Annotated in this window: 52 protein-coding genes (2 of these 52 only partly in view); 18 read left to right on the top strand and 34 right to left on the bottom strand. The window is 66.8% G+C overall.

Annotated elements, in window-relative coordinates:
• Nucleotides 1-146, top strand: partial view of a metal ABC transporter permease gene (locus SB764_RS11385; protein ID WP_065059275.1) — the end only. The gene continues 643 nt to the left of window position 1, outside the view; the window shows 146 of its 789 coding nt (coding positions 644-789); its start codon lies off the left edge, out of view; it ends in the stop codon at nt 144-146.
• 99 nt (nt 147-245) lie between these two features.
• Here the strand turns inward: SB764_RS11385 and SB764_RS11380 are convergent, their stop codons facing one another.
• From SB764_RS11380 to SB764_RS11355, 6 genes are all read right to left on the bottom strand, one after another.
• The gene (locus SB764_RS11380) at nt 246-1,247 is read right to left on the bottom strand and encodes a CBASS cGAMP-activated phospholipase (RefSeq protein WP_065059276.1); all 1,002 of its coding nucleotides are present in this window, start codon (nt 1,245-1,247) and stop codon (nt 246-248) included.
• 4 nt (nt 1,248-1,251) lie between these two features.
• Nucleotides 1,252-1,695, bottom strand: a complete 444-nt coding sequence (locus SB764_RS11375; RefSeq protein ID WP_074986739.1) for a hypothetical protein — start codon at nt 1,693-1,695, stop codon at nt 1,252-1,254.
• A gap of 94 nt (nt 1,696-1,789) precedes the next feature.
• Complete coding sequence (locus SB764_RS11370; protein ID WP_065059278.1) at nt 1,790-2,173, bottom strand: hypothetical protein; 384 nt, start codon at nt 2,171-2,173, stop codon at nt 1,790-1,792.
• A gap of 178 nt (nt 2,174-2,351) precedes the next feature.
• Nucleotides 2,352-3,197, bottom strand: a complete 846-nt coding sequence (gene fghA, locus SB764_RS11365; protein WP_183038317.1) for an S-formylglutathione hydrolase — start codon at nt 3,195-3,197, stop codon at nt 2,352-2,354.
• 22 nt (nt 3,198-3,219) lie between these two features.
• Nucleotides 3,220-4,692, bottom strand: coding sequence for a xylulokinase (locus tag SB764_RS11360; RefSeq protein ID WP_410863582.1), 1,473 nt, complete (start codon nt 4,690-4,692; stop codon nt 3,220-3,222).
• A 213-nt stretch (nt 4,693-4,905) separates the two neighbouring features.
• Nucleotides 4,906-5,157, bottom strand: coding sequence for a hypothetical protein (locus SB764_RS11355; RefSeq protein WP_410863580.1), 252 nt, complete (start codon nt 5,155-5,157; stop codon nt 4,906-4,908).
• Between the two features lie 156 nt (nt 5,158-5,313).
• On the opposite strand from SB764_RS11355, the gene SB764_RS11350 reads away from it, so the two are divergent.
• Nucleotides 5,314-6,780 carry a nucleobase:cation symporter-2 family protein gene (locus SB764_RS11350; RefSeq protein ID WP_244145852.1) on the top strand — a complete coding sequence of 489 codons (1,467 nt, stop codon included), beginning with the start codon at nt 5,314-5,316 and terminating at the stop codon, nt 6,778-6,780.
• A gap of 146 nt (nt 6,781-6,926) precedes the next feature.
• On the opposite strand, the gene SB764_RS11345 is transcribed toward SB764_RS11350, so the two are convergent.
• From SB764_RS11345 to SB764_RS11325, 5 genes are all read right to left on the bottom strand, one after another.
• Nucleotides 6,927-7,910: an alpha/beta hydrolase family protein gene (locus tag SB764_RS11345; protein ID WP_202034986.1), complete on the bottom strand. Its 984-nt coding sequence runs from the start codon at nt 7,908-7,910 to the stop codon at nt 6,927-6,929.
• A gap of 97 nt (nt 7,911-8,007) precedes the next feature.
• Nucleotides 8,008-8,442: a DUF2628 domain-containing protein gene (locus tag SB764_RS11340; RefSeq protein ID WP_065059284.1), complete on the bottom strand. Its 435-nt coding sequence runs from the start codon at nt 8,440-8,442 to the stop codon at nt 8,008-8,010.
• Between the two features lie 261 nt (nt 8,443-8,703).
• Nucleotides 8,704-10,275: an efflux transporter outer membrane subunit gene (locus SB764_RS11335; RefSeq protein ID WP_065059285.1), complete on the bottom strand. Its 1,572-nt coding sequence runs from the start codon at nt 10,273-10,275 to the stop codon at nt 8,704-8,706.
• Nucleotide 10,276: 1 nt separating this feature from the next.
• Nucleotides 10,277-13,528, bottom strand: coding sequence for an efflux RND transporter permease subunit (locus SB764_RS11330; protein WP_321902417.1), 3,252 nt, complete (start codon nt 13,526-13,528; stop codon nt 10,277-10,279).
• Between the two features lie 15 nt (nt 13,529-13,543).
• Nucleotides 13,544-14,800 (bottom strand): efflux RND transporter periplasmic adaptor subunit, encoded by a 1,257-nt coding sequence (locus SB764_RS11325; RefSeq protein ID WP_074986745.1) that lies wholly within the window; start codon nt 14,798-14,800, stop codon nt 13,544-13,546.
• A gap of 505 nt (nt 14,801-15,305) precedes the next feature.
• Here SB764_RS11325 and SB764_RS11320 point away from each other — a divergent pair.
• Nucleotides 15,306-15,953, top strand: coding sequence for a TetR family transcriptional regulator (locus SB764_RS11320; protein ID WP_065059288.1), 648 nt, complete (start codon nt 15,306-15,308; stop codon nt 15,951-15,953).
• 92 nt (nt 15,954-16,045) lie between these two features.
• Here SB764_RS11320 and SB764_RS11315 read toward each other — a convergent pair whose 3' ends face one another.
• Nucleotides 16,046-16,681, bottom strand: a complete 636-nt coding sequence (locus SB764_RS11315) for a cysteine hydrolase family protein (RefSeq protein WP_410863577.1) — start codon at nt 16,679-16,681, stop codon at nt 16,046-16,048.
• Between the two features lie 248 nt (nt 16,682-16,929).
• On the opposite strand from SB764_RS11315, the gene SB764_RS11310 reads away from it, so the two are divergent.
• Entirely contained in the window at nt 16,930-17,973 is a 1,044-nt protein-coding gene (locus SB764_RS11310; RefSeq protein WP_321892678.1) for a helix-turn-helix domain-containing protein, read from the top strand.
• Nucleotides 17,974-18,052: 79 nt separating this feature from the next.
• Here the strand turns inward: SB764_RS11310 and SB764_RS11305 are convergent, their stop codons facing one another.
• From SB764_RS11305 to SB764_RS11280, 6 genes are all read right to left on the bottom strand, one after another.
• Nucleotides 18,053-18,778, bottom strand: coding sequence for a CoxG family protein (locus SB764_RS11305; protein ID WP_065059290.1), 726 nt, complete (start codon nt 18,776-18,778; stop codon nt 18,053-18,055).
• A gap of 75 nt (nt 18,779-18,853) precedes the next feature.
• Complete coding sequence (locus SB764_RS11300) at nt 18,854-19,219, bottom strand: DUF427 domain-containing protein (RefSeq protein WP_065059291.1); 366 nt, start codon at nt 19,217-19,219, stop codon at nt 18,854-18,856.
• Nucleotides 19,220-19,581: 362 nt separating this feature from the next.
• On the bottom strand, nt 19,582-20,124 hold the full coding sequence (locus tag SB764_RS11295) for a carboxypeptidase-like regulatory domain-containing protein (protein WP_065059292.1): 543 nt from the start codon (nt 20,122-20,124) through the stop codon (nt 19,582-19,584).
• Nucleotides 20,125-20,365: 241 nt separating this feature from the next.
• The gene (locus SB764_RS11290) at nt 20,366-21,877 is read right to left on the bottom strand and encodes a DegQ family serine endoprotease (protein ID WP_065059293.1); all 1,512 of its coding nucleotides are present in this window, start codon (nt 21,875-21,877) and stop codon (nt 20,366-20,368) included.
• 268 nt (nt 21,878-22,145) lie between these two features.
• Nucleotides 22,146-23,447, bottom strand: a complete 1,302-nt coding sequence (locus SB764_RS11285; RefSeq protein ID WP_065059294.1) for an ATP-binding protein — start codon at nt 23,445-23,447, stop codon at nt 22,146-22,148.
• 16 nt (nt 23,448-23,463) lie between these two features.
• A complete protein-coding gene (locus tag SB764_RS11280) occupies nt 23,464-24,126 on the bottom strand; it encodes a response regulator (protein ID WP_065059295.1) in 663 nt (220 codons plus the stop codon).
• Nucleotides 24,127-24,214: 88 nt separating this feature from the next.
• Between SB764_RS11280 and SB764_RS11275 the strand changes: the two genes are divergently transcribed.
• The 4 genes from SB764_RS11275 to SB764_RS11260 all read left to right on the top strand — a co-directional run bounded on the left by SB764_RS11275 (nt 24,215) and on the right by SB764_RS11260 (nt 29,219).
• A complete protein-coding gene (locus tag SB764_RS11275) occupies nt 24,215-24,517 on the top strand; it encodes a hypothetical protein (RefSeq protein WP_183716664.1) in 303 nt (100 codons plus the stop codon).
• A gap of 101 nt (nt 24,518-24,618) precedes the next feature.
• Nucleotides 24,619-26,445, top strand: coding sequence for a D-alanyl-D-alanine carboxypeptidase/D-alanyl-D-alanine-endopeptidase (dacB, locus tag SB764_RS11270; RefSeq protein WP_080180650.1), 1,827 nt, complete (start codon nt 24,619-24,621; stop codon nt 26,443-26,445).
• 475 nt (nt 26,446-26,920) lie between these two features.
• The gene (locus tag SB764_RS11265) at nt 26,921-27,847 is read left to right on the top strand and encodes a sterol desaturase family protein (protein ID WP_410863574.1); all 927 of its coding nucleotides are present in this window, start codon (nt 26,921-26,923) and stop codon (nt 27,845-27,847) included.
• A gap of 118 nt (nt 27,848-27,965) precedes the next feature.
• On the top strand, nt 27,966-29,219 hold the full coding sequence (locus SB764_RS11260; RefSeq protein ID WP_065059298.1) for an SGNH/GDSL hydrolase family protein: 1,254 nt from the start codon (nt 27,966-27,968) through the stop codon (nt 29,217-29,219).
• A gap of 142 nt (nt 29,220-29,361) precedes the next feature.
• Here SB764_RS11260 and SB764_RS11255 read toward each other — a convergent pair whose 3' ends face one another.
• The 6 genes from SB764_RS11255 to pyk form a co-directional block, all read right to left on the bottom strand.
• The gene (locus SB764_RS11255) at nt 29,362-30,411 is read right to left on the bottom strand and encodes an L-threonylcarbamoyladenylate synthase (RefSeq protein WP_321858040.1); all 1,050 of its coding nucleotides are present in this window, start codon (nt 30,409-30,411) and stop codon (nt 29,362-29,364) included.
• Nucleotides 30,412-30,425: 14 nt separating this feature from the next.
• Nucleotides 30,426-31,643: a 5-(carboxyamino)imidazole ribonucleotide synthase gene (locus SB764_RS11250; RefSeq protein ID WP_065059300.1), complete on the bottom strand. Its 1,218-nt coding sequence runs from the start codon at nt 31,641-31,643 to the stop codon at nt 30,426-30,428.
• Nucleotides 31,644-31,838: 195 nt separating this feature from the next.
• On the bottom strand, nt 31,839-32,357 hold the full coding sequence (gene purE / locus SB764_RS11245; RefSeq protein WP_065059301.1) for a 5-(carboxyamino)imidazole ribonucleotide mutase: 519 nt from the start codon (nt 32,355-32,357) through the stop codon (nt 31,839-31,841).
• Nucleotides 32,358-32,431: 74 nt separating this feature from the next.
• Nucleotides 32,432-33,322 carry a phosphoribosylaminoimidazolesuccinocarboxamide synthase gene (locus SB764_RS11240; RefSeq protein ID WP_065059302.1) on the bottom strand — a complete coding sequence of 297 codons (891 nt, stop codon included), beginning with the start codon at nt 33,320-33,322 and terminating at the stop codon, nt 32,432-32,434.
• Between the two features lie 198 nt (nt 33,323-33,520).
• Nucleotides 33,521-34,585 (bottom strand): class II fructose-bisphosphate aldolase, encoded by a 1,065-nt coding sequence (gene fba / locus SB764_RS11235; protein ID WP_028217828.1) that lies wholly within the window; start codon nt 34,583-34,585, stop codon nt 33,521-33,523.
• A 456-nt stretch (nt 34,586-35,041) separates the two neighbouring features.
• Nucleotides 35,042-36,478 (bottom strand): pyruvate kinase, encoded by a 1,437-nt coding sequence (gene pyk / locus SB764_RS11230; RefSeq protein ID WP_110328849.1) that lies wholly within the window; start codon nt 36,476-36,478, stop codon nt 35,042-35,044.
• Between pyk and SB764_RS11225 the strand changes: the two genes are divergently transcribed.
• Nucleotides 36,477-36,920 (top strand): hypothetical protein, encoded by a 444-nt coding sequence (locus SB764_RS11225; RefSeq protein ID WP_321871391.1) that lies wholly within the window; start codon nt 36,477-36,479, stop codon nt 36,918-36,920. The genes pyk and SB764_RS11225 overlap by 2 nt on opposite strands.
• Here SB764_RS11225 and SB764_RS11220 read toward each other — a convergent pair.
• Nucleotides 36,917-38,116 (bottom strand): phosphoglycerate kinase, encoded by a 1,200-nt coding sequence (locus SB764_RS11220; protein WP_065059305.1) that lies wholly within the window; start codon nt 38,114-38,116, stop codon nt 36,917-36,919. The genes SB764_RS11225 and SB764_RS11220 overlap by 4 nt on opposite strands.
• 553 nt (nt 38,117-38,669) lie before the next feature.
• On the opposite strand from SB764_RS11220, the gene SB764_RS11215 reads away from it, so the two are divergent.
• The 6 genes from SB764_RS11215 to SB764_RS11190 all read left to right on the top strand — a co-directional run bounded on the left by SB764_RS11215 (nt 38,670) and on the right by SB764_RS11190 (nt 42,945).
• Nucleotides 38,670-38,810 carry a hypothetical protein gene (locus SB764_RS11215; protein ID WP_156773690.1) on the top strand — a complete coding sequence of 47 codons (141 nt, stop codon included), beginning with the start codon at nt 38,670-38,672 and terminating at the stop codon, nt 38,808-38,810.
• 72 nt (nt 38,811-38,882) lie between these two features.
• The gene (locus SB764_RS11210) at nt 38,883-39,077 is read left to right on the top strand and encodes a zinc-finger domain-containing protein (RefSeq protein ID WP_065059306.1); all 195 of its coding nucleotides are present in this window, start codon (nt 38,883-38,885) and stop codon (nt 39,075-39,077) included.
• A 333-nt stretch (nt 39,078-39,410) separates the two neighbouring features.
• Nucleotides 39,411-40,436 (top strand): lipopolysaccharide heptosyltransferase II, encoded by a 1,026-nt coding sequence (gene waaF / locus SB764_RS11205; protein ID WP_074986750.1) that lies wholly within the window; start codon nt 39,411-39,413, stop codon nt 40,434-40,436.
• Nucleotides 40,437-40,597: 161 nt separating this feature from the next.
• Nucleotides 40,598-41,044: a nuclear transport factor 2 family protein gene (locus SB764_RS11200; RefSeq protein ID WP_065059308.1), complete on the top strand. Its 447-nt coding sequence runs from the start codon at nt 40,598-40,600 to the stop codon at nt 41,042-41,044.
• Between the two features lie 202 nt (nt 41,045-41,246).
• Nucleotides 41,247-42,320: a hydrolase gene (locus SB764_RS11195; protein ID WP_074986751.1), complete on the top strand. Its 1,074-nt coding sequence runs from the start codon at nt 41,247-41,249 to the stop codon at nt 42,318-42,320.
• Nucleotides 42,313-42,945 carry a DUF2946 family protein gene (locus SB764_RS11190; protein ID WP_410863570.1) on the top strand — a complete coding sequence of 211 codons (633 nt, stop codon included), beginning with the start codon at nt 42,313-42,315 and terminating at the stop codon, nt 42,943-42,945. Before SB764_RS11195 ends, SB764_RS11190 begins: the two co-directional genes overlap by 8 nt.
• 10 nt (nt 42,946-42,955) lie before the next feature.
• On the opposite strand, the gene SB764_RS11185 is transcribed toward SB764_RS11190, so the two are convergent.
• Nucleotides 42,956-44,836, bottom strand: a complete 1,881-nt coding sequence (locus SB764_RS11185) for a M48 family metalloprotease (protein WP_410863568.1) — start codon at nt 44,834-44,836, stop codon at nt 42,956-42,958.
• 337 nt (nt 44,837-45,173) lie between these two features.
• On the opposite strand from SB764_RS11185, the gene moaC reads away from it, so the two are divergent.
• Entirely contained in the window at nt 45,174-45,662 is a 489-nt protein-coding gene (gene moaC / locus SB764_RS11180; protein ID WP_110328844.1) for a cyclic pyranopterin monophosphate synthase MoaC, read from the top strand.
• A 64-nt stretch (nt 45,663-45,726) separates the two neighbouring features.
• On the opposite strand, the gene SB764_RS11175 is transcribed toward moaC, so the two are convergent.
• The 8 genes from SB764_RS11175 to recA all read right to left on the bottom strand — a co-directional run bounded on the left by SB764_RS11175 (nt 45,727) and on the right by recA (nt 54,757).
• Nucleotides 45,727-47,529, bottom strand: a complete 1,803-nt coding sequence (locus SB764_RS11175) for a PglL family O-oligosaccharyltransferase (RefSeq protein ID WP_410863567.1) — start codon at nt 47,527-47,529, stop codon at nt 45,727-45,729.
• Nucleotides 47,530-47,745: 216 nt separating this feature from the next.
• Complete coding sequence (locus tag SB764_RS11170) at nt 47,746-48,318, bottom strand: pilin (protein ID WP_321902473.1); 573 nt, start codon at nt 48,316-48,318, stop codon at nt 47,746-47,748.
• A gap of 281 nt (nt 48,319-48,599) precedes the next feature.
• On the bottom strand, nt 48,600-49,310 hold the full coding sequence (locus SB764_RS11165) for a TerC family protein (protein ID WP_065059313.1): 711 nt from the start codon (nt 49,308-49,310) through the stop codon (nt 48,600-48,602).
• Nucleotides 49,311-49,489: 179 nt separating this feature from the next.
• Nucleotides 49,490-50,371 carry a succinate--CoA ligase subunit alpha gene (sucD, locus tag SB764_RS11160; RefSeq protein ID WP_065059314.1) on the bottom strand — a complete coding sequence of 294 codons (882 nt, stop codon included), beginning with the start codon at nt 50,369-50,371 and terminating at the stop codon, nt 49,490-49,492.
• Nucleotides 50,372-50,465: 94 nt separating this feature from the next.
• Nucleotides 50,466-51,632 (bottom strand): ADP-forming succinate--CoA ligase subunit beta, encoded by a 1,167-nt coding sequence (gene sucC / locus SB764_RS11155; protein WP_065059315.1) that lies wholly within the window; start codon nt 51,630-51,632, stop codon nt 50,466-50,468.
• A gap of 51 nt (nt 51,633-51,683) precedes the next feature.
• Nucleotides 51,684-52,376, bottom strand: a complete 693-nt coding sequence (locus SB764_RS11150) for a DUF2889 domain-containing protein (RefSeq protein WP_065059316.1) — start codon at nt 52,374-52,376, stop codon at nt 51,684-51,686.
• A 130-nt stretch (nt 52,377-52,506) separates the two neighbouring features.
• Complete coding sequence (recX, locus tag SB764_RS11145) at nt 52,507-53,370, bottom strand: recombination regulator RecX (protein ID WP_260400158.1); 864 nt, start codon at nt 53,368-53,370, stop codon at nt 52,507-52,509.
• A gap of 310 nt (nt 53,371-53,680) precedes the next feature.
• Nucleotides 53,681-54,757 (bottom strand): recombinase RecA, encoded by a 1,077-nt coding sequence (recA, locus tag SB764_RS11140; protein WP_065059317.1) that lies wholly within the window; start codon nt 54,755-54,757, stop codon nt 53,681-53,683.
• A gap of 237 nt (nt 54,758-54,994) precedes the next feature.
• Between recA and SB764_RS11135 the strand changes: the two genes are divergently transcribed.
• Nucleotides 54,995-55,756 carry a response regulator transcription factor gene (locus SB764_RS11135; protein WP_065059318.1) on the top strand — a complete coding sequence of 254 codons (762 nt, stop codon included), beginning with the start codon at nt 54,995-54,997 and terminating at the stop codon, nt 55,754-55,756.
• A 12-nt stretch (nt 55,757-55,768) separates the two neighbouring features.
• A protein-coding gene (locus tag SB764_RS11130) for a sensor histidine kinase N-terminal domain-containing protein (RefSeq protein ID WP_410863564.1) crosses the window boundary here: on the top strand, nt 55,769-56,544 show its 5' portion. Its footprint extends 877 nt past the window's final position; 776 of the gene's 1,653 nt are visible here — the first part of the coding sequence; it begins with the start codon at nt 55,769-55,771; the stop codon falls past the right edge of the window.

Raw genomic sequence — 56,544 nt, 5'->3', positions numbered from 1 at the left:
TCGTGCTCGCGGCGCTGCTCGCGCTCGCGCAGGCGTGGATCGGCGTCGCGCTCGCCTATTACACCGACTGGCCGACGAGCTTCTGGATCACCGCGCTCGCCGCGCTCGTCTATGGCGCGAGCCTGATCGGCAAGCGGCAGTCGTAAGCGGCGCCGCGCGCACTCCAACGAAAAAAGGCGTTGTACCCGCGAGGGACAACGCCTTTTTTATCGCCTTCGGTGGCACGCCACGCGTGGCCGATGCCGCTACACGGCCTCGCCGTCGCCCATGATGAAACGCAGCCGCCGCGACTCCTCGGCGTCTGCGAGCAGCGCCTCGAAACGCTGATCGGCGAGCCGCGTGAGCGCCGCGCTGGCGTCGGGCGTGGCGACGTCGAGATCGCGCAGGATCTGCTGATCGCCGCCCGCCTCGCTGTTCAGATGCAGATAGCGCTCGCGCAGCTCGCGCGCACAGGTGGCGCGCGCCATGTGCTCCTGCGCCTCCATGCTCAGATCGAGCGCGGGCTGCGCCCATGCGAAGCCGCGCAGCGGCAGACGGCTCGGCACGCTCTTGTGGCGCACGCCCGTGGTGCCGACGCTCAGCATGCGCACCGGCGCGCCGCGCCGCTGGGCCTGGACGAGCGCGTGCGCGTCGGGGCAATTGGCGGCGAGGCCGCCGTCCACGTGCCAGTCGTCGTCGAGCATCACGGCGGGGAAATGCGCGGGCGCCGCCGAGGTCGCGCGCGCGGCGGCGAGCAGCGAACAGGCATCCGCTTCGTCGCCCGCGAGACCGCGGCTGCGCAGCAGACGGATCTCGCCGAGCGACCAGCTCACGGTCGTCAGCATGAGCGGCTTGTCGAGTTCGGAGAGCGGCGTGTGCGCGCGGCCGTCGAGACACGCGACGATCGCGCGTTCGAGCGGCTCGGCCGCGTACACCTTCTTGCTGAAGAGTTTCTGGAGCGTGCGCAGCGAGAGCTTTGGAAAAATCGACGGCCCCCACTGCGCGAGCATCGCGTGCAGTTCGCGCGCACTGACGCCCGCCGCCAGCCCCGCCGCGAGAATGCCGCCGACCGAGGTGCCCGCGATCAGGTCGAAACGCGCGCCGATCGGACCGTCGCCGAACTTGCCGCTTTCCTCGATGCGCGCAAGCAGGCGCGCCGTGTAGAGGCCGCGAAAGCCGCCGCCCGACAGGCTCAGCACGCGGCAGCAGGCGGGCGCGGGGGTGAGGCGGCCGCCAGGCACGCGGAACTGGTCGTCCAGCGGATCCAAGGGCTTATTCCTCGAGCAGCGACACCACGCTCACTTGCAGCTTGCGCAGTTCGCGGTGGTACGCCTCTTCGGGCTCGACGAGCGTGCAGCCGTTCGCGACGGCCGTGGCGATCACCATGCGCGTGTCCTGACCGACCGCATGGCGCTTGCCGCCCTTCTCGATTTCGAGCGGCTGATGGCCGCGCCACTGTTCCCACTCGGCGGCCTCGGCCTGGTCGAACGGCAGCAGCACCGAGCCGTCGTCGACGAGCGCCGCCAGCCGCGCTTCGAGCGCCTTCCTGAAGGCGGCGCGGCGCGGCTCGCTCGTCTTGTGCTGCGCGATCACCTGGCGCGCGGCGGCCACGCTGATCACGCTGAGGTTGATGTCGCGCGCCTTCACGCCGCTTTCCATCCATTTGCGCGACGCGGTGTCTTCGATGCACATGTCGATGAGCGTATTCGTGCCCAACAGGAATCTCGGCATGGACGGCCTTTGTCTCGTAATGCCCCGAATGTCGATCGGTTGTTGTAATGAGGTGCGTGCGGCGCGAAACCGCGGCCGCTCAACGCGGCACGCGGTAGTGATCTTCGGCGTCGATCGACACGTCGCGCGGCAGCTTGCCCGTGGCCGGCACCGAGGGCAGCCCGGCGAACACTTCCGCCACGGTGCGGTCGCTGACCGTGTTGGACATCAGCGCGACCGCCTGATCGAGACCGAGGATGATGAACGGCTCCTGGCCCTGGTTGACGATCTCCACCGATCCCGACTTCACGCGCTTGAGCACGCTCGAATAATTGGTCTTGAACGCGGAAATGGGCGTGCCGGCCGCGTTGATGTCGGTGGCGCCGACGCGCGCGGCGATCGCCTTCACGGCCGCCTGGAAATCGACCATGCGGCGCTCGACGGTTTCCTTGCCGGCTTCCGGTTCGACTCGCAGTGCTCGCATGATCGTGGCTCCAAAAAATAAGAACTAACAGGTTCAACCTGACCAGATTCTAGTACCAACCTGACCAGATTTCCAAGTTTTGCAACGGGGTCGAATCCTCAGAAGCCGGACGCAAAAAAGGGCCGCGACGCGTTGCGTGACGGCCCTTGCGCTTTTGCGCGATCTCGATCCGTGCGGCTTACTTCAGCAGCACGCTCGCGTGATGCGCGAGATGGTCCTCGATGAAGCTCTGGATGAAGAAGTAACCGTGATCGTAGTCTTCGTGACGGCGCAGCGTGAGCGGCTGGCCCGCCGCCGCGCAGGCGGCCTCGAACACGTCCGGGTTCAACTGGTTCGCGAGGAACGCGTCGGCGAGACCCTGATCGACCAGAATGCCCGCCTCGAACTGGTGCGCGGCCTTCGCCACGAGTTCGCTCGCGTCGTACTGCTTCCACGCTTCGCGGTCGTCGCCGAGATAGCCGCTGAAGGCTTTCTCGCCCCACGGGCAGCGCGTGGGCGCGGCGATCGGCGCGAACGCCGACACCGAGCGATAGATATCCGGATTGCGCAGCGCGAGCGTCAGCGCGCCGTGACCGCCCATCGAGTGGCCGAAGATGCCGAGGCGTTCGCCGTCGATCGGCAGATGTTCGGTGACCGCCGCGCGCAGCTCGTCGCGCACGTACGAATACATGCGCCAGTGCGTCGACCACGGCTCGCGCGTGGCGTCGACGTAGAAACCCGCGCCCACGCCGAAGTCCCACGCATCGGCTTCGCCGGGCACGTTCGCGCCGCGCGGGCTGGTGTCGGGCGCAATCAGCGCGATGCCGTGCTGCGCGGCGAAGCGCTGCGCGCCCGCCTTGATCGGGAAGGTTTCCTCGGTGCAGGTCAGGCCTGCGAGATAAAAGAGCGCGGGCACCTTCGCGTTGCGCGCCTGCGGCGGCAGATAGACCGAAAAGCGCATCGGCAGGCCGATGGTTTCCGACTCGTGCTTGTAGATGCGTTGCACGCCGCCGTAGCAGGCGTGTTCTTCAATCAGGATCAGCATCCCGTTTTTCCTCCGCTCTCAGTCAGGAACTGGCCGGTGCGAACCAGCTTCGCACCCGGCCATATAAATCGATAAAGCGCGCGTAGCGCTGCGCAAGCGCGGCGTCCTCGCGCGGCTGCGCGACGCGCGCCGATGCGGGCGCGAGCGCCGCGAGTTCGTCCATGCGCCAGTGTCCGCACGCGACGCCGCCGAGCAGCGCCGCGCCGCGCGTGGCCGCGTTCGGACAATCGATGGCGTGCAGTTCGGCGCCGAGCGCGTCGGCGAGCAGTTGCCGCCAGCGCGGATCGACGGAACCGCCGCCCGCGAGTTTGAGCGAAGCGAGCGGCGCGGGCTGGACCTGCGCTTCGCGCAAGGCGTCGAGCCCCGCGCGCAACGCAAACGCCACGCCCTCGAACGCCGCGCGCATGAGCGTGCCGCGCGTATCGCCGAGTCCCGCGCCGAGCCAGCCGCCGCGCGCCGACGGATCGAGCCACGGCGAACGCTCTCCGCTCAGATACGGCAGGAACGCGAGCGTGGACGACGCGGGCGCGGCAAACGCCTCGTCATACGCGGCGCGCCAATCGTAGACCAGCCAGCCACGCGCCGCTTCGAGCGCCACCCCCACGTTCTGCATCGCGGCCATCGCATACCAGCCGCCCGACGCCGAACGATAGCGATGAATGCCGCGCCGCGCAGGCGGCTCGCTGCGCGCCGTCACGAGAATCTGGCCGCCCGTGCCGGTGGTGACGAGCGCGTCGCCGTCCTCGTGCAGACCGCTGCCGAGCGCCGCGCACGGTGTGTCGCCCGCGCCGGTCGCGAGCACGATGCCCACCGGCAGGCCGAGCGCGCGCGCCGCGCCGGCGCTGAGCGTGCCGCTCGCCGCGCCCGACGCCGCCAGCGGCGCGAACCAGTGCGACGGCAAACCGAGACGCTCGATCAACGCGCGATCCCACTGGCCGTCGGGCGCGGCGAGCGCGGTCGCGCAGGCATCGGACGGATCGGCGACGAAGGCCTCCGGCGCGCCGCCTGCGAGCGCCGCGCGCAGCCAGTCCTTCGGTTGCAGCGCCCAGCGCGCGGCATCGGCGACGACGCGCTCGTGCTGCATCGTCCAGCGCAGCAGCGGGCCCGCCATGCCGGGCGCGACGGGATTGGGCTGCGGATGCGCGTCGCTGTCGGGCCAGGCGTCGAGCAGATCGTGCGCGCGCGTGTCGGGCCACAGCATCGCGGGACGCAGCGCCTGACCGCGCGCATCGGTGAGCACGACGCCGTGCATCTGCCCGGAAAAACCGATCGCCCGCACCGCCGCGCGCTCCGCTTCGGGCAGCTTCGCGCAGGCCTGCACGAGCGCGTCCCACCAGCGCCGCACGTCGATTTCGGCCCAGCCGGGCTGCGGCGTTTCGAGCGCATAGGCGATGCTCGCCACGCAGCGCTCCGCGCCTTCGTCATCGACGATCGCGACTTTGAGGGAACCGGTGCCGAGGTCGATGCCGAGAAAACGCGCGGACGATGCGTGCATGCGAAGCGTCTGGAAAGAAGAGGAAGGGCTGGCCGCGAACCGCGGGCGGCGCGACGAAACGGGCCGAATGGCAACTGGTTTAACGGCTCATGATACCGGCGCGAGGCGCATGCGGCGAGCACGTGACGAGCATGCCGCGAAATCACGCGAAACCCCACGGACCGCCCGCGTTCGCGGGTAAACCCACCCGCACCGCGCGAGATGCAAAACGGCTCACATGCAGAAAGCGAAATAGAGATCATAACCACGCCGCCATGCGTGCGCGTATCCGACCCGCGTCAGCCGCGCCGCGACAGCGTCGCTTTTCGCTGCGTCGAACGCGTCCGGCGCGACGCACGCCGTCACTGCGCGCGCGCCGCCGAACGCCGCAAACCGCCTGAAACATGGGACGAACGGCGCATGCGCGCGTCGCGGCCACCTCGACGCGACGCGCCCCGGCCTCGCCGCGCGCGCCATCGCGTTCATGCGCCGCGCACGATCGCGCCCTCGTGGCGCGCGCTGCGCGGCCCGCGCGCATATCGCCCCCGGAAAGCACGGAATAGTCCCCAGCGGTCTTGTTGCATATTTTTTGCGCGCATACCTTGGAGTCCATATTCCCAAACGAAGACGGAGAGAGACGACATGCATCCCCAGGGTATGGAACGGGAGCAGGCCCAGTCCCGACAGCGTGGCGGCGCCCAGGTTCACCCGTGCGACGAACGTCTGCCGTTCGGCCAGTTGCTGACGCTCGGCATCCAGCACGTGCTCGTGATGTACGCGGGCGCGGTGGCGGTGCCGCTCATCATCGGCGGCGCCATCGGTCTGCCGAAAGATCAGGTGGCCTTTCTCATCAGCGCCGACCTGTTCGCGTGCGGCATCGCCACGCTGATCCAGACGCTCGGCCTGTGGATCTTCGGCATCCGCCTGCCCGTCATCATGGGCTGCACGTTCGCCTCGGTCGGCCCGATGATCGCCATCGGCACGAATCCGTCGCTCGGCATTCTCGACATCTTCGGCTCGACCATCGCGGCGGGCGCGATCGGCATCGTCATCGCGCCGATGATCGGCAAGCTGCTGCGCTTCTTCCCGCCCGTCGTGGTGGGCACGGTGATCGCGGTGATCGGCCTCTCGCTGATGGAAGTGGGCATCAACTGGGCGGCCGGCGGCGTGGGCAATCCGAATTACGGCGACCCGGTCTATCTCGGCCTCTCGCTGCTCGTGCTGATGCTGATCCTGCTGATCAACAAGTTCGGCCGCGGCTTCATCGCCAATATCTCGGTGCTGCTCGGCATCGTGGCGGGCTTCGCGATCGCGCTGGCGCTCGGCCGCGTGAACCTCGACGGCATCACGCACGCGCCGTGGGTCGGCTTCGTGATGCCGTTCCACTTCGGCATGCCGAAATTCCACGTGCTGCCGATCGCGACGATGGTGATCGTGATGTTCGTCACCTTCATCGAATCGACCGGCATGTTCCTCGCGGTGGGCGACATGGTCGAGCGTCCCGTCGATCAGGCGACGCTCGTACGCGGCCTGCGCGTGGACGGTCTGGGCACGATGATCGGCGGCATCTTCAACTCGTTTCCGCACACCTCGTTCTCGCAGAACGTCGGGCTGATCGGCGTGACGGGCGTGAAAAGCCGCTACGTCTGCGCGATGGGCGGCGTGATCCTCGTGCTGCTCGGCCTCTTTCCGAAGATGGCGCAGATGGTCGCCTCGGTGCCCGCCTTCGTGCTCGGCGGCGCGGGCATCGTGATGTTCGGCATGGTGGCCGCGAACGGCATCAAGGTGCTGGCGAAGGTGGATTTCGTGAAGAACCAGCACAACCTGTTCATCGTCGCGGTGAGCGTGGGCTTCGGGCTCGTGCCGGTGGTCTCGCCGCACTTCTTCGCGCAACTGCCGCCCGCGCTCTCGCCGATCCTGCATAGCGGCATCCTGCTCGCCTCGGTGTGCGCGGTGGTGCTCAACCTGATCTTCAACGGCGTGAAGAGCGAACGCGCCGCCGGCCGCGACATCCGCCGCGCCGGACACGATTTCGACGGCAGCCACGCGCACGACGCGCAAGGCGGCCCGGAAGCCGGTCACGACATGCCGCGCAGCGCGGCACACTGAGTCGACGCGAGAGGTGCTCCGGCCGCCTGCGCGAGACGCATCGGCCGGGGTCTTTTGCTGGTTTGACGCCACGGGAAACCGTGGCGTTTTTTTTCGTGACGTCGTGAGCGAACGCGCTCACGACGACCGTCGGCACTACGACAGCACTACTGATCTTCCCGGCTGATGCCCGCCGTGATGCGCGCGAGATCCGCCTGGTCGAAGGCGATATTCGACGTATCGCCGCGATCGTCCAGAATCTTGCGGGCGATCGCATCGGAAACCGGCGCGACGATCGAGAAGTGATCGCCCTCGGCGACCTTGAATACGTGCAGCGGAATCTTGTGGTTTTGCGCCACCGTCTGCACGGCATCGAACTCATGCCAGTAGTTCGACTCGCCTTCGAAATAGAACGTGGGCGATTTGATCGACGTGACGAACGTCATCGGCGAGCGCAGGCGGAATTCGTCGGGACGCGTCTGATCGAACGGCACCGCCACCTGCATCTCGCCCGCGTCGATGCGCAACTTCAGATCCGGCACGCCACCCAGCGAAAAAACCGCGCGGAAGCGATCGTTCAGTTCGCTCGCGAGCAGCGCGCGCGTGCCACCGGTGCTGTGGCCGACGAGATAGATGCGCTGGGGGTCGACATAAGGCTGCGCGGCCAGCCACGCGCGCGCCGATTCGATATCGTCGATCTCGCCGTAGAACATCTCGTACGCGCCGGGATTGTCGTTCTCGCCACGGAAGCTCGGCATCATCGTCACGATGCCGGCCTTGCGAAAGGCTGCGCCGCTCTGGTCGTTCGCGCGCGGCTGGGGCGTCCAGAAAAGCTGATCCGTCGGGCCGCCGATGCCGCCATAGCCGCCCACAACCCAGATCACGGCCGGATGACGCTTGCCGTCGTGCGGATCCGGCGTGACGTAGGCTGCGAGCTTGCCGTCCCTGGCCGGATAGCGGATCAGATCCAGCACGCCGGCCGGTGGCCTGGCGGGCGTCCCGTCGGGCTGGAACGAGTGGTCGACGATATGCGTCTGGAACTGCGAGCGCGCGCTTTCAAGACTGCTGCTGCTCACTTCATAGGGGTCTTTCGCCTGACACGCGGCGAGCACGAGCGCCGCCGCGACGCCGGCGAAACGTCGAAGATTCATGGTCATGATGCGTAAGCGAGAAGCGCCGCCGCCGTCATCGAACAACGCGCGGCGGCATCGGAAAATTCACGGGAAACCGGGCGAACAACGCCGGCGATCAGATCCAGCGGATCAGCTTGAAGAAGTTCCAGCGCTCGGCTTCGCGCTTCACTTCCTTGCGGTAGACGGCGTAGTTCGCGACCTGCGCGCAGATCAACGCCACGGCCAGTCCGGCCATGCGCGCGATCATGTCGGCGGCACGGTCGCCGGGCACGAACATCATGAGCACGGCGGCGATGACACAGGCGGCGCAGGTGAGCCCCAAGGTCGCGATCGCGGTACGCCACAGGCCGCAGACGAGGAAGTAGATCGGCCCGAAGAAGAACGCGAAGAAGTTACCGCCGATCTTGATGCGCTGGAGAAAGGGAATCTGCTTGAATGCGGCCTTGTAGGCGGGCGAACCCGGCGCGCCATGCGCATCAAAGAATTCGAAGCGATCGACCCAGCGTTTGGGCAGGCCGTGGTAGGTCGAGGAAGTCGGTTCGGTTTGCATCAGTTGCCTCACTAGCTGAAAAAATTCGTTGCCGGCCTTTGCCTTGCGATTCTTTGCCTTACTTCTGGTCGGTCCATGCTAGTGACAGCAAATCGTAATAAAAATAGGATAATTACTAAATTGTCCTTAGGTTGATTGAGAAATCTCCTGGCGGCGGTGCGCTGCTTCGCTCCGCTTTTAAGACGCATCGCGCAAAAAAACGCCACGGTCACCCGTGGCGTTTTCACTTCAGGACGCACTGAAGCGTCGCTGAAATATCGCTCAACCCGCCGACACAGCCGACGCCGCCGGAGCCGAAGCCGCCGCCGGCGCGCTGGCCGAGCCGTAATCGGCCGGCGCATCCGGCGCGCGCGGCGTTTCGCCCGCGTGCTGGATCCAGCCGCCGCCGAGCGCGCGATACAGATCGACGAGATTCGTCATGCGTGCGAGGCGTGCGCTGATCAGCGTCTGCTGCGACGTGTACAGGCTCGTCTGCGCGGTCAGGACCGGCAGATAGCTGTCCACGCCGTTCTTGTAGCGCAGTTCCGACAGCGACAGCGAACGCTGGTTCGCGAAGGTGTTGCGCTCGAGCGCCGCGATCTGCTGATCGTAGGTGCCGCGCGCCGCCAGTCCGTCCGCCACTTCGCGGAACGCCGACTGGATCGCCTTCTCGTAGTTCGCGATCTCGATCCGCTTTTGCACGTTGGCCAGTTGCAGATTCGCGATATTCGAACCGCCCTCGAAGATCGGCAGCGTGACCTGCGGCACGAAACTCCATGCCGCCGTGCCCGCCTTGAACAGACCGCCGAGCGACAGGCTTTCGGTGCCGAACGCCGCCGTCAGCGAGATCTTCGGGAAGAAGGCCGCGCGCGCCGCGCCGATGTTGGCGTTCGCGGCGAGCAGCGTCTGCTCCGCTTCCATGATGTCCGGACGGCGCGTGAGCATGTCCGACGTCAGTCCGGCGGGGATGTCGGCGAGCAGATCCTGGCCGTCGAGCGGCAGGCCTTGCGGCATCTCCGCCGGCAGCGGCTCGCCGATCAGCAGCACGAGCGCATTCTCGGCCTGCGCGCGGGCGCGCAGTTGCGCCTGCAGGTTGGCCTGCGCCGTTTCGACCACGGTCTGCGCCTGACGCAGATCGAGTTCGGTGCCGGTGCCGTTGTCGAACTGCGCCTTCGTGATGTTGTACGAGTCCTGCGCCGTCTTCAGCGTTTCCTGCGTGACCTTCAGCAGGTCGTCGTCGGAAAGCATCGTCAGGTACTGGTCCGCGACTTCCGACACCAGCGTGATTTCCGCCGCCTTGCGCGCATACGCCGTCGACAGATACTGCGCGAGCGCCTGATCCTTCAGGCTGCGAATGCGGCCCCAGAAGTCGATTTCCCAGGACGCCTGCAGGCCCACGTTGTAGACGCTGTACGGATTGGTCGGATAGCTCGTCGCCAGGTCCTGCGGCAGGCGCGTGCGCGTGTCCGTGCCCACGCCGTTGATGGCGGGGAACAGCTCGGCGCGCGTGATCTGATACTGCGCGCGCGACGCTTCCACGTTGAGCACCGAGACACGCAGGTCGCGGTTGTTCTTCAGCGCGATTTCGACCAGTTGCTGCAGACGCGGATCGACGAAGAAGTCGCGCCAGCCGATGTCGGTCGCCGCCGCGCCGTTGGCGCTGCGGCTGCTCTTCGCGGTGGTGCCCTCGCCGCCTTCGCCGGCCTGGCCGGCTTCGGTGCCGGGCTGCGTCGCGTAGACGCCGCCCTGCGGGAAGGTCTGCGACACCGGCGCATCCGGCCGGTGGTACCACGGCGCCATCGTGCAACCTGCCAGTAGCGCAGCGGCCCCTGCAATTACGGATAGTTTATGCATCTCAATGTCCTTCCTTACCCGGGCCGCCGTTGTCACCACCGTTGCCGCCGTTGCCGCCGTTGCCGCCCGCGCCACCGGCGTTATCGTCGTCATGGTCGTGCGCGTGGTGCTCTTCGTAGTGCTGGAGCGCGACGTCGGCGTCTTCCTTCTCGCCTGCGAACTTCGCGCGGATCACGACGAAGAACATCGGGATCATGAAGATCGCGAGGAACGTGGCCGTGACCATACCGCCGATCACGCCCGTGCCGATCGCGTGCTGCGATGCCGAACCCGCGCCGTTACTGATCGCGAGCGGCAGCACGCCGAGAATGAACGCCATCGACGTCATCAGGATCGGGCGCAGACGCAGTCGGGAGGCTTCGAGCGCCGCCTCGATCGGTCCCATCTTGCCGTCGGCCTGCAGGTCGCGGGCGAATTCCACGATCAGAATCGCGTTTTTCGCCGACAGACCCACGGTGGTCAACAGACCCACCTGGAAGAACACGTCGTTTTCCAGACCGCGCAGCGTGACCGCCAGCAGCGCGCCGAGCACGCCGAGCGGCACCACCATGATGACCGCGAACGGAATCGACCAGCTTTCGTACAGCGCCGCAAGACACAGGAACACGACGAGGATCGAGATGCCGTACAGGATAGGCGCCTGCGAACCCGACTGACGTTCCTGGAACGACAGACCGGTCCATTCGTAGCCGATGCCCGCGGGCAGCTTCAACGCGATCTGCTCCATGGCCGTCATGGCCTGGCCCGTCGACTTGCCCGCGCTCGCCTGACCCTGGATTTCCACCGCCGAGATACCGTTGTAACGCTCGAGCTTCGGCGAACCGTAGGTCCACTCGCCGCTGGCGAACGAATTGAACGGCACCATCCCGCCCGCGCTGTTGCGCACGTACCAGCTGTTCAGATCGTTCGGCGTCATGCGGAACGGCGCGTCCGACATCACGTAGACCTTCTTGATCCGGCCGTCGACGTCGAGGAAGTTGTTCACGTACGACGACGCCCAGCCGATCGAGAACGTCTGGTCGACCGACGCCGCCGTCACACCGAGCGCTTCAGCCTTCTCGCGATCGATGTTGATCTTGTACTGCGGCGTGTCGTTCAGGCCGTTCGGACGCACGAGGGCGAGCGACGGATCCTTCGCAGCCATGCCGAGCAGCATGTTGCGCGCTTCCATCAGCTTTTCGTGGCCCACGCCGCCGCGATCCTGGAGTTCGAAGTCGAAGCCCGAGGCCGTGCCGAGTTCAGGAATCGACGGCGGATTCACCGGAATCACCATCGCGTCCTTGTAGCCCGCATAGTGCGCGAACACGCGGCCCACCAGCGCCTGGACCTTCTGGTCCGCGTGCTGACGTTCCTTGTAGTCCTTCATGCGCACGAACACGAGACCCGAGTTCTGGCCGCGACCGGCGAAGCTGAAGCCGTTCACCGTGAACGTCGACTCGACGATCGACTTCTCGTCGTTGAGCAGATAGTTCTGGATGTTGGCCAGCGTGCGCGCCGTGGTTTCCTGCGTCGAGCCCGAAGGCGTCTGCACGATCACGAACATCGTGCCCTGGTCTTCATCGGGCAGGAACGACTTCGGCAGGCGCACGAACAGCAGGCCAACCGCGACGATCACCGCGAGATAGATGATGAGCCAGCGGCCCGAGCGCTTGATCACGTGATAGACGCCGCTGTGATACTTGTCGCGGCTCTTTTCGAACGTGCGGTTGAACCAGCCGAAGAAGCCCTTCTTCTCTTCGTGATGACCCTTCGGGATGGGCTTGAGGATGGTCGCGCACAGCGCGGGCGTCAGAATCAACGCCACCAGCACGGACAGCACCATCGCGGCCACGATCGTCAGCGAGAACTGACGGTAGATCGCGCCCACCGAACCGCCCGAGAACGCCACCGGCACGAACACCGCGGAGAGCACGAGCGCCACGCCCACGAGTGCGCCGGTGATCTGGCCCATCGCCTTGCGGGTGGCTTCCTTCGGCCCCAAGCCCTCTTCCACCATCACCCGTTCGACGTTTTCCACCACCACGATCGCATCGTCCACCAGCAGACCGATTGCGAGCACGAGGCCGAACATCGACAGCGTGTTGATCGAGAAGCCCACCGCCGCCATGATCGCGAACGTACCCAGCAGCACCACCGGCACCGCGATCGTCGGAATCAACGTCGCGCGCAGGTTCTGCAGGAACAGGTACATCACGAGGAACACCAGCACGATGCCTTCCAGCAGCGTCTTGATGACTTCCTCGATCGACAGGCGCACGAACGGCGTCGTGTCGTACGGGTACTTCACGACGAGACCGTGCGGGAAGTACTTCGAGAGGTCGTCGATCTTCTGGCGCACCAGCTTCGCGGTTTGCAGCGCATTCGCGCCCGTGGCGAGCTGAATACCCAGACCGGCGGTCGGCGCACCGTTGTACTTCGTGTCGAAGTTGTAGTTTTCGCCGCCCAGACCGATACGCGCCACGTCCTTCAGACGCACCTGCGAGCCGTCCTGGTTCACCTTCAGCAGGATGTTGCCGAACTCTTCAGGCGTGTGCAGCAGCGTCGATTCGGTGATGGTCGCCTGGAACGACTGCCCCGCCACCGACGGCGTGCCGCCCAGCTGACCGCCCGCGATCTGCACGTTCTGCGCCGTGATCGCCGCCGTCACGTCCGAAGGCGTGAGCTGGAAGTTGGTGAGCTTGTTCGGATCGAGCCAGACGCGCATCGCGTACTGCGAGCCGAACAGCGTGACCGTACCCACGCCGTCGATACGGCTGATCGGGTCTTCCACGTTCGACGCCACGTAGTTCGCGAGGTCGTACTTGGTCATGCTGCCGTCTTCGGAGACGAACGCCATCACCAGCAGGAAGCTGCTGCTCGACTTCGTGACCTTGATGCCGAGCTGCTGCACCACCTGCGGCAGAATCGGCGTGGCGAGCTGCAGCTTGTTCTGCACCTGCACCTGCGCGATGTCCGGGTTGGTGCCCGCCGCGAAAGTCAGCGTAATGGTGGCCGTGCCCGAGTCATCGGACGTGGACGACAGATACAGCAGGTGGTCGAGACCGCTCATCTGCTGCTCGATCACCTGGGTGACCGTGTCTTCCACCGTCTTGGCCGACGCGCCCGGGTAGGTCGCGCTGATCTGGATGGACGGCGGCGCGATGGTCGGATACTGCGCGACCGGCAGCGTGAACACCGACGCCACACCCGCCAGCATCAGGATGATGGCGACCACCCAGGCAAAAATCGGGCGGTCGATAAAGAACTTTGCCATGAAGCAGGCTCCCTGTTATTGCGCAGCGGAAGCAGCGGGGGCGGAGGCAGCGGACGCGCCCGATGCGGCGCTGGCGCTGGCGTTGCCCGAAGCCGTCGCTTCGTCGGCCGACGGCGCGCCCGGCGGCGGCGGCGGCGGCAGATGCGCGTCGACCGGTTTGACCTCGGCGCCCGGCTTGACCTTCTCGGTGCCTTGCACGATCACGCGGTCGCCCGCATTGATGCCGCTTTCGACGATCCAGTCCTGGCCTTGCGAGCCCGACGTCACGATCGGACGCAGTTCGACCTTGTTGTCCTTGTTGACGACGAGCACCGTCGCCTGACCCTTCTGGTCGTGCAGCACGCCGATCTGCGGCACGAGGAAGGCGCGTTCGTTGGTGCCTTCGTCGATGCGCGCGCGCACGAACATGCCCGGCAGCAGCACGTGATCCGGATTCGAGAACAGCGCGCGGATCGTCACCGAGCCGGTGGTCTGGTCGACCGTGACGTCGGTGAACTGGAGCTTGCCCTGTTGCGCGTAGGTGCGGCCGTCTTCGAGCACGAGCGAAACCTTGGCGGCGTCCGGACCGTTGGTCTTCAGACGGCCTTCCTGGATTTCGCGGCGCAGTTTCAGACCGTCGAGGCTCGACTGCGTGAGATCGACGTACATCGGGTCCATCTGCTGCACGGTGGACAGCAGCGTGGCGGCGCTCGCCTGCACGTAGGCGCCCGGCGTGACCTGCGAGATGCCGACCTTGCCCGTGATGGGCGAGACGACGTCCGTATAGCCGAGGTTGATCTGCGCGGTGTCGACCGCGGCCTTGCCCGCCGCGACGTCGGCGGCGGCCTGGCCCTGCGCGGACACGGCGTTGTCGTAATCCTGCTTGCTCACCGCGTTGGCCTGCACCAGCACCTTGTAGCGCGTGACGAGCGCGTTCTGCGTGACGAGGTTCGCCTGCGCCTTGGCGAGCGTGGCCTTGGCGTTATTGAGCGTGGCGATGTACGGCGCCGGATCGATCTTGTACAGGCGCTGGCCTGCCTTCACGACGCTGCCTTCGGTGAACTCGCGGCGCAGCACGATGCCGTCGACCCGTGCGCGCACTTGCGCGACGAGGAAGGCATTGGTGCGGCCCGGCAGTTCGGACACGACCGGCACGGCGGTGGGCTGGAGGGTGACGATACCCACTTCGGGAGTTTGCGGCGGCGGCGCCGACTGCTTTTGCCCGCACGCTGCAAGCACGATTGCAGCCGTCGCGAAGCTGATTAGGCGGAATGGAACCCGTTCGACGCGCATGGAGCGACCTCTGTCTATAACTGACGATTAAAAGCGTGCGGCGTCCTCGCGAGCGGGAGCAAGCAGGAGGACAACATCGCACGCCAGCATCTGGCAATACCTGACGGATGACCCGGTACTTCAGGAAAAAAGCGCGATACCGGTCAGCTACATCCGTCCGGACGGTTCTTCAGCGCGCCGCCGCGTCGGGCGCCGCGCATGGGGGTTTCTACGACCACCAAAGGGCCAGTGACGGATATTACCGGACATCACCACTTGAGGTACCCAGGTGGTGGGGTGCTATTATAGATACATTCGCGAACGAATGTAAAAGAACGAATCATTCCCGATGAACGGTTCGTCAAGAGCGTTTTGCGCATGACATCTATATTACAAATCAATACGTTGCCGATTGCGCCCCTTTGCATCTCTTGCCGAATAGTCCTTCGGTTTTCAGGGCTTTTGTTCGCGTAAAGCGCCCTTATTAACTCCTTACCACAGCCCTTACGCCGGTATTCCAACGATCATGGCCCGACGCACGAAAGAGGAAGCGCTGGAGACGCGCAACCGCATTCTCGACGCCGCCGAACACGTCTTTTTTGAAAAAGGCGTTTCGCGCACATCGCTTGCCGACATTGCGCAGGCCGCCGGCGTGACGCGCGGCGCGATCTACTGGCATTTCGAGAACAAGGGCGATCTGTTCACGGCGATGTTCGACCGTGTGATCCTGCCGCTCGACGAACTCAAGGCCGCCTCGGTCGATCCGGGCGAGCCCGACCCGCTCGGGCGCATCAAGGATCTGTGCACGCTCTGTTTGTGCGATACGGCCAGCGACGCGCGCCGCCGCCGCGTGTTCGAGATCCTGTTTCTGAAGTGCGAATTCGTCGAGGAAATGGGCCCGGTGATGGCGCGCCATCAGGGCAATATGCGCGAGGGGCTGATGCGCATCGAGGAAGGCTTGCGCAACGCGATGTCCAAGGGCCAGTTGCCCGCCGACCTCGACGCGCCGCGCGCCGCGCGCGTGCTGCATTCGTTCATCACGGGCGCGCTGCGCGACATGGCGATCCTGCCCGACGCGTTCGACGTGGCGAGCAATGCCGAACGGCTCGTCGAAGCGGTGTTCGACGCGCTGCGTTTCAGTCCGGCGCTGCGCGTGACGGCCGCACCCGCGTAATCGCGCGCGGGCGTTTTCGTTCGATATCGTTGTCCTGGCGAGAGCGGCGGTCGCCGCCCTCTTCGTCTCGGCGCTGACTCGCCGCTGATCGCTTACGCCGCCACGCGCGCCTTGCGCGCACGCTGATTCGACAGGTAGATGTTGTCGCGCGGCAATGGCGCGCCCTCGGCCAGCGCCGCCAGCCAGGCGTCGGTGCTCGCGACCGCGGCGAAGCGCGACTGCATCACCACGCTGAACACGCGATGGATCTCCGCGGCGCTCGCCGCACCCGCCGAATTCTCGTACGGCACCGCCCCCGTCGCATCCTCCAGAAACTCGACCGCGAGCCCCGCGTGCGTGGCGTCGAAGGCCGTCGAGGCGTCGCAGTTGTGCGTCATGTAGCCGACGATCGTGAGCGTGTCGATCCCGCGCGCGGCCAGCCACGCGCCCAGATCGGTGCCCGCGAAGGCGCTCGGCAGCGACTTCTCGACGTAGTGATCGCGCTCGCGCGACGCCACCACATCGAGCAGTTCGGCGCCCGCGCTGCCGCGCGCGAACAGCGGCGACTCCGCAGGCGCGAAGTTCTGCACGACGACGACCGGCACGCCCGCGGTACGCGCGGCGTCGATGGCGCGGCCGATGTTGGCGAGCGAGGTGTGGACGTCCGGATATTCGATCGGCAGATCGCCGCTCACGTATTCGTTCTGCACGTCGATGACGACGAGCGCGCGGCGCGGTTGTGCGGACATGGTGAGGCCTCCTGATTCGAGCAGTGTGAGCGAAGGTTCGCGAAGGTTCGAAAGAATTCGCGATGGTTTGGAATGCTTGGGATCAACGTCGCCGGGCCTGGCGGCACAACGACGATGGCGCATTGTTGCGTGGCGTCGCAAACGCGCACAGTGGCCCGAATGACAAGTTTCGCTAGAATCGGGCCAAACATCGGCGGCATGTTCAAGTCGCGCCGATCTCCCCGAACGTCCCCAAAAGCGAGTTAGCGATGTCCACCGCCGCCGCCGTTCTGCCCGAGCCGTCCGATTCCGCGCCCGCGCCCTCCATTCGCCCGACGACGTCCACGTCCACGTCCACGTCAGCGCGCCGCATCGCCGTGGTCGCCTTCGACCGCATCATCCCGTTCCATCTGTCGGTGCCCTGCATCGTGTTCGGCGAGGACCGCGCCGAAGGCGGCGTGCCGCCGTTCGAACTGCGCGTGTGCGCAGCGGAAAGCGGCCCGCTCGCGACCACGGCGGGCTTCACGCTCGGCGCGACGCACGGCCTCGACGCGCTCGCCGACGCCGACGTCGTCATCGTGCCGAGTTGGCGCGATACCGAGGAAGCGCCGCCCGAGGCGCTCTGCGCCGCCTTGCGCGACGCCCGCGCGCGCGGCGCGGTGCTGGTCGGCCTGTGCCTCGGCGCTTTCGTGCTCGCGCACGCGGGTCTGCTCGACGGCCGTCCGGCCACCACGCACTGGGCCGCCGCCGACGCCTTCGCACGCCGCTTCCCGCGCGTGCGCTTCGATCCGCACGTCCTTTACGTCGACGACGGCGACATCCTCACTTCGGCGGGCACGGCGGCGGGACTCGACTGCTGCCTGCATCTGCTGCGCCGCCTCGCGGGCACCGACGCGGCCAACTACGTCGCGCGCCGCCTCGTGGTCCCGCCGCATCGGCAAGGCAATCAGGCGCAGTACGTGCAGCAGCCCGTTGCGGCGCGCGGGCGCGGCGACCGGCTGTCGGGTCTGCTCGACTGGGTCCGCGCGAATCTGGACACGCCCCACACGCTCGACACGCTGGCCGAACGCGCGCTGATGAGCCGCCGCACCTTCACCCGCCAGTTCCGCCTGACGACGGGCGCGACCGTGGGCGCGTGGCTGCTCGGCGAGCGTCTCGCGCGTGCGCAGCAGTTGCTCGAAAGCACCGATCAGCCGATCGACGCCGTCGCCCAGCGCGCGGGCTTCGGCTCGGCGGCGTCGCTGCGACAGCATTTCGTGCAGGCGTTCAGCACCTCGCCGTCGGCATGGCGGCGCGAGTTCCGGGGTCAGTGAACGAAGGACGGGAAGCGGATGGCGCGCCGGCGCGCGGCGTGAGCATGCCGGCGCCGGAACGCCGCGACGACTGCGGGCGTCAACCGCCCGTGAAGAAGCGCGCCGCGTAGAGCAGCAGCGCGACGAAGAAGATCATCGCCGCCCACGCCCAGCTCGGCATGGCGTGCGGCGCGGGTTCGTGATGGAGCGTGCTTGCCGCACGGCCCGAGAGCGTGCCGCCCGCATGCGGCAGCAGATGCGCGCGCCGCGCGACCGCCGCGAGATTGATCGGCCGCAGGAATACGTGCTGACGGCGCGGTTCCTTGCCGCGCGCGCGATTGGGCGCCCGGCCGTGCTTGGCGGCGACCACCGCGCAGAATTCCGTGAAAAACTCGTCGGCCAGATCGTGCAGCGCGTGCTCCATCTGGCGCGGCGGCAATTCGCCGAGCGGACCGGTCAGCGTCGCCCACACCGAATAATCGATGCGCGTGCTCGGCGGCTTGCCCGCGGCCACCTCCTCCTCGCGCAGCGCCACGTCGATCTGGCCGCGCATCGAACCGATGCCCTCGGCGCGCGCCCGAAAACTCAGCACGCGGCGCGGCGTGAGCGGCACGGTCGCCACGTCGCTGGCGATATGCGCGCGCACTTCATAGCGCGCGCGCAGCGGCCCGAGCGGCACCGTCAGCGTGAGCGCATACTCGCCCGCGCCCAGTCGCCGGAACATTTCGCAATGCTCAAGGCTCGCGCGCACCAGCGCGGCGTCCTGCAGCGCCTGCCAGACGGCAAGCGGCTCGAGCGGAATCCTCAGTGCGTCGTTCAGTTCCATGGCGGCTCCCCGGTCGCGTTTCGAGAAGGTCGTAGGTCGTAATCGTGTGTGTCGTAGGCGGTATTTGCGCGCGGATCAGGAGGTCTGGTCGATGCGGTCGACGCGTTCGGCGTCGAAGGCCAGATAGCCCCCAATTTCGCGCACGGTGTCGTGCGGCGCTTCGTAACTCCAGGCGGCGTCGTCGATGCGTCCGTCTTCGGTGCGCAAGTGGTAGTAGACCGCCTCGCCCTTGTGCGGGCACGCGCTCGTGCGCACGGAACGTTCGAGGCGCGCCATGTTCACGTCGGCGCGCGGGAAATACCAGGTATCGATAGCGCCGGGTTCGGAGAGCGTGAGCGCGGCCAGCGTGTCGGCGATCGTGATCCCGCCGTGTATCACACGCACGCGATGACGATTTACGACGATCTCGATGCGATGGCCGGCATCCGGTTCGACCGTCATGGTCCGCTCCCTGATCGATGGGCGGCGCAGCCGGTGCGGCGCGCAGCCTCTTCCGGCAACGCGTGCCGGTCGTTGTGGATGGCTTCAGGCTCCCTGGGGGCTCGCGGCGCGGCGGGCCCGTCACTTCATTATCGGCGAAACTTGCCGCACTTGCGCGACTTCCCGCGCAGGGCGGCCGGCGCGCTGCGTCGGCTGGCGCACACTGGCCTGGCGTCGGCGCAACACCGCCTCGCCCTTCCTGCGCGCGGTCGGGCACGATGCACCCGAAACGAACGCAAAACTCGAACGCAAGACGGCCCGCGCCTTTCCCGCGCGGGCCGTCTTGCAACACGTTGCAAAACGCGGCGGACTTCCCCCGCGCGTTACCAGACGAACGCGGCGCGCGCGCTGCCGTTCGAGCCGACAGTCACCGTGCTGGTCTTCTCGACGCCGTTATGGCTCGCGTGCACCGTATAGCGGCCCGGGCGCACCCGCACCAGCATGTACGGCCCGCGCGACGTGGTGTCGAGAACGCTCGCGCCGTGGGCGTTCGTGAGCTGCACGCGCACGTCGGCGAGGAACTCGGCGTTACGGCCCGTGAAGCGCAGCGACAGCGGCCACGAGCGTTGCGCCGCCTGCAGCGCCTTCGACTCGTCTTGACCGACGCCGCCCGAGACATACGAGACGTCGCCTTGCTGCTGCACTTGCGGCATGCCGCCGCCGTTGGTGTTGCCGGCGCTCGAATCGTCGGACGACGAGCCGCCGACCGTGGCGTTGCCCTGCGTGCCGTTCATGTCTGACGAGCCCGCGTTGCCGCCTGGCGGCATGGCTTGCTGCGCTGCCGCATTGCCCGCGTAGCCGAGTGCCAGGGTGGCCGCGAGCGCGGCGGCCGACAGGACGGGGCGTGCGTTTCGGAACATCTTCATCGTGATGACTCCTTGGAAGTTTCTCCGGTATGGCGGATAGCGCAAAGCGCGTGCCCATGAGAACAGGTATAGGAGATCGGCCGATGACATGGCGAAACATCGCCGCAAACCGCGCGCACAAAAGAAAACTGCCGCCGGGCACAAGCCCCGGCGGCAGTGGAAAAGCGGTCCGGCAATCCCGGTAGACGAAGCGTAAAGCGCGTCGGACCGCTGGAGCGAATCGTGACGACGGTTGCCGCGCCTAGCCGAGATCGACCGGCACGAAGATCTGCGCGTCGTCGCGCTGGATCAGCAGCGCGATGCTGTTGCCCGCCTGCGCGATCATCTGCTTGAGCTGTTCGGCGCTGCCGACCGGACGGCCGTTCACGGCAAGGATCACGTCGCCGGGCTGGATGCCCGCGTTTTCCGCCGCGCCGCCCGCCTGCTCGACGAGCAGGCCGTGATCGACCGAATCGTTGCTCTTCTCTTCCGGCGTCAGCGGACGCACGGCCACGCCCAGGCGCCCCTGCATCTGCGACTGCGGCGTATCGTTCGACGCCACCTTGGCGTCGGAGAGCGTGCCGATGGTCGCGTTCAGATCCTTGGTGGTCTTGTCGCGCCAGATCTGGACGTCGGCCTTGGTGCCCGGCTTCATGCCCGCGATCAGCGACGGCAGGTCCGACGAATCGCCGATCTGCTCGCCGTTCACCGCCACGATCACGTCGCCCGGCTTCAGGCCCGCCTTGGCGGCCGGGCCGTTCGCGTCCACCGAGCTGACGAGCGCGCCGTGCGGCTTGTCCATGCCGAACGAATTGGCGAGCGTCTGGTTCATCGACTGCACCGCGACGCCGAGGCGTCCGCGGCTCACGTGGCCGGTCTTGACGAGGTCGTCCTTGACCTTCATCGCTTCGGTGATCGGGATCGCGAACGACAGGCCCTGGAAGCCGCCCGTCTGCGAATAGATCATCGAGTTGATGCCGATGACTTCGCCCTGCAGATTGAACAGCGGGCCGCCCGAATTGCCGGGGTTCACCGGCACGTCGGTCTGGATGAACGGCGTGTAGTTCTCGTCCGGCAGCGAGCGCGACTTCGCGCTGATGATGCCCGAGGTCACGGTGTTGTCGAAGCCGTACGGCGAGCCGATCGCCACCACCCACTGGCCGACCTTGCTCTGGCGCGGATCGCCGATCTTCACGGTCGGCAGATCCTTGGCGTCGATCTTGAGCACGGCCACGTCGGACTGCTTGTCCGCGCCCACGACCTTCGCCTTGAATTCGCGCTTGTCGGTGAGCTTGACCGTCACCACGTTCGCGCCGTCCACGACGTGCGCGTTGGTGAGGATGTAGCCGTCCTGGCTGATGATGAAGCCCGAACCGAGGCTCGTGCTCGGCGTGTCGGGCTGCGCACCGCCGCCGCTGCCGTCGCCGCCCATGCCGGGCATGCCGCCGTAGAAGTGCTTGAAGAACTGATAGAACGGATCGCTCGGATCGATCGGCAGTTGCTGCGCGCCGCCACCGGCGCCGCCGCGCATCGCCGTCTGCTTGACGACGTGCTTCGCGCTGATGTTCACGACCGCCGGACCGTAGGTTTCGACGAGGCCCGAGAAGTCGGGAATGCCGGTCTTGGCCGCGGCCTCGGCGGGCATCATCGCGGCCTGTGCCGGCGTGATGACCTGCGGCGGCGGCACGTCGCGGCGACCGGCAACGTAACCGGCCGACAACGCCACGGCCACGGCGATCGCCACGGCACTACGGGTAAAGACTTTGGTATTCATAGCGGACTCCTTGCGCGGGATGCTGTCACGACGTAACGAAGATTAAGCGGCGTCGCTTAAAGGAGTCTTAATTTGGGAACTCATGCGCAAAGCCCCGTCCGGAGGGGCTTTGCGGGAGCGCGAGGCGAATAAGGGGCGAATTGAAAGCTCGATTAAAGCTTCGCCGGCACGTCGATGCGCAATGATTCAAACGCCCCCGCGCAATCCTTGCGCGCGCATCGATCGGAGGAAAGCGGGCCGACGCGCGGCATGCGGCCCGCGCGCCCGATCAGAAGCGCAGATCGACCTGCAAACCGCCCGCCGGCGAGTCGCCGAGCGAGATGGTCGCGCCGTGCTGATCGGCGATCCGCCGGACGATCGCCAGCCCGAGTCCGGTGCCCGCGACATCGGTGCGCGCGCGGTTCGCGCCCGCGCCCACGCGATAGAAACGGTCGAACACGCGCGCGCGTTCGTCGACGGGAATGCCCGGCCCGCTATCCGCGATCCGCACGAGCGGATGGCCGTCGTCGAGCAGCAGGCTCACGTCGACGCGGCCGCCCGCGGGCGTGTATTTCGTGGCGTTGTCGAGCAGATTGTTGAACATCACGCGCAGCGCGTCGGCGTCGCCGTCCACGTGCGCATCGGCGCTTTCCTCGATGCCGAGATCCACGCCGCGCTGCTGCGCGAGCGGTGCGTAGTTGAGCACGCAGTCGTCGAGCAAGGCGTGCAGGTCGACGCTGCGCGCGCGCGCATGGCCGTCCGGTTCCGAGCGCGCGAGCGCGAGCAGTTGCTCCGCGAGACGCGTCGCGCGCGTGACGCCCGCCTGCAGATCGCCGAGCGCTTCGCGGCGCGCGTCGTCGTCCTTTGCGCGCGCAACCAGTTGCGCCTGAATCTGCACCGCCGCGAGCGGCGTGCGCAGTTCGTGCGCGGCATCGGCGACAAAGGCCTTCTGCGTGTCGAGCGCGTGCGCGAGCCGTTCGAGCAGCGCGTTGAGCGCATGGACGAGCGGCATCACTTCGCGCGGCAAGCGCTCCTCGGGCAGCGGATCGAGCGCCTCGGGATGCCGCGTGTCGAGCGCGCGCGCGACGCGCGACAGCGGCTTGAGGCCGCGCCCCACCACCATCCACACGGCGAGACCGAGAAACGGCAGCAGCACGATCAGCGGCCAGAGCGTGCGTAGCGCGACGTTCGCCGCGAGCCGGTTGCGCACCGACACCGGCTGCGCGAGCTGCACGACGTTGTCGCCGACGATCGCGCCGTACACGCGCCAGTCGCCGCGATCGGTCTTTTCAGTCGAGAAGCCGAGCTCCGCGCGCGGCGCGAGCGGCGCGCGCGGATGCGAGTAGTACATCAGCACGCCGTTGCGATTCCAGATCTGCAGGACGATGCCTTCGGTGCCGGTATCGCGCGATGACAGAATCTCGTTGAAGGGCTCGGACGGCAGCGCCGAAGCGATTTCCTGAAGCTGGTAATCGAACAGTTCGTTGGCTTCCGCGAGCGCCTGGCGGTAGATCAGCCAGCCCGCGAGGCTCACGCCCGCGACCACGATCGCGAGCAGCCAGAACAGCAGTTGTCGTCGAATCGAACTCATTGGTGCGCGTTCGTCCTCACGCGTCTTTCGCGATCATGTAGCCGAGGCCGCGCACGTTGCGGATGAGATCGGCGCCGAGTTTCTTGCGCAGCGCGTGGATGTAGACCTCGACCGTGTTGCTGCCGATTTCCTCCCCCCAGCCGTACATCTTCTCTTCGAGCTGGCTTTTCGAGAGCACCGCGCCGGGCCGCGCGAGCAGCGCTTCGAGGAGCGCGAATTCGCGCGCCGACAGCGCCACGGGCGTGCCGTCCTGCGTGACCTGGTGCGAGGCCGGATCGAGCGTGATCGAGCCGTGACGGATGGTGGATTCGCTGCGGCCCGACTGGCGGCGGATCAGCGCACGCATGCGCGCGCCGAGTTCGTCGAGATCGAAGGGCTTGATGAGGTAATCGTCGGCGCCGGCGTCGAGACCTTTCACGCGGTCGGCGATGGCGTCGCGCGCCGTGAGGATCAGCACCGGCAGCGCCGTGCCGCGCGCGCGCAGCGTGCGCAGCACGTCGAGGCCATCGCGCTTGGGCAGCCCGAGATCGAGCAGCATCAGGTCGTAGCTTTCGCCACTCGCGGCCGAGAGCGCGGCTTCGCCGTCCTCGACCCAATCGACCGCAAAGCCCTCGCCGCGCAGCGCCTTGCGCACGCCTTCGGCGATCATGCGGTCATCTTCGACTAGCAGTATGCGCATCGTAGTGAAATAACGAAGCGGCGCGCGTGGCGCCGCGTTGCAGGATAACGATGGTGCATTCTAGCGCGGCGCCGACAGCACCACGCCGATGTGGCGTGCGAATGGTTCGCGCTGTGCGCTCAAAGATTCGTACGCGCGATCTGCTTGCATCTCGCCTGCTTCGTCATTACTTCTCGATGACATGCGTCCGTATCGCGTTTTTATTGCGCCTTTCGCCCCTGCTTTCATCACTTTTGTCGCCGATGATGCGCGCGCACCGCACGAGGTCTTTACAATGGGCGCTTTTGCGGCGCGCGGCGCCGCGATGCTGATGCGCCGTTCAGCCGGCTTTGCGCCCGAGCGCGAAGCCCGCGCGACGGCCGCGCGCATCGCCACCGCTTCGCGCCCCTGAATCCGCGTCCGCGCGCAAACCGGCGAAGCCGCCCTCGAAGGCGCTCGCCGCGCGCGCGGCCCTGCACTGCCCGCCACTGCCCGCACTCGCCAACGCATTTCATGCCGCCCGTTTCGTCGTCCCCGCGCCCTCTTCGCTCCCTTCGCCGCTTCTGGCGCCTGCCGTCGCGTCAAGCCGCCAGCCTCGCCTCCGCAGGCACGCCTGCACGCGCGCGCGCCCGCACCGCCGGCCGCACGCTCTCTCTCACGCTCGTCTGCGCCGCGCTGAGCGCCGCGTTCTGCGCCGCGCCCGCCGCCTACGCGCAGCCGACCGAGGGCCGCACGCCGACCGTCAACGTCAGCACCGTGCTGCCGCCTTCGGTCATGACGGGGCTCGAACGCGCGCACGTGCCGCTTTCGTCGATGAGCGTGGTGATCGAAAAAGTCGGCGACCGCTCGCCGAGCGTGGCCGTCAACGCCGGCCAGCCGATGATGCCCGCCTCGACGATGAAGCTCGTCACCACCTGGAGCGGCCTCGCGATGCTCGGCGCCGACTACCGCTGGAAGACCTCGGCCTACACCGACGGCGAAGTCGATGCGAGCGGCACGCTGCACGGCAATCTCTACATCAAGGGCACCGGCGATCCGAAACTCGTGCCCGAAGAACTGATCGACCTCGTGCAGAAGATCCGCGCGTCGGGCATCACGCGCATCGAAGGCGCGCTCGTGCTCGACAAGAGCGAGTTCGATCCGTCCACGCGCGACCTGCCCTCGTTCGACGGCGACGACAGCGCGCCCTATAACGTCGGCCCCGATCCGCTGATGTACGCGTTCAAGTCGGTGTCGTTCACGTTCTCGCCGTCGCGCGAAGGCGTCTCGATCGACGTGGTGCCGCCGGTCGCGCAATGGCAGATCGACAACCAGATTCAGGAGCGCCCCGGCGCGTGCCGCGGCATGCTGCCGAGCCCGCAGGTCACGCCCGGCGCGAACGGCGTCGTCACCGCCAGCTTCGACGGCAACTACGCGATGCGCTGCGGCGCGCGCACGCTCAACATGGCCGCGCCCGTCGATCACTCGACGTTCTTCGCCGACGGCTTCCTCGCGCTCTGGCAACAGGCGGGCGGCAGCTTCTCGGGCGCGACGCACGAAGGCGTCGTGCCGCCGCGCGCGCGCCTCGTGGCCGTGCACCAGAGCCCGCCGCTCGGCGACGTCGTGCACGACATCAACAAGTTCAGCAACAACGTGATGGCGCGCAATCTGTTCCTCACGCTCGGCGCGGTCGAGGGCAAGCCGCCTTCAACCACGGCGAAGGCCGCGTCGGCGGTGACGAACTTCCTGCACCGCAACGGCCTTGCGATGCCCGAACTCGTGCTCGACAACGGCTGCGGCCTGTCGCGCGAAGAGCACATCAGCGCGCTCTCGCTCGCGAACCTGCTGCAGACGGCCAACGCGAGCCCGGTCGCGCAGGTCTTTATCGACTCGCTGCCGGTCGCGGGCGTGGACGGCACGATGCGCAACCGCCTGACCAACGCGGGCGTGGGCGGCAACGCGCACATCAAGACCGGCACGCTGCGCGACGTGCGCGCGATCGCGGGCTACGTGGCCGCCGAGAACGGTTCGAGCTGGATCGTCGTGAGCCTGATCAACGATCCGCGCGCGGAAGGCGCGCGCGCCGCTCACGATGCGCTGCTCGAATGGGTCTACAAGGGCATGCCCGAGGAGCATCCGGTGTATGTCGATCCGCATCCGCGCAAGGCGTCGAAGGCGTCGCGCGCGGGCCACGGCGTGAGAGTCGAGCGGATCAGCGAATCGGTCGGCCGCAAGCCGGCGGAAAAGGCGCCGGAAAAAGCATCGGAAAAGGCGTCGCCCAAAGCCTCGGCGAAGGCGCCTGCGAAGACGTCGGCCAAGGCGTCCGGCAAGGCCACGAAGAAGCATCACGCCGCGCATTGAGCGTGACACTCGCACACGCGGACGGCACGTCGTCATGACGTTTCGTCCGCGGTGCTGAGCGCCTGGGCTCGCGCGTTTCTGGCGCGTTTCTGGCGCGTTTATGGGCACGGCTTCTGTGCGCTCGCATCCGCCTCCGCGAACGCGCGCCGCCCGGCCGCTTTTGCCGCGTTTCACCCTCGCCCCAAGCGCCCCCCGCGCATGCCGATCCGGCGCGCCACCTCCCCGCATCGCACGCCGCGCAAGGCTCGCCCGGCGGGCCGCCTCGAAGATTTCCTCTAGCAAAGCCCCGAGCGTCGCGCGTCGCGGACGTGTACTCTGACGGGCAAAGTCCGGTAGCGCGTCAGCGTATGCATCGCGCACCGGCAGCCGCGCGCACGCCCTCTTGCACCGGGAAGGGCACGCGACGGCGCTCTGGAGACGAGACACACAACAACGCGGCGCCAGCGCCGCACACGGGACGAGGAGGACGACGTTCGTGCAGTTCGACGCGCAATGGCTGCTGCTCGCGCTCGCGCCCGTATTTCTCGCCTGCATCGGCTGGGAAGCCTGGCATCTCGCCCGCACGCGCCCCGACACGGCCCTCTACAGCTTGCCCGACACGCTCTGCAACGCCGCGCTCGCGCTCATGCACCAAGGCGCAGACAAGCTCGCGTGGCTCGTCGCGATTCCCGTCTACGCCTGGGTCTGGCGCCACGGGCGTCTGACAGACTGGCAGCCCGGCTGGCGCGCCTGGCTCGTGCTGTTCGTCACCCAGGACCTGCTCTACTACGTGTTTCACCGCGCGAGCCATCGCGTGCGCTGGCTGTGGGCCGCGCACGTCGTCCATCATTCGTCGGGACGCCTCAATCTTTCCACCGCCTTCCGTCAGAGCCTGATGTATCCCGTCGCGGGCATGTGGCTGTTCTGGATTCCGCTCGCCGTGATCGGCTTCACGCCGATGCAGATCGTCGGCATCGTGCTCGTCAATCTCGCGTTTCAGTTCTTCGTGCATACGCAGGCGATCGGCAAGCTCGGCTGGCTCGAATACGTGTTCAACACGCCGTCGATGCACCGCGTCCATCACGCGCGCAACGAACGTTACATCGACCGCAATTACGCCGGCGTGCTGGCGATCTGGGACCGTCTGTTCGGCAGCTACGTCGAAGAAGATGCGCTCGAACCGCCCGTGTACGGCATCGTCAAGCCGCTCGATACCTACAACCCGCTGAAGGCGAGCTTTCACGAATGGATCGCGATGGCGCGCGACTGCGCGCGCATGCCGGACTGGCGCACGCGGCTTGCTGCGCTGTTCGCGCCGCCCGATTGGTGCGCGCGCCACGACCTCGCGCTTGCGCCGCAGGCCTCGCAGGCGGCCGTGACGGAAAACAACACCAGGGGTGAGTGCGGGTCGCGCGAACCTTAGGAGATTGCGTAGGCTGTCGGCCAGAGAACGGGGAACGAAGTACACAAGCCAGATCCGCACCGGCAGTTTGCATTGAAGCAGTGGCCATCAAGCCACACACCGAGGAGATGAAGTGAATATGAAGCACCAAGGAACGAGACACCGTACGCTGCTGCGCGCCTCCCAGATCGCTCTCGCGAGCGCCGCTTTCGCCCTCCTCGCCGCGTGCGGCGGCGGCAGTGGCGACAACAACAGCAGCGCCAGCACGACGCCGGCGGGCGGCGTGAAACTGCAGGTCGTGTCGTTCGGCGACAGCCTCTCCGACGTCGGCACCTACTCGCCGCAAATCCTGCCGGGCTTCGGCGGCGGCAAGTTCACGACGAACCCGGGCGAGATCTGGGTGCAGAAGATCGCGGAATACTACGGCGGCACCATCACGCCGGCCTACGAAGGCGGCTTCGGCCTCGCGCTCACCGCCACGGGCGGCATGGGCTACGCGCAGGGCGGCTCGGACGTCAGCGCGGCCTTCCCCGAAGGCGAAGGCTGGGCGCCGAACAACGCGGCGGCGACCACTGTGCCGGTCGAGACCCAGGTCAGCAATTACCTGAGCGCCTACAAGAGCTTCAACGACGGCCAGCTCGTGCTGATCAACGGCGGCGCGAACGACATCTTCCAGTACGCGACGACGGCGAACCTGCAGGCGCTCGGCGCGGCGCTGCAAACCGATTTCCCGGCGCTCGTGGCGGCCGGCACGCTGCCGAACACGCAGGCGGGCCAGGTGCAGTTCATCGCCGGCTACCTGAAGCAGAACAACGCGCAGGTCTACCAGGCGGCCGTGGCAATGGCCACGCAGGTGCAGACCATTCTGCAGGCGGGCGGCAAGCACGTCGTCTTCATGACCGTGCCCGATATCGGCCAGACGCCGCTCGGCGTAGCGGCGAATGCGCAGTCGGCCGGCGCGGCTGCGCTGCTGACCGGCATCACGGCGGCCTACAACGGCATCGTCGAAACGGCGCTCGCGTCGGCCATCAGCTCGAAGGCGGTGATTCTCGCCGATGCGTTCACGTGGCTCGACACCGTCGTGCTGCCGAACGCCCAGGCGAACGGCTTCACGGTCACCAACACCGGCACGGCCTGTAACCTGACGCTGATGGCGCAGAACGCCACCGCCTACGCGCAGAAGTATCCGCAAGTGCTGCAAAACGGCATGACGGCCGCGGAATACGGCGCGCAGTTCCAGTCGTCGCTGTTCTGCTCGCCGCAGAGCTACACAGTGGCGAACGCGGACCAGACCTACGTGTTCGCCGACACGGTCCACCCGAGCACGCACACGCACGCGCTGTTCGCGCAGTACGTCGAGCAGACGATCGCGGCTTCGGGGCTCGGGAAGTAAGCTTGCGGCCCAGCGCTGTTGCGCTGCGCTGCGCTGTGTTGCGCTGTGTTGCGCTGCGTTGCGTAAGGGCGAAAAAAAGCCCGGCCTGGAAAGGCCGGGCTTTTTGTTTGGCGGGGCGGGCGTTACAACCGCCCGCTCCGCCCTACTCCTGCGCTTCGAACGCCGCCGCCGCGCGACCGAGCCGGTCGTTCACGGCGATCCATTCGATTGTCTCCGGCAGCTTCTCGATGAGAATGCGCGAGACATTCGCCCGATCGAGCGCGCGCAGCAAGCCATACAGCTCGCGCGCATAAGCCTGCGGTTCTTCGGGCGCGGCCACGAAATGCACGTTGGCCGCCTGCGCCCACGCACCCGCGCGCGAGGCACGCGCCACCAGCGCCACCGTCTCGCCCGCGGCGCGCGCGGCGGCGAGCTGCGGCTCCAGCGCCTCGAACGGCTGCAGCGCCAGCGGCGTGCGCGGCGCGTAGTGCGCCTTGAGCGTGCCCGACGCGCGCGGCGCCGTGGCATCCGAACCATCGGGCAGACGCGGCGCCTCACCGAGCACGCGCGCGATATCGTGCGGGCTCACATGGCCAGGACGCAGCAGCGCCGGGAAGCCACGCGACAAATCGAGAATCGTCGATTCGATGCCCACGTCGCACGCGCCGCCGTCGAGCACATGCACCGTCGCGCCGAACTCGTCGCGTACGTGCTGCGCCGTGGTCGGGCTCACGTGGCCGAAGCGGTTCGCGGACGGCGCCGCGACGCCGCCATGCCCGCCGCGCCGCGCCGAAAACGCCGCCAGCAGCTTCTGCGCGACCGGATGCGACGGGCAGCGCAGCCCTACCGAATCCTGACCGCCGCTCACCGCGTCGGGAATGCGTGCGTGACGCTTGACGATCAGCGTGAGCGGACCCGGCCAGAAGGCGTCGACGAGCTTTTGCGCGGCTTCCGGCCACTCGGCGGCCCAGTACTGCGGATCGCCGCCCGGCGGCAGATGCACGATCACCGGATGGTTGGCGGGACGCCCCTTCGCGGCGTAAATACGCGCGACGGCTTCCGGGCTCGCCGCGTCGCCGCCGAGGCCGTAGACGGTCTCGGTCGGAAACGCGACCAGTTCGCCCGCATCGAGCAGCGCGGCGGCGTGCTCGATGTCGGCGTCGGACAACGGCGAAGCCACGGATGAAGCGGCGGAATGCGGCTGTTCGGACATGATGCGCGGCGTCCTCAGCTCGTGACGATATGCAGCAGACGCGCGCAATCGCGTGCGGCCGTGCGGGCTTCGTCGAGCGTCGGCGCGGTGAAGTTCACGTGGCCCATCTTGCGGCCCGGGCGCGCGTCTTCCTTGCCGTACAGATGCAGACGCGCGGCAGGCATCGCCGCGACCTGGTCCCACGGCGGCGTGACGGGCGCGGCGCCCTTCTGCGCCTTCGCCTCGCCGGCGCCGGCCGGGAACCACACATCGCCGAGAATGTTGAGCATCACGGCCGGCGAGTGCTGGCGCGTGTCGCCGAGCGGCATGCCAGTCATCGCGCGCACCTGCTGCTCGAACTGGCTCGTCGCACAGGCATCGGTCGTGTAGTGGCCCGAGTTGTGCGGACGCGGCGCCATTTCATTGGCGACCAGCGAACCGTCTTCGAGGATGAAAAACTCCACGCACAGCACGCCCACGTAGCCGAGCTTCGCCGCAATCTGCAGCGCCGCCTGCTGCGCCTGCTTGACGAGCGCTTCGCTCGCGTCCGGCGCGGGCACGATCGTGTGCGACAGCACGCCGTTGCGGTGCGTGTTCTGCGCGAGCGGATAGACCACGGCCGCGCCGTTCGCGCCGCGCGCGATCAGCGCGCTGACTTCGAACTTGAGCGGCAGGCGCTTTTCCAGCACGCACGGCACGCCGCCGAGCGACGCATGCGCCTCGCGCACTTCGTCGGCGTTCGTCACGCGGATCTGGCCCTTGCCGTCGTAACCCATGCGCGCGGTTTTCAGGATGCCGGGCAGCACGGCGGCGATCGTGGCGTCGTCGAGCGCGGCGAGGGCCTGCGACGATTCGATCACCACGTGCGGCGCGACCGGCACGCCCGACGCCGCGATAAAGCGCTTCTCGGCGATGCGGTCCTGCGCGACGGCCACGCAACGCCCGGCCGGGCTCACGAAGGTCGATTTGGCGAGCGCGTCGAGGCTCGCGGCGGGCACGTTCTCGAACTCGGTCGAGATGGCCGCGCACAGGCGCGCGAGTTCGGTCAGTGCGGCTTCGTCGTCGTAGGCCGCGCAGATATGGCGGTCGGCGACCGCGCCTGCGGGGCTGGTCGCGTCCGGGTCGAGCACGGCAACGCGATAGCCCATCGCCTGAGCGGCAAAGCAGAACATGCGGCCAAGCTGGCCGCCACCCACCATGCCCAGCCAGGCGCCGGGCAGGATCGGTGAAACCGGAGAATTGTCAGGAGTCATCTTCGTGGTCGGTCGCGGCTGGCCGCGGCGCGTGGGGATACGTCGCGCGGTCCAGACCGGGGTTTAACGTCGAAGGCAGGACGCGGTGCCGGCCTTCGACGGTGTCGCTTCAGGCGGCGTCCGATGGGTCAACTCAACTCGAAACAACAGCAAGTGACATCGATCGTCGCCAAACTGGCGCTTAACGCACCACGCTTAGAGCGCCGGCAGCACCATCGCATGCGCCGCTTCGTTCTGGCGCACGCGGAACGCCGCGAGCTTGTTCGCGTATTCCGGATCGGTCACGCTCAGCATCGAGACGGCGAACAGCGCCGCATTGGCCGCGCCCGCTTCGCCGATGGCGAAGGTCGCGACCGGCACGCCCTTGGGCATCTGCACGATCGAATGGAGCGAGTCCACGCCCTTCAGATACTTGCTGACCGCCGGCACGCCAAGCACGGGCACCGTGGTCTTGGCCGCCAGCATGCCCGGCAGATGCGCCGCGCCGCCCGCGCCCGCGATGATCGCGCGCAGGCCGCGCTCGCGCGCTTTCTCTGCGTACTCGAACATCTCGTCGGGCATGCGGTGCGCCGAGACGACCTTGGCCTCGTACGCCACGCCGAACTCCTGCAGGATCGCGACCGCGTGCTTCATCGTTTCCCAGTCGGAGCTGGAGCCCATCAACACGCCGACGAGGGGCGCCGCATGCTGGTGAGCCGTCTGAACTTCGCTCATTGTGCTTCCTTTTTCCTTCTATTCACTGCGATGGCGGCCTTTTCCGACCGCCAGTCGCTTACACCATCCGCTTTTCAGGCCAGCTTCTGGCCGGTCAGGCGCTCGAGCGCTTCCTGATACTTGGCCGAGGTCTTTTCGATGACTTCTTCGGGCAGCTTCGGCGCCGGCGGCTCTTTCGCCCAGTCCTGGGTTTCGAGCCAGTCGCGCACGAACTGCTTGTCGAACGACGGCGGGTTCGAGCCCACCTGGTACTGGTCGGCGGGCCAGAAACGCGACGAGTCGGCGGTGAGCGCCTCGTCCATCAGGAACAGCTGGCCGTTGGTGTCCAGACCGAATTCGAACTTGGTGTCGGCGATGATGATGCCGCGCGTGGCCGCGTAATCGGCGGCTTCCTTGTACAGCTTGATCGAGATTTCCTTGATCGTGCGCGAGAGTTCGGTGCCGATGCGGCGCTCCATCTCGTCGTACGTGATGTTCTCGTCGTGATGGCCCATTTCGGCCTTCGCGGCCGGCGTGAAGATCGGCTCGGGCAGCTTCTGCGCGTTTTGCAGGCCCGGCGGCAGTTCGACGCCGCACACGGCGCCCGTTGCCTGATAGTCCTTCCAGCCGCTGCCGGCCAGATAACCGCGCACCACGGCTTCGACGAGGATCGGTTCGAGACGCTTCACCACCACGGCGCGGCCCTTGACCTGCTCGACTTCGTCGGCGGCCACCACGGTTTCGGGCGCGACGCCCGTGAGGTGGTTCGGCACGACGTGCTTGAGCTTCTCGAACCAGAAGTCGGCCATCTGGTTGAGCACCTCGCCCTTGCGCGGAATCGGCTCGCCCATGATGACGTCGAACGCCGACAGACGGTCGGTGGTGACGATCAGCAACTTGTCGTCGCCCACGGCGTAGTTGTCGCGGACCTTGCCGCGGCCCAGAAGCGGCAGCGAGCGGAGCGTGGATTCGTAGAGGGTAGACATCGTCGTGATTCGCTAAAAGAACAATCGAAACGGAAGCGGGACCGGCGCGGACGGCCGGAATCCGGAAAGTAATGCGAGGGTAAACCAAAAACCGCTAAAAAGCTCATCGCCGTTCCCCCTGAACTGGCGGAAACGGCGACGTTTCAACTCGCTGCAGGCGCGTTCCGGGCCAGCCGGCGCGCCTGGCGCGACCACCGCTTAGCGGACGATCTGCGCGAGTTCGCCCGACTTGTACTTCTCGGCGATCTTGTCGAGCGAGACCGGCTTGATCTTGCCGGCCTGGCCTTCGCAGCCGAACGCGAGGAAGCGGTCCACGCAGACCTTCTTCGCGGCTTCGCGAGCCGGCTTCAGGTAGTCGCGCGGGTCGAACTTCGACGGATTTTCGTACATATAGCGACGGATCGCGCCCGTGATCGCCAGACGCAGGTCGGTGTCGATGTTGATCTTGCGCACGCCGTGACGAATGCCTTCCTGGATCTCCTCCACCGGCACGCCGTACGTTTCCTTCATGTCGCCGCCGAATTCGCGGATCTCGGCCAGCAGTTCCTGCGGCACCGACGACGAACCGTGCATCACGAGGTGCGTGTTCGGAATGCGTGCGTGAATTTCCTTGATGCGCTGGATCGACAGGATGTCGCCCGTGGGCTTCTTGGAGAACTTGTACGCGCCGTGCGAGGTGCCGATGGCGATCGCCAGCGCATCGCACTGCGTGAGCTTCACGAAGTCGGCGGCCTGCTCCGGATCGGTCAGGAGCTGCTCGCGCGTCATGGTGCCTTCGGCGCCGTGACCGTCTTCCTTGTCGCCCTTCATGGTTTCCAGCGAACCGAGCACGCCCAGTTCCGCTTCCACCGTGACGCCGATCGAGTGCGCCATTTCCACGACTTTACGCGACACATCGACGTTGTATTCGTACGATGCAACCGTCTTGCCGTCGGCTTCGAGCGAGCCGTCCATCATCACGCTGGTGAAGCCGCTGCGGATGGCTGCCATGCAGACCGCCGGCGACTGGCCGTGATCCTGGTGCATCACGACCGGAATATGCGGATACGACTCGACCGCAGCTTCGATCAGATGACGCAGAAACGGCTCGCCCGCGTATTTGCGTGCGCCCGCCGAGGCTTGCATGATCACCGGCGAACCGACCTGGCTTGCCGCTTCCATGATCGCCTGGACCTGCTCCAGGTTGTTCACGTTGAACGCCGGCAAACCGTAGCCGTGCTCGGCCGCGTGGTCGAGCAATTGACGCATTGAAACGAGAGGCATTGTCCTACTCCTTTGATTTGAAACGAATTGCTTCGTGCCGCCGGCCGTCTTGCGCAGCCGGTCGTGGGCGGCCTGGCAGCCGCCGCCCCGCGTGTCGCGACGCGGGCTCAATGCCGTGATTTTATCGCGAAGACACTGCAATTCCCGCGCCGATCGCGTAACTGGCATGAAATTGGCGTATCGGAACGTCAGATCGGCGAGAAGATGCAAAAAGAATTGACAGCCCGCGCGCCGCCTCACCTGCGCGCAGACTGCAATTTCGGGGAAAATGCGGGGATTTTGCTGCGATTTAGCGCTTATCCAGCACCTATCTAACGCCGATCTGATACCAATGTGATACCAGTCGGCGCCTGTGCAATTTTTTATTTTTCGCGCCTCGGGAACGGCGCGGCATCGGTGAAAAACCGATGAAAACCGCGCAATCCCGAAAATAAAGCGAAAAAAATGGCGGCGGATTTACAGCACGTCGCCGACGCGCACGATCTTCAGCGTGTTCGTGCCGCCCGGCTGACCCATCGGCTCGCCGACCGTCAGCACGACCATGTCGCCGCGCGCCGCGTAGCCCTTGCTCACGACCACTTCGATCGCTTGCTGGAGCGCCGTGTCGCGGTCGCTGCTGGTGTCCAGATGCAGCGGCGTGACGTTACGGTACAGCGACATCGCGCGCTCGCTGCCCACGCGCGGCGTGAGCGCGAAGATCGGCACGTGGGTCCAGTGACGCGACATCCACAGCGCCGTCGAGCCCGACTCCGTGAGCGCGACAATCGCCTTCGCGCCCAGATGGTAGGCCGTGAACAGCGCGCCCATGGCGATCGACTGGTCGATGCGCGTGAAGGTGCGGTCGAGGAAATCCTTGTCGAGCTCGCTGTGCTCGGACTTCTCGGCTTCCACGCAGATCGCGGCCATGGTTTCGATGGTCTGCACCGGATACTTGCCCGCCGCCGATTCGGCCGAGAGCATCACCGCATCCGTGCCGTCGAGCACGGCGTTGGCGACGTCCGAGACTTCGGCGCGCGTGGGCACCGGCGCGTGGATCATCGACTCCATCATCTGCGTGGCCGTGATCACGAGCTTGTTCGACTCGCGCGCCATGCGGATCATGCGCTTTTGCAGCGCCGGCACCGCGGCGTTGCCGACTTCCACGGCCAGGTCGCCGCGCGCGACCATGATGCCGTCCGACGAATCGAGAATCTCCTGCAGCGCCGGAATGGCTTCCGCGCGCTCGATCTTCGCGATCATCTTCGGCTTCACGCCGTAGGGCGCGCCCGCGATATTCGCGAGCTGGCGCGCCATTTCCATGTCGGTGGCGTTCTTCGGGAACGACACGGCGACGAAATCCACCGCCAGCGACATCGCCGTGCGGATATCTTCCATGTCTTTCGCCGTCAGCGCGGGCGCCGTGAGGCCGCCGCCCTGGCGGTTGATGCCCTTGTTGTTCGACAGGTCGCCGCCGACCTTCACGGTCGTGTGGATCTCGCTGCCGATCACACGCGCGACGTCGAGCACGATCAGGCCGTCGTTGAGCAGCAGCACGTCGCCCGGCTTCAGGTCGCGCGGCAGGTCCTTGTAATCGAGACCGACGCGCTCGTCGTTACCGAGTTCGCACTCGGCGTCGAGGATGAAGGGCTGACCCGGCTCGAGCGTCGTCTTGCCGTTCTCGAACTTGCCGACGCGGATCTTCGGGCCTTGCAGATCGGCCATGATCGCGACTTCACGGCCGGCCTGACGGGCGCACTCCCGCACGGTTTCGGCACGCTGACGGTGGTCGTCGGCGGTGCCGTGCGAGAAGTTGAGGCGCACCACGTCCAATCCCGCATGGATCATTTTCAGCAGGACGTCCGGCGTGCTGGAAGCCGGACCGATGGTGGCGACAATCTTGGTGGCGCGATGCATGAGTCTCCTCGTCTGGAAAGGATCGCTGGAAAAACCGTTGCTGCGAGAAGAGCTGGCCGGCTGCGCCGCGAAGGCGGGCATGCCGGGACGCGCACCGGTCGAAGCCGGCGTCGCTTTCTTTGACGACGCCGCTGCCGTCGCAGGGACGGTGGCGGCGCGATTCATGTTCATTTGCCCGGCGGACGTGGCTGTGCGTCCGGCGGGGGGAGTCGGTTCGCTCACCGGCGTCGCGCGCGATTCAGCGGTCGGCGCTGACGACGGTTCGAGAGCGGCATCGGTTGCGGGCGTCGCGCCCGCCCGCACCGTGCTGGCGAGGGGCGTGCCCCCCGCTTTCGTCGGTTTCTGTCTGGCGGCGGCCCCGGTTGCGACGCGCGGCTTCTGCGCGTTGGCACGAGGAAGCTTGTTGGCGGCCTTCCCGGCCGGGGCGCGCGGCGCCATTTAGCCAGCCGCCCGGGTTTCGAGCACTTCCACCGCCGGCAGCTTCTTGCCTTCCAGGAACTCCAGGAAAGCGCCGCCGCCGGTCGAGATGTAGCTGACCTTGTCGGCGATGTTGTACTTCGCGATGGCCGCGAGCGTGTCGCCGCCGCCGGCGATCGAGAACGCGCCCGAGCTGGCGATCGCGTCCGCGAGCGTCTTCGTGCCGTTGCCGAACTGGTCGAACTCGAACACGCCGACCGGGCCGTTCCAGACGATCGTGCCGGCCTGCGCGAGCTGCGCGGCGAGCGCGTTGGCCGTGACCGGGCCGATGTCGAGGATCATGTCGTCGTCGGCGACATCCGCGACGTTCTTCGTTTCGGCCTTGGCCGTCGGCGAGAACGCCTTGGCGGTCACGACGTCGGTCGGGATCGGCACCGAAGCGCCACGGGCGCGCGCGGCGTCGATGATCGCCTTGGCGTCGTCGACGAGATCGACTTCCGCGAGCGACTTGCCGATCTTCAGGCCGGCGGCCAGCATGAACGTGTTGGCGATGCCGCCGCCGACGATCAGCTGATCGACCTTTTCGGCCAGCGACTTGAGGATGGTGAGCTTGGTCGAGACCTTCGAACCGGCGACGATCGCCACCAGCGGGCGCTTGGGCGCGCCGAGCGCCTTGCCGAGCGCGTCGAGTTCGGCGGCCAGCAGCGGGCCTGCGCAGGCGATGCCCGCGTACTTCGCGATGCCGTAGGTGGTGGCTTCGGCGCGGTGCGCGGTGCCGAACGCGTCGTTCACGTAGATGTCGCAGAGCTTCGCCATCTTTTGCGACAGCTCGTCGGAATTCTTCTTCTCGCCCTTGTTGACGCGGCAGTTTTCGAGCAGCACGACGTTGCCCGGCTCGACGTTCACGCCGTTTTCCACCCAGTTCGCGACCAGCGGCACGTCGCGGCCGAGCAGTTCGGCCAGACGCTTCGCGACCGGCGCGAGCGAGTCTTCGGGCTTGAATTCGCCTTCGGTCGGGCGGCCCAGATGGGACGTGACCATGACAGCGGCGCCCGCATCCAGCGCGGCCTTGATGGCCGGCACGGAGGCGCGCACGCGGGTGTCTTCGGTGATGTTGCCGTGGTCGTCCTGCGGCACGTTCAGGTCGGCGCGGATGAACACCCGCTTGCCCTTGAGCTTGCCTTCGGAGATCAGATCGGAAAGACGCAGAACCTTGTTCATGGACATGTCATCTTGATGGTGGGAAGGCGGTGACAAGACGATGCAGGTCCGCGGGCCGTCGAAGCGGGGCTTCGGGCAGCCAGGGCGGCTAAGGCGCGACGGGCGCGGCGCGGGATCCGCGCGGCTGCCGTCTCCAGGCGCCGCCGCGGGTCGCTTGCTCGGCGCTCGGCACGAGCCGGCATCGAATTGCGAGATCGGTATTTTAGCCGATAGCCAGGACGATCCGGGCGTGCATCGGCGAATCTCCCGTATTTGGGAGAACGCTGAGCGCGCCGCCGCGACGGACGGCCCGGCGCATCGGCAGAGCACGCGGGGCATCGGCGGATGCTGCGCCGCAACATCCGCGCTCACACGTCCACCGGATGATTTTTTTCGCGGATTCTTCGTGCGAATCGTGGCCTGCACAAGCTGGGTACGGGCCGAAAACGGGTCGAAAACGGGTCGAAATCACGCCGAAAGCCCGTCGCAAGCGCCAGCGGGCGCGCTGGCGGGCGTTAAATGACGTTAAAATAAATCTCTTTGCCACCCGCCGGCTTCGCGCGCGCGGAGCACGATGTGCGACGCGATCATCACGCTGGCGCGCAAACAGGGTTCGGGCTTCCCGCGATCGGCGAGCGGCAAGCGCTATTCGGCACGCTTGAACGGGGTGTCCGGCAAGAACGAGAATTACGTGCACGGGTTCGCGAAGGTCTGACGCGAAGGTCTAACGCTGTCGCGCCAGATCCCACGAAGCCGCGCCCCCACTGCTACACAGAGAATTATCCTCATGAGCGAACTCAAGGAAATGCCGCTGGTCGAGCTGAAAGCCAAGGACCTGCCGGCCTATTGCCCGAATCCGTCGATGCCGCGCTGGAGCAACCATCCGCGCGTCTTTATCGACGTGACGCACGGCGAAGCGAAGTGCCCGTATTGCAGCACGCGCTACAAGCTGAAGGAAGGCGAGGTCGTGCACGGCCACTGAGGCCCGCGCATGGCGGCGGCGCGGGTCGCGTCGCCCAGGTCTCGACCCGGACCTCGACGCACGCGGCCGACGTTTGGGATTCCTCGCGGTTTTTCGCCACGCGCCCCAACCTTCGGACGCCGCTCGCCGCCAGCCCCGTCTTATCGCACAATGACGCCGGACCGCGCCGCGCCCCGATTTCACCGGGCGCCGCAGCGGCGCCGGCGTTCACACTCATCGACGCGCTCGACGCGTCGTTTTTTTAACCGCGCTACGCGCGCCTGGCCCGTTTGCCGGTTTCGATCGGCACGGCCCGCGCTCGCAGCCTTTGTAATTTCCGGACTCTGACTCCCGATGCGCCGCGCGCTGGTAATCGCACCGAACTGGATCGGTGACGCACTGATGGCGCAGCCGCTCTTTTCGCGGCTCGTAAAACTGCACCCGCGCATTCAGATCGATGCGCTTGCGCCTACCTGGGTTGCGCCCGTACTCGAGCGTATGCCCGAGATCCGCGACGTCTACGCCACCGACCTCGCCCACGGCAAGCTCCAGATGCTGCGCCGCTGGCAGCTCGCGGGCGATCTGCGCGCGGAGCGCTACGACGTCGCCTACGTGCTGCCGAATTCGCTCAAGTCCTCGCTGATCCCGTGGCTCGCGAACATTCCGCTGCGCATCGGCTACACGGGCGAGAGCCGCTACGGCTTCCTGAACGTGCGCCACGCGAATCCGCCCAAGGACACGCGCCCGCCGATGGTCAAGCACTACGCGGCGCTCGCTTACGCGCCCGGCGCGAATCCGCCCGACGATCTGCCGCTGCCGCGCCTGGAATCGGATCCGAACGAAGCCTCGCGGGTTTCCGCGCGTTTCAATCTGGATACGCGCGTGCCGCTGCTGGTGTTCTGCCCCGGCGCGGAATACGGCCCCGCCAAGCGCTGGCCGCCCGAGCATTTCGCGGCGCTCGCGCGCATGGTCGGCCAGTCGTTCCCGTACACGCAGATCATCGCGCTCGGCTCGCCCAAGGACTCGCCGCTCGCACAGGCGATCGCCGACCAGGCGCCGAATGTCCGCAATCTGTGCGGCCAGACGGCGCTCGGCGAGGCCTGCGCGCTGATCTCGCGCGCCAGCGCCGTCGTCACCAACGATTCGGGTCTGATGCACGTGGCCGCCGCGCTGCGCCGCCCGCTGGTGGCGATCTACGGTTCGACGGATCCGCGCCACACGCCGCCCTTGTCCGAGCTCGCAAAGGTACAATGGCTGCATCTCGATTGCAGCCCCTGCTTTGCGCGCGAGTGTCCGCTCGGGCATCTGAACTGCCTGCGCGAACTGAGCCCCGAACAGGTCTTCGACGATTTGCGCGGCATGCTGGTCGCCCAGCGCTGAGCCCCGCGCCGCGTTCGCCTCGGGCGCAACGCGCAGCGTGTGTGCGGCACGCCACCGACGCCGCGCCCCGCCGGCGCGCCCAATTCAGGTATTGCGCCGGTGCGCGCGGCGCGTCGAAGCCAACGCCAACCCGCGCGTGAAGCGCATCAGATCAACGAGCCATGCCACGTTTTGCCCACATCTTCGAAGCCGCCGCTGACACGCTCAACGCCTACTACCAGGCTGTCGCCGAGGTCAACATCGACGCGTTGATGGGCCTGTGGATCGACGAGGAGTTCGTGAGCTGCATTACCGCCGAGGGCGCGCATCTGCACGGTCTGCCGGACATCCGCGCGGGCCTCGCGGCGGAGCTGGAAGCCGCGCCGGTGTCGATCGAACCGCTCGACATCCGCGTCTACGACAGCCTCGGCACCGTGGTCTACGCGATCGTGGAAGCGCATCGTCCGGTCGATCCGAACGCGATCCCGGCGATGGTGTTCACGACCTACGTGATGGTGCACGAACGCGGCGAGTGGCGCATCGCGCACATTCACGCGAGCCGGATGCCCGACGACGCCGCGAGCCAGTTCTCCGCGAAACTGCGCCACGGTCAGGGCGCACTGCACTGAGCCGATCCGGCGAGGCCGGGTCGCGCGGGTGCCGTGAAACGGGCGAGCAGCATGCAGTCTCGCGCGAGTTCGGGCGCGCTCGAACGACAACCGGCGTCGACCGGCATTGAGGCCAGACAAGCGGCCCCGATAAGCGAAAAAGAGCGAAAAAGAGCGGACAAAAGCGGCAAAAGAAAGCAGCAGTCGAAAGAAGGGGAAGGCCATGAGCACCACCGGCGATGAAGCGGCGAACTACGACGCGGCCAGCAATGCGGCCGTCACGGCCCTGAACGGCATGCTCCCCTCGAGTTACCGCGCGCCGTTCTGGCTTGCGGGCCCCCATATCGAAACCATCGTTCCCGCGCTGTTCTCGCGCCTGCCCACGCCGGCCTACCGGCGAGAGCGCTGGGATACGCCCGACGGCGACTTCATCGAACTCGACTGGGTCGATGCCCCCGCCAGCGCCGGCGCGCACGCCCCCCTTTTCGTCCTGTTCCACGGCCTCGAAGGCGGCTCCGGCTCGCACTACGCGCGCGCGCTCGCGGCCGAGGCACACGCGCACGGCTGGCACGCTGTGATTCCGCACTTTCGCAGCTGCAGCGGGCCGATGAACCTGCTGCCGCGCTTCTACCATCTCGCCGACGCCGCCGAAGTCGACTGGGTGCTGCGCCGCCTCGCCGCGCGCCACGCCGGACCGCTCGTCGCGGCGGGCGTCTCGCTCGGAGGCAACGTGCTGTTGCACTGGCTCGCGCAACAGCGCGAGGACGCGCGCATCGTCCGCGCCGCCGCCGCGATTTCCGCGCCGCTCGACGTGCATGCGGGCGGCAAGATGCTCGCGAGCGGCTTCGGCATGATCTACACGCGCAGCTTCCTCAAGACGCTCAAGGTGAAGGCGCTCCAGAAGCTCGACCAGTTTCCGGGCCTGTTCGACGCCGACGCCCTGCTCGCCTGCCGCAACATGTACGAATTCGACGGCGTGGTCACCGCGCCGCTGCACGGCTTTCGCGACGCGCACGACTACTGGACCCAGGCGACGGTGCGTCCGAAGCTCGGCGAAATCACCGTGCCGACGCTCCTGCTGAACGCGCGCAACGACCCGTTCCTGCCCGGCCACGTGCTGCCCGCGCGCCACGAAGTCAGCGACGCCGTCGAGCTCGACCAGCCCGAACGCGGCGGCCATGTCGGCTTCATGACGGGCCCGTTTCCGGGCCGCAGCCAGTGGCTCGCGCAACGCGTGACCGGTTATCTTTCACCGTATCTGCCGGCGTCGCGCGCGGCGTCCCACGCTCATGGATGACATCGTCAAACAGGCGCTCGCGCGCTGGCCCAACGTTCCCAGTTGCACCGGCTGGCTGCGCCTCGATGCGCGCGGCCACTGGCGCCTGCGCGACGAGGCCGAGCAGGCCGCCGGCGCGCCCGGCACGCCGATCCGCCACGAAGCGCTGATTGCCTTCATCAACCGCAATTACGAGCGCGACGACCAGGGCCAGTGGTTCTTCCAGAACGGCCCGCAATGCGTCTACGTCGAGCAGGAATACGCGCCGTGGGTGGTGCGTCTCGCGAGCGTTCCCGACTCGGCCGTTCCCGATGCGAACGGCACGCTCGCGCTCACCGACCACACCGGTCACGCGTTCACGCCCGTGGCGGCGTTCATCGACGAAAACGGCAGCGTGCTGTTCGCCGATGCCGCCGATGCGAACCTCCACGGCGGCGTGGCACGCGTGGCGCTGCTACACGATCACGATCTCGGCCTGTTCGCCGAACACGCCACGCTCGCCGACGACGGCCAGAGCGGCACCTTCCACTGGCGCGCCGACGCCGCGCTGCCGCTGCAAGCCATCGCGCGCGTAGACGTGCCGTCGCGTTTCGCCTTCGTCCCGAGTCCCGAGCACGCGGAACAAGCCGCCCGCGCCGCCCAATAGGCGCGCGCGTTCAGATCTTGCTGTCCTTCTCCTCCGCGCGCTCCTCCTTGTAGCGCGCCTCGAAGTCGTGCAGGCGCGCGTCGATCGTCGACAGATCGTAGAAGCCGACCGACTTCATGTCGCGCGCCTCCTTCAACTGCCGGATCGCCGACGGCCACGCGCCGTCCAGCGCGAACTTCTCGGCCAGCGCGCGCCGTTGGGTCAACGCATCGCCGCTGCCCGCGCTCGCCTGCGCGAGGTACTGCCACCAGGCGGCCTGACGCGGCTCGCTCTGCGTCTCGGCGCGCGCGAGCGTCTGCGCGTCCTGGAAGCGCCGAGACGCGATCAGCGCCTGCAGCAAGCCGTCGGTCGCCGCGTGTGACGCGGGCCACGCCGCGTGCGCGGCCTGCGCGAGGCGGATGGCCTCGTCGGTGCGGCCCGCGCGGCGCGCGATCTCGGCGGCGAGCACGTCGAGACTCGGCGAGCTGCGCGGCTTGCCGCGATCGTTGCCCTCGGCGGCCTCGAAGCGCACGAACGCCGCGCGCGCCGTGGCAAGCGACTGCGCGGCATCGTCGTAACTTTCGAGCAGCGTCTGCGCGACGGCGATCCCGTACCAGTTCGCGGCCACGTTGAGCGCCGTGCGGTCGTCGATTTCGGCACGCAGACGCGCGATCTCATCGAGATATTCGTGACGCGAGCGGTCCTGCAACACCCGCACGCGCGCCCGCACGAAACCGTACTCGGGCGCCTGACGCGGCTGCCGGTAAGGCGCGCGGCGCGCGCGGTCCTCCATGTCGGCGATGCGCTCGCCAGTCAGCGGATGCGTACGCGCATAGGCGGGCACGCCCGCCTCGCTCATCGACGCGCGTTCGAGCCGCTCGAAGAACGCCACCATGCCCCACGTGTCGTAGCCCGCGCCGCCGAGCAACTGGAAGCCGACGCGGTCCGCCTCGTGCTCGGCTGCGCGCGAGAAGCGCAACTGGCTGTCGACGGCATAGGCTTCGCCGCCGAGCGCGATCGCGCTGCCGAGGTCGCCGCTATGCGCGAGCACGCCCGCGAGAATGCCGAGCAGCACGCCCGCGAGCGCCGCGTAACCGCTGTGCTCGCTCTGCGTGAGCATGCGCGCGATGTGCCGCTGCAGCACGTGGCCCATCTCGTGACCGAGCACCGAGGCCAGCTCGGATTCGGTCTGCGTCGCGATGATCAAGCCCGAGTTCACGCCGATGAAACCGCCCGGCAGTGAAAACGCGTTGATCTGGTAATCACGCATCGCGAAGATCTCGAAGTCGGGCCGATAACCGCCGATGAATTGCGCCGACGCCGATGCCGCAAGCCGCTCCGCCACCGCGTTCAGATAATCGAGCACGAGCCAGTCGCCGATGTAGTCGGGATCGCGACGGATATCGCGCATGACGCGCACGCCCACGCGCCGTTCGGCTTGCGGCGTGAGCGCGCCGCCCGAGCCATCGCCGAGATCGGGCAGTTGCGGGACCCAGGCGGCCGGGCGCACACTCGAACTGCCGTAGACGCCGGGGCCCGACGGATGCGTCGAGCCGACTTCGCCGAAGCGCGACTGCGCGCCGCCGTAGGTGCCGAAGACGCCCTGTGCAATCGAGGCGGGTAAGGCGACGTCGCCCGCGTCGTCGAGCGGGCCGCTGACGAGCGCCGGCGCGTTGGGCGCGAGCGTCAGGTTGGTCGTGGGGCGTGCGGCGGAGGTGGCGCTGGAAGCGGATGCGGATGCGGGCGCGGTGGTGGACACTGTGGAACGCGCGATGTCGGCCGCACGCAGATCGAGCACCGCGGCGGGCGGCGAGCCGCCTGTCGACGACGCTTGCGCGCCCGACGCCGACGCCTGCGGCGGAACCGCGAGCGAGACGCACAGCCAGACAGCCAGGAGCCGTTTCAGGGGCATCGATCTGAAGGTCGCAAAGCAGGGTCGCAAAGCAGGGTCGCAAAGCAGGGTCGCAAAGCAGGGTCGCAAAGCAGGCGTGCAAAGCGGACGCTGGCGCGACAGTCAGCCAGCCACGCGCCGATTGTAGCCCGGCCCGGCACGCGATTCCGCCCTCGCGGCCGCGATGACGCGGGCACCTCCACGCGCATCAAAGCACGGCATGGCGCATCGTGCCGCGCCCGCGCTGCTAAGATAAGCGCCCTTCTTCATCGCACGTTTTGCGCGCCGGTCTTGCGCGCACGTTATTGGCCAGCCGCGCCGGCACGCGTCGCCGGCGTCATGCAGCCAGGAGCCCACCATGTCCGAACTCACGCATTTCGACGCCGCAGGCGACGCCCACATGGTCGACGTCGGCGGCAAGGCCGAGACCCAACGCATCGCCGTGGCGAGCGGCACGATCCGCATGCTGCCCGCGACGTTCGCGCTCGTGCGCGACGGCAACGCCAAAAAAGGCGACGTGATCGGCGTCGCGCGCATCGCCGCGATCCAGGGCGCGAAGCGCACCGCCGATCTGATCCCGCTGTGCCATCCGCTCGCGATCACGCGCGTCAAGGTCGACTTCGCGCTTGATGAATCGCTGCCTGGCGTGCACTGCACGGCGCAGGTCGAAACCTTCGGCCGCACCGGAGTCGAGATGGAAGCGCTGACCGCCGTGCAGGTCGGGCTGCTGACGGTTTATGACATGTGCAAGGCCGTCGACCGCGGCATGACGATCACCGATGTGCGCGTGCTCGAAAAGCATGGGGGGAAGTCGGGGGATTGGGTCGCTCAGCCGCTCGCCCGCTGATCGACGAAAAAAAAGCGGCGAACCCAAGTCCGCCGCTTTTCTCTCCCACTACAGGACGAATCGCTTAATCGTCCGAATCGTCGTCGTCCTCTGTCGCGGACGCCGGCGGCTTGCCGTACTTCTTCAGCAGCGCCGCCTTGAAGCCATCGAGCGTGGGTTCGTTTTCGCAGAGACTGTAGAGCGCGGCCAGTTGCGTCGGCCAGTCGTGCAGTTCCTGCGCGAAAATCTTCAGCCGCTCCACCGTGTCGAACGCACCTTCCGTATTGCCGTCGAGCGCCTGCAACACCGCATAGCGGCGCAGCACCGTCTCGCCCGGCAGCAGCGCGATCGCACGCTGATGCGCCGCGAGCTTCGCGGGCAGATCGGCGGCGTTCATCGGCATGAGCGTGGCCATGCCGTAATCGCCCCACGCGCTGAACAGGTGCGACGGTTCATCGGCGTATTGCTGCGCCGGGTGCGAGCCGTAGTAAAGCACTTCGGAGCGGTTGTAATCGCGCATCACCGGCCACAGCGACGCAATGCCGCCGAACACGATCACCGAATACACACCCATCACGACCGGCGGCGGCACGGCACGCAGCCGCTTCGTTTCGAACAGACCGAACACGAACATCGCGGGCAGCAGGAAGAACATGTACTGCTGCGGATATTCGACGAGCGCATGCATGACGAGCGCGCCGATCAGCATGAAGCCGAAAATGCGCTCGGGCGTATGCGGCGCGAGCAGCGAGCGCACGAACCACGCCAGCAGCCCGATCACGACGATCCCGCAGCCCACCACGCCGGTCTTCGCAAGCAGGTCAATGAAGATGTCGTGCGAGTTATTGGCGATCTCGACGCCGCCCAGCGTGCGGGCGAGTTCGAACTGGTGGATCGGGAAATCGCCCCAGCCCACGCCCAGCAGCGGATGCGCCTTGAACATCGCGAGGCCGTAGTGCCACAGCGCGAGACGCGGCGCGATCTGGCTCGCGTCCTTCATGCGGTCGGCGGCCGACTGGTCGAGTTGCAGCTGATAGTGCACGTTGGCCCAGCGCACGAACGCGTTCATGCCGACGAAGATGACCGCCAGCACGACCGGCACGAGCCACGCGCGCGCGCCGCCCTTCAGGCTCGCCGAGCCGTCTTCGCCACGCACGCCGCGCGACGCCGACAACGCCATCCAGAGCCCCGCCACCACGATCACCGCCATCTGTAGCCACGGTCCACGCGACACCGTGAGCGCGAGACCGCCCGCGTAGATCGCCGAGAGCACGCCCCACAGCAGCACGTTCAGACGACGCGTCTGCACGAGATAGAGCGCCGCGGCCATCGCGAAGGAAATATAGGTGGCGAGGTGATTGGCCTGCGCCATGTTGCCGAACGGCCGACGCTGGAACTGCACGTTATAGGCGACGACAAGCGGCGTGACCTTGGTTTCCAGATGCAGCAACTGGATGACCTGGCAGAACACCGAGAACAGGCCGCCGATCACGAGCGCCCAGGAACCCCACACCACCGCCGTGCGCGCAAGGCCAACGCGCGTGATGCTGTAGCCCGCGAGCGTGGCCATGAAGGCCGCGAGCAGATAGCCGACGCCGAGCCAGTTCATCGACGGTTGCGCGAGGTGCAGCACCGCGGTCTGCACGGCGAGCAGCAAGCCGAAGCCGAGCGGCACCAGCGCCACCATGGGCACGGCGAAGTCGACGGCCGGCCGCGCGGAGCGCACCAGCAGCCAGACGCCCGCGCCTACCAGCAGGTAGAGCGCCAGCGCGGTGAATTCGGCATAGAACGTCGGGATCGGATAGGTGTGGTTGACGACCGCATAAGGCAGCGTCAACGCGAGAGCCAGCAAGACGAACGTAAGGTAGCGCGCAAATGGAGAAGGCATGGGGATCGGGGGCGTCAGCAACCGGCGCACTATACAAAACTTTTCCCTCCCTGTGCGGGCGGCGTCGAAGCAAATGCCGCCCGCGTGCGTGCGGGTTCGCACGCGGAGTCACAAGTAAAGTTGCAAGCAAAGTCGCAGGCAAGGTCGATTCATGCCCGCAGGCACGGTTGCCCGCTCACGTTTTTCGCTCGCACCGGCGCCTCACCGGCGCAAGTCTCATGCGCGGCATTCGGGCGGTGCGAGCTTGCCTGGCAGCGTGGCCGCTTCAGACGGCGCCGGCCCCGCGCCCGGCTCACCGAGCGACGAAGCCGTCTTGCCGCCCGCGAAACATTCCCACGTGAGCGTGCCGCCCTGCACGGTGCCTTGCGCGAGCGCCACGCGCGCCGTGGGCGCTTCCGCGTTGTCGGGCACCGAAGGCACGAGCACAAGCGTGTTGCTGCCGTCGGGTGCGATGCGCGTGGTGAAGCTCACGGTGATCTGCCCGGTTGCCTCGTCCACCAGCACCGAAGTCACGTTGCGCGTGCCCGGCGGCGCCGTATAACCGGCGTCGAAGGCGTTGCCGCTCGCGGCGTTCTCCGCCACCGCGAGGCGCGCCGCGGCCGCGAGCGCGAGGCCCTCGCCCACGCGGCTGCGCGCGAGATAGTCCTGATAGGCGGGAATCGCATACGCCGCGATCACGCCGACGATCGCGAGCACGATCATCAGTTCGATGAGCGTGAAACCGCGCGCGGCGCAGGTGCGTACGAAGCGGATGAGGCGCGCGAGCCGCGTGATGGGCGCGACCGGCATGAATGGCGCGAATGGGCGGGTGGCCGGCGCGTTGCGCGCGAAGGCCGTCGAGGCAAGCAGGGAAACGATCATCGTCAGGGCTCCTGAAACGGGAAACGCCCGCCACCAGAGGGTGAACAGGCGTTTCGATCGTATCGGCGAGACCTCGCGCGGGGCAGTCGGCCAGATGGCTTAGGCGCGGCGCTGTCGGTGCGCGCTGTCAGCGAGTGATGTCAGCGATGAATGTCAGCGGCGGTTGCCAGCATCAGCCGACGGACGCAGCGCACGCCTTCGCCCCATTCTCAATGCGAGCCCTGCGCGCGCCGCGCGTTGCGACGCCTGAGCACATGGCCGAGCACCACCACGAACACCGCGCCCGCCACGCACATGCCGTACTCGGCGAGCGGCGTATCGAGCAGCGGCCAGCGGTCGCCGGCCGGATCGTTGACGATCAGCCCGCCCGCGATCCAGCCGAGCAGCGCCGCGCCCAGCGTGACGATCACCGGATAGCGGTCGAGCAGTTTGAGCACGAGCTGGCTGCCCCAGACGATCAGCGGAATGCTGACCATCAGCCCGAACACCACTAGCGCGATGCGATGACGCGGATCGGCGGCTTCGGCCGCGCCCGCGATGGCCACGACGTTGTCGAGGCTCATCACCGCATCGGCGACGATGATGGTCTTGATCGCGCCGAGCAGCTTGTCGGAGGGCTTCACGTCGGCATGTTCGAGATGCGACGGCGCGAGCAGGCGCACGCCGATCCACAGCAGCAGCAGGCCGCCCGTAAACTTGAGCAGCGGCACGTTGAGCAGCACGACCGCGAAGGCGATCAGCACGACGCGCAGCGCGATCGCGCCGACGGTGCCCCAAAGAATGCCGCGCAGACGCTGCTGCGCGGGCAGATCGCGGCACGCCAGCGCGATCACGACGGCGTTGTCGCCACCGAGCAGAATGTCGATGACGATGATCTGGATGACAGCGCCCCAGTGGAGCGTCGTGAAGAACTCGAGCATGAATGCGGGAAGTTAAGCTGCGCGCGCCGCAAAGACGCACGCCAAATAAAAAAGCGAGGCAGCCATGACTGGCTCCCTCGCTTCTGTTCGGAAACCTCGTGAAAGGATTCCGCAAGCATAGCAAAAAACGCCAGCGCCCCGCGCATACGTGATGCGCACGACGCCGCGTTATCTGCAAATTACAGCACCGACTTCAGCAGACGGCCCATTTCCGACGGGTTGCGCGTGACCTTGATGCCGCACGCGTCCATGATTTCCAGCTTCGCTTCGGCCGTATCCGCACCGCCCGAGATCAGCGCGCCGGCGTGGCCCATGCGCTTGCCCGGGGGCGCCGTGACGCCCGCGATGAAGCCGACGACCGGCTTCTTCATGTTGCCCTTGATCCACTCGGCTGCCGTGGCTTCGTCCGGACCGCCGATTTCGCCGATCATGATCACGGCGTCCGTATCCGGATCGTCGTTGAACATCTTCATGACGTCGATGTGCTTCAGACCGTTGATCGGGTCGCCGCCAATACCGACTGCCGACGACTGGCCGAGGCCGAGTGCCGTCAGCTGCGCAACCGCTTCGTACGTCAGCGTGCCCGAACGCGACACGACGCCGATGCGGCCCTTGCGGTGGATGTGACCCGGCATGATGCCGATCTTCAGCTCGTCCGGCGTGATCGTGCCGGGGCAGTTCGGGCCGAGGAGCAGCGTCTTGCGGCCTTCGCGGCGCATACGGTCCTTCACTTCGATCATGTCGCGCACGGGAATGCCTTCCGTGATGCAGATCGCGAGATCGAGGTCGGCCTCGACGGCTTCCCAGATCGCTGCGGCTGCGCCCGCGGGCGGCACGTAAATGACCGACACGGTCGCGCCCGTGGCTTCCTTCGCATCGCGCACGTTCGCGTAGATGGGAATGCCTTCGAAGTCTTCGCCGGCCTTCTTCGGGTTCACGCCCGCGACAAATGCTTCGCGGCCGTTGGCGTATTCACGGCAGGCACGGGTGTGGAACTGACCGGTCTTGCCGGTGATGCCCTGCGTGATGACCTTGGTGTCTTTGTTAATCAGAATCGACATGTATTGACCTCTGTTCGCTTGGCGCGATGCGTCGCGTCTTCCGCACGGATGCGGAATTCGCGCCGGCACGCACGCCATTCGTATCCGGTGAAAATTACTTGCCTTCGGCAGCCGCGACAACCTTCTGCGCGGCCTCTTCCATGCTGTCCGCCGAGATGATCGGCAGGCCCGAGTCGGCCAGCATCTTCTTGCCGAGGTCCTCGTTCGTGCCCTTCATGCGCACGACGAGCGGCACCTTCAGGTCAACGGCCTTCGATGCAGCGATCACGCCTTCCGCGATCACGTCGCAGCGCATGATGCCGCCGAAGATGTTCACGAGGATCGCCTTCAGGCCCGGATTCGTCAGCATGAGCTTGAACGCTTCCGTGACCTTCTCGGTCGTCGCGCCGCCGCCCACGTCGAGGAAGTTCGCCGGTTCGCCGCCGAACAGCTTGATCGTGTCCATCGTGGCCATCGCGAGGCCCGCGCCGTTCACCAGACAGCCGATGTTGCCGTCGAGCGAGATGTAGGCGAGGTCGAACTTCGACGCTTCGATTTCAGCCGGATCTTCTTCGTCCAGGTCGCGGTAAGCGACGATTTCCGGATGACGGAAGAGCGCGTTCGAATCGAAGTTGAACTTGGCGTCGAGTGCGGTGACCGTGCCGTTGCTCGACACGTTCAGCGGGTTGATTTCGGCCAGCGACGCGTCGGTTTCCCAGAATGCCTTGTACAGGCCTTGCAGGATCACGCGAGCTTGCGGAATCGACGCAGCCGGCACGCCGATCTTCGCGGCGAGGTCGTCGGCTTGTGCATCGAGCAGGCCCGTGTTCGGATCGACGATGACCTTGTGGATGAGCTCCGGATGCTTCTCGGCCACTTCCTCAATGTCCATGCCGCCTTCGCTCGAACCCATCAGCACGATCTTCTGCGAGACGCGATCGACGACGAGGCTGACATACAGTTCCTGCTTGATGTCGGCGCCTTCTTCGATCAGCAGACGGTTGACCTTCTGGCCTTCCGGACCGGTCTGGTGCGTGACCAGTTGCATGCCGAGGATCTGGCTCGCGTATTCGCGCACTTGATCCAGCGTCTTGGCAACCTTCACGCCGCCGCCCTTGCCGCGGCCGCCCGCGTGAATCTGGGCCTTGACGACCCACACCGGACCGCCCAGCTCTTCAGCGGCCTTGACCGCGTCATCCACCGAGAAAACCGGCGTGCCGCGCGGTACCGCGACGCCGAACTTCCGGAGGATTTCCTTACCCTGGTACTCGTGAATCTTCATGCGTGATTCCCTTCAGTCTGAGAGTTGGAGTGAACTTCGTTTCCGCTGTTGTTATTCATGCGCGACGGCGTCGGCCTTGCCCTCTCGGCCCGGGCCCAGGTCTTCGCGCACGCTGGCGACATCCGCGCCGCGCTCTTTCGAACGCGGCACGTGTCCATACCAGCGCGGATAAAACTGCTTGACCGCTTCACCGTCGAACCGCAGCGCGTGGCAGCGGCCGAGCTGGAAAGGCGGTTGTTCGCCGGCGGCTTCGCCGTCGGCGGTCTTGCCGAATTCCGGTCCGGACGCTTCGCCCGGAGAACCGTTAGAAGAATCCCACACTGCTCCGACAAACGCCTGGATAGCGGCCGTCGGCAACACGCCCAACATTTCGGTGAGATGCGTGCAGCCAGCCGTGCCGGCGAGGAGCCGGCCCGCTTCGCGGCGGAAGTTCTGGAGGAGGTTGAGCCCGATAAGGGCCCGATAGGCGGGATTGGCGTTCTGGCACTGACCGTCGTAAGGCACCCAGTCGGACGACGCGTGAGCGTCGACGACATTGAGCTTGCGATCGATCGTGATGCGGAGCCAGAGTTCATGGATCGGCAAACCGTTGGGCCGGACACCGGATGCAAGCGGCACGTCGCGTGACTTATGATCCGTCAGACACGCGTCGATGTCCCACAGACCGTCCTCGCGCTCATAGGCGACCGCCCTGATCGCGCGCTGATGACGCAACTGACGGGGCGCTGGCGGGGGAAGCGGCATGCGTTGGTAAGACCGGATTGGAAAACTTCTCGAGTTTAGCATACCGGGTATTTGAGACAGCAGCGATCTCGCCCGCCCCATGCGCCCCGGATATCAAGCTATTTTTGAGCCAGGCGGTTCAATTTTCCGGCTAATCGCCGTCGAAGCCGTCCTCGAAGCTGTCTTCAATGCCTTTGAGAATTTTGCCGATGATCGACATCGAAAAACCGCGCGCGGCGAGAAAACGCGCCTGACGCGCGCGCTCGGCGGGCGTCTCGGGCAACTGGCCGTACTTCTTCTTCCAGACGGCGCGGGCGCGCACAAGTTCCGTCTCGCGCAACTGCGTGCTCACTTCCTCGATGAGTTCCTCGCCCACCGCATGACGTTTGAGTTCGCTGACGATGCGTCCCGCGCCGACCCGCGAGGCCCGGCGATAAACGACGCTTTCGGCGAAGCGCGCGTCGGAGAGCCAGCCGTCGCGTTCGAGCGTGTCGAGGAGTGCCTCTAGTTCATCGGCGTTGTCGGTGTACGCCATGAGCTTGCGCGAGAGTTCCGCCCGGCTGTACTCGCGACGCGAAAGGTAGCCGAGCGCGCGGCCCTTGAGCGAGCGCTCGGGGCGCTGGCGACTGTTGGCGGCGGCGTTGGCCTTGCGTGCGGCGCGCATCGTGGACGTGCGCTCGTAGCCGTCACCGCCGTCTTCGAGCGCTTTTTCTACCGCGCGCGCCCTGTCGTGCGCGTCGAACGATTCGCGCTCGTCGACTTCGTCGCGGCGGACGGCGGGACGAGCGAACGACTGCCTGGCCGCGCGCGGCGCGCGGCGCGGTTCGGAATCCAATAGGGAGTCAGATGCGGATTCGGGTGCGGAGGCGCGGCGCACAGCGGTCGGTTCAGACGATGGCGACGAGGAAGCGTTAGCGCTGCCGGCATCGACGGGCGCGTCGAAAAATGCCTCGAACGGCACTTCGAACACCGCGCCGCCTTCGTCGTCGAGATCGGGCGTGGAAGAATGGGACAAAAGCTGAGGCTCGGAATGCACAAAGCCGCGATCGCCCGAATGGGCGTCGCGGCTTTGCGAGGTAGTACCAGATGAAACGCGGGCGGACTCGCCGGAATGATCAGGGGCGGATCCGGACGCAGATCCAGAAGCAGACCCGAACGCGGAAAGGGAGCGCCGATTCGCGCCCCGCGCACCACCGCTGGCTTCACGCAGATGCTCCGCCTCGCTCGAAGTCGAGGACGAAGCCTTCGCGGCCTCAGACGGCGCCGAGGCGAACCCGCGCTTGCGCATCACAGTCGTGCCACTCTTTCGGGGCCCGATTCAGAACTTATTCTTCGTCTGCGATTTCGACTTCGCCGGTGTCGGCAACACCGTCCGGCATGGCGTTCACGCCAAGCGATTCGCGGATGCGGTTTTCAATCTCGCGGGCGATGTCTGCGTTTTCGCGCAGGAATTCGCGTGCGTTGTCCTTGCCCTGACCAATGCGTTCGCCGTTATAGCTGTACCACGCACCTGCCTTGTCGACGATCTTGGCCTGCACGCCCAGGTCGATGATTTCGCCCTGACGCGAGATGCCTTCGCCGTAGAGAATGTCGAACACGGCTTCGCGGAACGGCGGCGAGACCTTGTTCTTGACGACCTTCACGCGCGTTTCGCTGCCGATGACTTCGTCGTTCTTCTTGATCGAACCGATACGGCGAATGTCCAGACGCACCGACGAGTAGAACTTCAGCGCGTTACCACCGGTGGTGGTTTCCGGATTGCCGAACATCACGCCGATCTTCATACGAATCTGGTTAATGAAGATCACCATGCAGTTCGTCTTCTTGATCGTGCCGGTGAGCTTGCGCAGCGCCTGCGACATCAGACGTGCCTGCAGACCCGGCAGCGAGTCGCCCATTTCGCCTTCGATTTCAGCCTTCGGCACGAGTGCCGCGACCGAGTCGATGACGATCATGTCGATCGAGCCCGAGCGCACCAGCGCGTCGGTGATTTCGAGCGCCTGTTCGCCCGTGTCCGGCTGCGAGATGAGCAGTTCCGGCACGTTCACGCCGAGCTTCGCGGCGTACTGAACGTCGAGCGCGTGTTCCGCGTCGATGAACGCCGCCGTGCCGCCGAGCTTTTGCAGCTCTGCGATCACCTGCAGCGTGAGCGTGGTCTTACCCGACGATTCCGGACCGTAGATTTCGACCACACGGCCGCGCGGCAGGCCGCCGACGCCGAGCGCGATGTCGAGACCGAGCGAGCCGGTGGACACCACCTGAATGTTTTCGACCGCATCGCCGTCGCCGAGTCGCATGATCGACCCTTTGCCGAACTGCTTTTCGATCTGCGCGAGCGCAGCGGCCAGCGCCTTGCCCTTTTCAGCAGTCAGCCCAGCCGAGCCTTTCTTGCTATCTTCCATGAATCGTCCTTTGCTATGATGAACGGCGTCTCGTGACGATGCGGGCGTGCTTTTGCACACACACGCATGAACGCAGACACTGTATAAAAAAACAGTGGTTTTGGCAAGCGCGTTTTCGCACGCTTTTTCGTACGCGCCCGCCTGAACCGCAAATTGACCAGGAGACCGCCGCGCGCCGCCCGCCCCTCGTGCGAGATGGCACAGGCGCGGCGATGCCTGACTCGACGCAGGCGCATCATGCGAATTCTCATTGCCGAAGACGACAGCATACTCGCGGATGGTCTGGTCCGATCACTCCGCCAATCGGGCTATGCCGTCGATCACGTGCCGACCGGCGTGGACGCCGATACGGCCTTGTCGATGCAGTCGTTCGACCTGCTGATCCTCGACCTCGGCCTGCCCAGAATGACGGGCCTCGAAGTGCTGCGCCGTTTGCGCGCGCGCAATTCCAACCTCCCCGTCCTGATCCTCACGGCCGCCGACAGCGTCGATGAACGCGTCAAAGGACTCGACCTCGGCGCCGACGACTACATGGCCAAGCCCTTCGCGCTCAACGAGCTCGAAGCGCGCGTGCGCGCACTCACGCGGCGCGGCGCGGGCGGCGGCCCGACCGTCGTGCGCCACGGCGCGCTCGCCTTCGATCAGGTCGGGCGCGTCGCGCGCATCAACGAGCAGGTGCTCGATCTGTCGGCGCGCGAACTCGGCGTGCTCGAAGTGCTGCTGCAACGGCTCGGGCGGCTCGTCTCGAAGGAACAGCTCGTCGATCACCTGTGCGAATGGGGCGAGGAAGTGAGCAACAACGCGATCGAGGTCTACGTGCACCGCCTGCGCAAGAAGCTCGAAGCGGGCGGCGTGCGCATCGTGACGGTGCGCGGCCTCGGCTACTGCCTCGAGAAAGAAGCGAACGGCGCGAAGGACGCGGGCGCGGCGAACGCAACCAGTACGGCCGGCGCATCGACGGCGGCGCCCGCGATGCCCGCCAGCCACTACTACAAGTAAGCGGGCGCCATCATGGCCGGGCCCGCGCGCTCCGCGTCCACCGACGGCACGCCGCCGGACGCCTCGCCACGCTCGACGACCGCCGCCAACGACGACACGCTCGACGACGCCGCGCGCGACGCCCGCTACGCCAATCCGTTCGCCCCGCCCGACGAAGCCGAATCCGCCGACGCCGGCGACAAGCGTCCGCGCTCGCTGTTCGGCGAGATTCTCGACTGGATGCTCGCGCCGCTGCTGCTGCTCTGGCCGATGAGCATCGCGGTGACGTATCTGGTCGCGAAATCGATCGCCAACGGGCCGTTCGACCGCGCGCTCGAAACCGACGCCTACGTGCTTGCGCGCCAGATCCATCCGGTCAACGGCGTCGCCGAACTCTCGCTGCCCGACTCCACGCGCGACTTCCTGCGCGCCGATAACGTCGACAGCGTCTATTACCAGGTGCTCGGCACGCGCGGCGAACTCGTCGCCGGCGACCGCGAGATGCCGCTGCCGCACGACGACGACCGGCCGCCGCCCGGCCTCGTCGAGTTCCGCGACGACACGCTGCACGGCATCGACATCCGCGTCGCCTATACGACGGTCGAACCCGCGCATCTGAGCGGCGGGCAGCCCGTGCTGGTTCAGGTCGCCGAAACGCTCGACAAGCGCCGGGCGCTCGCCAACGACATCATCAAGGGCGTGATCCTGCCGCAGTTCGTGATTCTGCCGCTCGCGATCCTGCTGGTCTGGTTCGGGCTCTCGCGCGGCCTCGCGCCGCTGCACGCGCTGCAGTCGAACATGCGCACGCG

This window comes from Paraburkholderia sp. SIMBA_027 (assembly GCF_046535315.1).
In the GTDB taxonomy this organism is placed as follows: Bacteria; Pseudomonadota; Gammaproteobacteria; order Burkholderiales; family Burkholderiaceae; genus Paraburkholderia; species Paraburkholderia tropica.
Note: the sequence above shows the minus strand (reverse complement) of the source record. Positions and strands in the feature narration are given on the sequence as shown.

Bases quoted from the DNA above. Each gene is read 5' to 3' on its own strand.
- SB764_RS11310 (WP_321892678.1), top strand. From the start codon at position 16,930: ATGTCCACCGCCGCCGCCGTTCTGCCCGAGCCGTCCGATTCCGCGCCC.
- SB764_RS11185 (WP_410863568.1), bottom strand. From the start codon at position 44,836: ATGCCCCTGAAACGGCTCCTGGCTGTCTGGCTGTGCGTCTCGCTCGCG.
- SB764_RS11290 (WP_065059293.1), bottom strand. From the start codon at position 21,877: ATGAATACCAAAGTCTTTACCCGTAGTGCCGTGGCGATCGCCGTGGCC.
- dacB (WP_080180650.1), top strand. From the start codon at position 24,619: ATGCCGCCCGTTTCGTCGTCCCCGCGCCCTCTTCGCTCCCTTCGCCGC.
- fba (WP_028217828.1), bottom strand. From the start codon at position 34,585: ATGCCTCTCGTTTCAATGCGTCAATTGCTCGACCACGCGGCCGAGCAC.
- SB764_RS11315 (WP_410863577.1), bottom strand. From the start codon at position 16,681: ATGTCCGCACAACCGCGCCGCGCGCTCGTCGTCATCGACGTGCAGAAC.
- SB764_RS11340 (WP_065059284.1), bottom strand. From the start codon at position 8,442: ATGCAAACCGAACCGACTTCCTCGACCTACCACGGCCTGCCCAAACGC.
- SB764_RS11255 (WP_321858040.1), bottom strand. From the start codon at position 30,411: ATGTCCGAACAGCCGCATTCCGCCGCTTCATCCGTGGCTTCGCCGTTG.
- SB764_RS11260 (WP_065059298.1), top strand. From the start codon at position 27,966: ATGAAGCACCAAGGAACGAGACACCGTACGCTGCTGCGCGCCTCCCAG.
- SB764_RS11350 (WP_244145852.1), top strand. From the start codon at position 5,314: ATGCATCCCCAGGGTATGGAACGGGAGCAGGCCCAGTCCCGACAGCGT.
- purE (WP_065059301.1), bottom strand. From the start codon at position 32,357: ATGAGCGAAGTTCAGACGGCTCACCAGCATGCGGCGCCCCTCGTCGGC.
- sucC (WP_065059315.1), bottom strand. From the start codon at position 51,632: ATGAAGATTCACGAGTACCAGGGTAAGGAAATCCTCCGGAAGTTCGGC.
- SB764_RS11280 (WP_065059295.1), bottom strand. From the start codon at position 24,126: ATGCGCATACTGCTAGTCGAAGATGACCGCATGATCGCCGAAGGCGTG.
- SB764_RS11150 (WP_065059316.1), bottom strand. From the start codon at position 52,376: ATGCCGCTTCCCCCGCCAGCGCCCCGTCAGTTGCGTCATCAGCGCGCG.
- moaC (WP_110328844.1), top strand. From the start codon at position 45,174: ATGTCCGAACTCACGCATTTCGACGCCGCAGGCGACGCCCACATGGTC.
- SB764_RS11320 (WP_065059288.1), top strand. From the start codon at position 15,306: ATGGCCCGACGCACGAAAGAGGAAGCGCTGGAGACGCGCAACCGCATT.
- SB764_RS11300 (WP_065059291.1), bottom strand. From the start codon at position 19,219: ATGACGGTCGAACCGGATGCCGGCCATCGCATCGAGATCGTCGTAAAT.
- SB764_RS11285 (WP_065059294.1), bottom strand. From the start codon at position 23,447: ATGAGTTCGATTCGACGACAACTGCTGTTCTGGCTGCTCGCGATCGTG.
- SB764_RS11240 (WP_065059302.1), bottom strand. From the start codon at position 33,322: ATGTCTACCCTCTACGAATCCACGCTCCGCTCGCTGCCGCTTCTGGGC.
- SB764_RS11190 (WP_410863570.1), top strand. From the start codon at position 42,313: ATGGATGACATCGTCAAACAGGCGCTCGCGCGCTGGCCCAACGTTCCC.
- sucD (WP_065059314.1), bottom strand. From the start codon at position 50,371: ATGTCGATTCTGATTAACAAAGACACCAAGGTCATCACGCAGGGCATC.
- fghA (WP_183038317.1), bottom strand. From the start codon at position 3,197: ATGCTGATCCTGATTGAAGAACACGCCTGCTACGGCGGCGTGCAACGC.
- SB764_RS11295 (WP_065059292.1), bottom strand. From the start codon at position 20,124: ATGAAGATGTTCCGAAACGCACGCCCCGTCCTGTCGGCCGCCGCGCTC.
- SB764_RS11330 (WP_321902417.1), bottom strand. From the start codon at position 13,528: ATGGCAAAGTTCTTTATCGACCGCCCGATTTTTGCCTGGGTGGTCGCC.
- SB764_RS11135 (WP_065059318.1), top strand. From the start codon at position 54,995: ATGCGAATTCTCATTGCCGAAGACGACAGCATACTCGCGGATGGTCTG.
- SB764_RS11325 (WP_074986745.1), bottom strand. From the start codon at position 14,800: ATGCGCGTCGAACGGGTTCCATTCCGCCTAATCAGCTTCGCGACGGCT.
- SB764_RS11335 (WP_065059285.1), bottom strand. From the start codon at position 10,275: ATGCATAAACTATCCGTAATTGCAGGGGCCGCTGCGCTACTGGCAGGT.
- SB764_RS11200 (WP_065059308.1), top strand. From the start codon at position 40,598: ATGCCACGTTTTGCCCACATCTTCGAAGCCGCCGCTGACACGCTCAAC.
- recA (WP_065059317.1), bottom strand. From the start codon at position 54,757: ATGGAAGATAGCAAGAAAGGCTCGGCTGGGCTGACTGCTGAAAAGGGC.
- SB764_RS11370 (WP_065059278.1), bottom strand. From the start codon at position 2,173: ATGCGAGCACTGCGAGTCGAACCGGAAGCCGGCAAGGAAACCGTCGAG.
- SB764_RS11305 (WP_065059290.1), bottom strand. From the start codon at position 18,778: ATGGAACTGAACGACGCACTGAGGATTCCGCTCGAGCCGCTTGCCGTC.
- SB764_RS11275 (WP_183716664.1), top strand. From the start codon at position 24,215: ATGTGGCGTGCGAATGGTTCGCGCTGTGCGCTCAAAGATTCGTACGCG.
- SB764_RS11175 (WP_410863567.1), bottom strand. From the start codon at position 47,529: ATGCCTTCTCCATTTGCGCGCTACCTTACGTTCGTCTTGCTGGCTCTC.
- SB764_RS11355 (WP_410863580.1), bottom strand. From the start codon at position 5,157: ATGAACGCGATGGCGCGCGCGGCGAGGCCGGGGCGCGTCGCGTCGAGG.
- SB764_RS11360 (WP_410863582.1), bottom strand. From the start codon at position 4,692: ATGCACGCATCGTCCGCGCGTTTTCTCGGCATCGACCTCGGCACCGGT.
- SB764_RS11165 (WP_065059313.1), bottom strand. From the start codon at position 49,310: ATGCTCGAGTTCTTCACGACGCTCCACTGGGGCGCTGTCATCCAGATC.
- SB764_RS11195 (WP_074986751.1), top strand. From the start codon at position 41,247: ATGAGCACCACCGGCGATGAAGCGGCGAACTACGACGCGGCCAGCAAT.
- SB764_RS11220 (WP_065059305.1), bottom strand. From the start codon at position 38,116: ATGAACAAGGTTCTGCGTCTTTCCGATCTGATCTCCGAAGGCAAGCTC.
- SB764_RS11170 (WP_321902473.1), bottom strand. From the start codon at position 48,318: ATGCCGGTCGCGCCCATCACGCGGCTCGCGCGCCTCATCCGCTTCGTA.
- SB764_RS11225 (WP_321871391.1), top strand. From the start codon at position 36,477: ATGAGTCTCCTCGTCTGGAAAGGATCGCTGGAAAAACCGTTGCTGCGA.
- SB764_RS11345 (WP_202034986.1), bottom strand. From the start codon at position 7,910: ATGAATCTTCGACGTTTCGCCGGCGTCGCGGCGGCGCTCGTGCTCGCC.
- waaF (WP_074986750.1), top strand. From the start codon at position 39,411: ATGCGCCGCGCGCTGGTAATCGCACCGAACTGGATCGGTGACGCACTG.
- SB764_RS11215 (WP_156773690.1), top strand. From the start codon at position 38,670: ATGTGCGACGCGATCATCACGCTGGCGCGCAAACAGGGTTCGGGCTTC.
- SB764_RS11250 (WP_065059300.1), bottom strand. From the start codon at position 31,643: ATGACTCCTGACAATTCTCCGGTTTCACCGATCCTGCCCGGCGCCTGG.
- pyk (WP_110328849.1), bottom strand. From the start codon at position 36,478: ATGCATCGCGCCACCAAGATTGTCGCCACCATCGGTCCGGCTTCCAGC.
- SB764_RS11210 (WP_065059306.1), top strand. From the start codon at position 38,883: ATGAGCGAACTCAAGGAAATGCCGCTGGTCGAGCTGAAAGCCAAGGAC.